This is a genomic window from Amycolatopsis oliviviridis, from assembly GCF_014654365.1.
Lineage (GTDB): Bacteria > Actinomycetota > Actinomycetes > Mycobacteriales > Pseudonocardiaceae > Amycolatopsis > Amycolatopsis oliviviridis.
Window position 1 is genome coordinate 108334 of the sequence record NZ_BNAY01000012.1, and the last position, 56692, is coordinate 165025.

At 69.1% G+C, this 56692-nt stretch carries 54 protein-coding genes and 2 tRNA genes (2 of these 56 running past the window's edge); 25 read left to right on the forward strand and 31 right to left on the reverse strand.

Going from position 1 to position 56692, the window contains the following annotated elements; translation table 11 throughout:
- Nucleotides 1–231, reverse strand: the start of a protein-coding gene (locus IE302_RS37995) for a 2-phosphosulfolactate phosphatase (protein ID WP_191259298.1). 513 nt of this gene lie to the left of the window's left edge; only the first 231 of its 744 coding nucleotides appear in the window; it begins with the start codon at nt 229–231; its stop codon lies off the left edge, out of view.
- Between the two features lie 45 nt (nt 232–276).
- On the opposite strand from IE302_RS37995, the gene IE302_RS38000 reads away from it, so the two are divergent.
- Together IE302_RS38000 and IE302_RS38005 are read left to right on the forward strand one after the other, a co-directional pair.
- The gene (locus tag IE302_RS38000) at nt 277–750 is read left to right on the forward strand and encodes a ribose-5-phosphate isomerase (RefSeq protein WP_039918231.1); all 474 of its coding nucleotides are present in this window, start codon (nt 277–279) and stop codon (nt 748–750) included.
- Between the two features lies 1 nt (nt 751).
- Nucleotides 752–1561, forward strand: a complete 810-nt coding sequence (locus tag IE302_RS38005) for an Fpg/Nei family DNA glycosylase (protein WP_191259299.1) — start codon at nt 752–754, stop codon at nt 1559–1561.
- Between the two features lie 90 nt (nt 1562–1651).
- Here IE302_RS38005 and IE302_RS38010 read toward each other — a convergent pair whose 3' ends face one another.
- Nucleotides 1652–2437, reverse strand: a complete 786-nt coding sequence (locus IE302_RS38010) for a hypothetical protein (RefSeq protein ID WP_191259300.1) — start codon at nt 2435–2437, stop codon at nt 1652–1654.
- A 127-nt stretch (nt 2438–2564) separates the two neighbouring features.
- Here IE302_RS38010 and IE302_RS38015 point away from each other — a divergent pair, with 127 nt between their 5' ends.
- Complete coding sequence (locus IE302_RS38015; protein ID WP_191259301.1) at nt 2565–3440, forward strand: TIGR03619 family F420-dependent LLM class oxidoreductase; 876 nt, start codon at nt 2565–2567, stop codon at nt 3438–3440.
- Between the two features lie 2 nt (nt 3441–3442).
- Nucleotides 3443–3889 carry a nuclear transport factor 2 family protein gene (locus IE302_RS38020; protein ID WP_191259302.1) on the forward strand — a complete coding sequence of 149 codons (447 nt, stop codon included), beginning with the start codon at nt 3443–3445 and terminating at the stop codon, nt 3887–3889.
- Here the strand turns inward: IE302_RS38020 and IE302_RS38025 are convergent.
- The 11 genes from IE302_RS38025 to IE302_RS38075 form a co-directional block, all read right to left on the reverse strand.
- Nucleotides 3886–5100: an RNA polymerase sigma factor gene (locus IE302_RS38025; RefSeq protein WP_191259303.1), complete on the reverse strand. Its 1215-nt coding sequence runs from the start codon at nt 5098–5100 to the stop codon at nt 3886–3888. The genes IE302_RS38020 and IE302_RS38025 overlap by 4 nt on opposite strands.
- Before the next feature lie 70 nt (nt 5101–5170).
- Nucleotides 5171–6073 carry a TauD/TfdA dioxygenase family protein gene (locus IE302_RS38030; protein WP_191259304.1) on the reverse strand — a complete coding sequence of 301 codons (903 nt, stop codon included), beginning with the start codon at nt 6071–6073 and terminating at the stop codon, nt 5171–5173.
- Nucleotides 6070–7401, reverse strand: coding sequence for an LLM class flavin-dependent oxidoreductase (locus tag IE302_RS38035; RefSeq protein ID WP_191259305.1), 1332 nt, complete (start codon nt 7399–7401; stop codon nt 6070–6072). Before IE302_RS38035 ends, IE302_RS38030 begins: the two co-directional genes overlap by 4 nt.
- On the reverse strand, nt 7398–8237 hold the full coding sequence (locus IE302_RS38040) for an ABC transporter permease (RefSeq protein WP_191259306.1): 840 nt from the start codon (nt 8235–8237) through the stop codon (nt 7398–7400). The genes IE302_RS38035 and IE302_RS38040 overlap by 4 nt, the downstream gene beginning before the upstream one ends.
- The gene (locus IE302_RS38045) at nt 8237–8998 is read right to left on the reverse strand and encodes an ABC transporter ATP-binding protein (protein WP_191259307.1); all 762 of its coding nucleotides are present in this window, start codon (nt 8996–8998) and stop codon (nt 8237–8239) included. The genes IE302_RS38040 and IE302_RS38045 overlap by 1 nt, the downstream gene beginning before the upstream one ends.
- Entirely contained in the window at nt 8995–10023 is a 1029-nt protein-coding gene (locus tag IE302_RS38050) for an ABC transporter substrate-binding protein (protein WP_191259308.1), read from the reverse strand. Before IE302_RS38050 ends, IE302_RS38045 begins: the two co-directional genes overlap by 4 nt.
- Nucleotides 10024–10119: 96 nt before the next feature.
- Complete coding sequence (locus tag IE302_RS38055; protein WP_191259309.1) at nt 10120–11286, reverse strand: ROK family transcriptional regulator; 1167 nt, start codon at nt 11284–11286, stop codon at nt 10120–10122.
- A 123-nt stretch (nt 11287–11409) separates the two neighbouring features.
- On the reverse strand, nt 11410–11916 hold the full coding sequence (locus IE302_RS38060) for a hypothetical protein (protein WP_191259310.1): 507 nt from the start codon (nt 11914–11916) through the stop codon (nt 11410–11412).
- A 124-nt stretch (nt 11917–12040) separates the two neighbouring features.
- A complete protein-coding gene (locus IE302_RS38065) occupies nt 12041–12481 on the reverse strand; it encodes a GNAT family N-acetyltransferase (protein WP_229908223.1) in 441 nt (146 codons plus the stop codon).
- A gap of 52 nt (nt 12482–12533) precedes the next feature.
- Nucleotides 12534–13181 carry a hypothetical protein gene (locus IE302_RS38070; protein ID WP_191259312.1) on the reverse strand — a complete coding sequence of 216 codons (648 nt, stop codon included), beginning with the start codon at nt 13179–13181 and terminating at the stop codon, nt 12534–12536.
- A 152-nt stretch (nt 13182–13333) separates the two neighbouring features.
- On the reverse strand, nt 13334–13795 hold the full coding sequence (locus tag IE302_RS38075; protein WP_191259313.1) for an ArsI/CadI family heavy metal resistance metalloenzyme: 462 nt from the start codon (nt 13793–13795) through the stop codon (nt 13334–13336).
- 84 nt (nt 13796–13879) lie between these two features.
- Here IE302_RS38075 and IE302_RS38080 point away from each other — a divergent pair, with 84 nt between their 5' ends.
- From IE302_RS38080 to IE302_RS38095, 4 genes are read left to right on the forward strand one after another with little or no spacing between them, the layout of a single operon-like run.
- Nucleotides 13880–14242: an ArsR/SmtB family transcription factor gene (locus tag IE302_RS38080; protein WP_191259314.1), complete on the forward strand. Its 363-nt coding sequence runs from the start codon at nt 13880–13882 to the stop codon at nt 14240–14242.
- Nucleotides 14239–15312, forward strand: coding sequence for an ACR3 family arsenite efflux transporter (gene arsB / locus IE302_RS38085; protein WP_191259315.1), 1074 nt, complete (start codon nt 14239–14241; stop codon nt 15310–15312). The genes IE302_RS38080 and arsB overlap by 4 nt, the downstream gene beginning before the upstream one ends.
- The gene (locus IE302_RS38090) at nt 15309–15710 is read left to right on the forward strand and encodes an arsenate reductase ArsC (RefSeq protein WP_191259316.1); all 402 of its coding nucleotides are present in this window, start codon (nt 15309–15311) and stop codon (nt 15708–15710) included. The genes arsB and IE302_RS38090 overlap by 4 nt, the downstream gene beginning before the upstream one ends.
- Before the next feature lie 32 nt (nt 15711–15742).
- Nucleotides 15743–16234 (forward strand): GNAT family N-acetyltransferase, encoded by a 492-nt coding sequence (locus tag IE302_RS38095; RefSeq protein WP_191259317.1) that lies wholly within the window; start codon nt 15743–15745, stop codon nt 16232–16234.
- Between the two features lie 71 nt (nt 16235–16305).
- Here the strand turns inward: IE302_RS38095 and IE302_RS38100 are convergent.
- A tRNA-Pro gene (locus IE302_RS38100) sits at nt 16306–16379 on the reverse strand.
- A gap of 84 nt (nt 16380–16463) precedes the next feature.
- Between IE302_RS38100 and IE302_RS38105 the strand changes: the two genes are divergently transcribed.
- A tRNA-Gly gene (locus IE302_RS38105) sits at nt 16464–16537 on the forward strand.
- 58 nt (nt 16538–16595) lie between these two features.
- Here the strand turns inward: IE302_RS38105 and IE302_RS38110 are convergent.
- Both IE302_RS38110 and IE302_RS38115 read right to left on the reverse strand, forming a co-directional pair.
- A complete protein-coding gene (locus tag IE302_RS38110) occupies nt 16596–17105 on the reverse strand; it encodes a hypothetical protein (protein ID WP_191259318.1) in 510 nt (169 codons plus the stop codon).
- Between the two features lie 626 nt (nt 17106–17731).
- Nucleotides 17732–22426 carry a HAMP domain-containing protein gene (locus tag IE302_RS38115; protein ID WP_373308074.1) on the reverse strand — a complete coding sequence of 1565 codons (4695 nt, stop codon included), beginning with the start codon at nt 22424–22426 and terminating at the stop codon, nt 17732–17734.
- A 130-nt stretch (nt 22427–22556) separates the two neighbouring features.
- Here IE302_RS38115 and IE302_RS38120 point away from each other — a divergent pair, with 130 nt between their 5' ends.
- A complete protein-coding gene (locus IE302_RS38120; protein ID WP_191259320.1) occupies nt 22557–24134 on the forward strand; it encodes a SpoIIE family protein phosphatase in 1578 nt (525 codons plus the stop codon).
- On the opposite strand, the gene IE302_RS38125 is transcribed toward IE302_RS38120, so the two are convergent.
- The gene (locus IE302_RS38125; protein ID WP_191259321.1) at nt 24117–25124 is read right to left on the reverse strand and encodes a DNA topoisomerase IB; all 1008 of its coding nucleotides are present in this window, start codon (nt 25122–25124) and stop codon (nt 24117–24119) included. The two genes, IE302_RS38120 and IE302_RS38125, sit on opposite strands and share 18 nt — an antisense overlap.
- 98 nt (nt 25125–25222) lie before the next feature.
- Between IE302_RS38125 and IE302_RS38130 the strand changes: the two genes are divergently transcribed.
- Entirely contained in the window at nt 25223–25765 is a 543-nt protein-coding gene (locus IE302_RS38130) for a type 1 glutamine amidotransferase domain-containing protein (RefSeq protein WP_191259322.1), read from the forward strand.
- 59 nt (nt 25766–25824) lie between these two features.
- Entirely contained in the window at nt 25825–26001 is a 177-nt protein-coding gene (locus IE302_RS38135) for a hypothetical protein (RefSeq protein WP_191259323.1), read from the forward strand.
- Here IE302_RS38135 and IE302_RS38140 read toward each other — a convergent pair.
- Both IE302_RS38140 and IE302_RS38145 read right to left on the reverse strand, forming a co-directional pair.
- The gene (locus tag IE302_RS38140; protein WP_191259324.1) at nt 25994–26380 is read right to left on the reverse strand and encodes a hypothetical protein; all 387 of its coding nucleotides are present in this window, start codon (nt 26378–26380) and stop codon (nt 25994–25996) included. The two genes, IE302_RS38135 and IE302_RS38140, sit on opposite strands and share 8 nt — an antisense overlap.
- A 49-nt stretch (nt 26381–26429) precedes the next feature.
- On the reverse strand, nt 26430–27743 hold the full coding sequence (locus IE302_RS38145) for a serine/threonine-protein kinase (RefSeq protein WP_191259325.1): 1314 nt from the start codon (nt 27741–27743) through the stop codon (nt 26430–26432).
- A gap of 144 nt (nt 27744–27887) precedes the next feature.
- Here IE302_RS38145 and IE302_RS38150 point away from each other — a divergent pair, with 144 nt between their 5' ends.
- Both IE302_RS38150 and IE302_RS38155 read left to right on the forward strand, forming a co-directional pair.
- The gene (locus IE302_RS38150; RefSeq protein WP_191259326.1) at nt 27888–28985 is read left to right on the forward strand and encodes a sialidase family protein; all 1098 of its coding nucleotides are present in this window, start codon (nt 27888–27890) and stop codon (nt 28983–28985) included.
- A gap of 141 nt (nt 28986–29126) precedes the next feature.
- Entirely contained in the window at nt 29127–29960 is an 834-nt protein-coding gene (locus IE302_RS38155) for an SAM-dependent methyltransferase (RefSeq protein ID WP_191259327.1), read from the forward strand.
- 61 nt (nt 29961–30021) lie between these two features.
- Here the strand turns inward: IE302_RS38155 and IE302_RS38160 are convergent, their stop codons facing one another.
- From IE302_RS38160 to IE302_RS38170, 3 genes are all read right to left on the reverse strand, one after another.
- A complete protein-coding gene (locus IE302_RS38160) occupies nt 30022–31863 on the reverse strand; it encodes a M48 family metallopeptidase (RefSeq protein WP_229908224.1) in 1842 nt (613 codons plus the stop codon).
- 237 nt (nt 31864–32100) lie between these two features.
- A complete protein-coding gene (locus IE302_RS38165) occupies nt 32101–32934 on the reverse strand; it encodes an aldo/keto reductase (protein ID WP_191259329.1) in 834 nt (277 codons plus the stop codon).
- Nucleotides 32935–32963: 29 nt separating this feature from the next.
- On the reverse strand, nt 32964–34145 hold the full coding sequence (locus tag IE302_RS38170) for an MFS transporter (protein WP_191259330.1): 1182 nt from the start codon (nt 34143–34145) through the stop codon (nt 32964–32966).
- A 143-nt stretch (nt 34146–34288) separates the two neighbouring features.
- Here IE302_RS38170 and IE302_RS38175 point away from each other — a divergent pair, with 143 nt between their 5' ends.
- From IE302_RS38175 to IE302_RS38190, 4 genes are all read left to right on the forward strand, one after another.
- A complete protein-coding gene (locus IE302_RS38175) occupies nt 34289–34741 on the forward strand; it encodes a MarR family winged helix-turn-helix transcriptional regulator (RefSeq protein WP_191259331.1) in 453 nt (150 codons plus the stop codon).
- A gap of 91 nt (nt 34742–34832) precedes the next feature.
- A complete protein-coding gene (locus IE302_RS38180; protein WP_191259332.1) occupies nt 34833–36290 on the forward strand; it encodes an amidohydrolase in 1458 nt (485 codons plus the stop codon).
- Between the two features lie 44 nt (nt 36291–36334).
- Nucleotides 36335–36739 carry a hypothetical protein gene (locus tag IE302_RS38185; protein WP_191259333.1) on the forward strand — a complete coding sequence of 135 codons (405 nt, stop codon included), beginning with the start codon at nt 36335–36337 and terminating at the stop codon, nt 36737–36739.
- A gap of 59 nt (nt 36740–36798) precedes the next feature.
- Nucleotides 36799–37263 (forward strand): DUF2127 domain-containing protein, encoded by a 465-nt coding sequence (locus IE302_RS38190; RefSeq protein ID WP_191259334.1) that lies wholly within the window; start codon nt 36799–36801, stop codon nt 37261–37263.
- 9 nt (nt 37264–37272) lie between these two features.
- On the opposite strand, the gene IE302_RS38195 is transcribed toward IE302_RS38190, so the two are convergent.
- From IE302_RS38195 to IE302_RS38220, 6 genes are all read right to left on the reverse strand, one after another.
- Complete coding sequence (locus IE302_RS38195) at nt 37273–37971, reverse strand: PP2C family protein-serine/threonine phosphatase (protein WP_191259335.1); 699 nt, start codon at nt 37969–37971, stop codon at nt 37273–37275.
- 222 nt (nt 37972–38193) lie between these two features.
- Nucleotides 38194–39015, reverse strand: a complete 822-nt coding sequence (locus IE302_RS38200; protein ID WP_229908225.1) for a hypothetical protein — start codon at nt 39013–39015, stop codon at nt 38194–38196.
- A 44-nt stretch (nt 39016–39059) separates the two neighbouring features.
- Complete coding sequence (locus tag IE302_RS38205; protein WP_191259337.1) at nt 39060–40916, reverse strand: glycosyltransferase family 39 protein; 1857 nt, start codon at nt 40914–40916, stop codon at nt 39060–39062.
- Between the two features lie 4 nt (nt 40917–40920).
- Nucleotides 40921–42174: a bifunctional glycosyltransferase family 2/GtrA family protein gene (locus IE302_RS38210; protein WP_191259338.1), complete on the reverse strand. Its 1254-nt coding sequence runs from the start codon at nt 42172–42174 to the stop codon at nt 40921–40923.
- Nucleotides 42175–42247: 73 nt separating this feature from the next.
- A complete protein-coding gene (locus tag IE302_RS38215) occupies nt 42248–44131 on the reverse strand; it encodes an ArnT family glycosyltransferase (RefSeq protein WP_191259339.1) in 1884 nt (627 codons plus the stop codon).
- Between the two features lie 4 nt (nt 44132–44135).
- On the reverse strand, nt 44136–45668 hold the full coding sequence (locus tag IE302_RS38220; protein WP_229908226.1) for a sensor histidine kinase: 1533 nt from the start codon (nt 45666–45668) through the stop codon (nt 44136–44138).
- Between the two features lie 168 nt (nt 45669–45836).
- On the opposite strand from IE302_RS38220, the gene IE302_RS38225 reads away from it, so the two are divergent.
- The gene (locus IE302_RS38225) at nt 45837–46391 is read left to right on the forward strand and encodes a hypothetical protein (protein WP_191259340.1); all 555 of its coding nucleotides are present in this window, start codon (nt 45837–45839) and stop codon (nt 46389–46391) included.
- Nucleotides 46392–46807: 416 nt separating this feature from the next.
- On the opposite strand, the gene IE302_RS38230 is transcribed toward IE302_RS38225, so the two are convergent.
- Nucleotides 46808–48820 carry a fatty acid desaturase gene (locus IE302_RS38230; RefSeq protein ID WP_191259432.1) on the reverse strand — a complete coding sequence of 671 codons (2013 nt, stop codon included), beginning with the start codon at nt 48818–48820 and terminating at the stop codon, nt 46808–46810.
- A 453-nt stretch (nt 48821–49273) separates the two neighbouring features.
- On the opposite strand from IE302_RS38230, the gene tig reads away from it, so the two are divergent.
- The 6 genes from tig (at nt 49274) to IE302_RS38260 (ending at nt 55140) form a co-directional block, all read left to right on the forward strand.
- Entirely contained in the window at nt 49274–50644 is a 1371-nt protein-coding gene (tig, locus tag IE302_RS38235; protein WP_191259341.1) for a trigger factor, read from the forward strand.
- A 185-nt stretch (nt 50645–50829) separates the two neighbouring features.
- On the forward strand, nt 50830–51432 hold the full coding sequence (locus IE302_RS38240; protein WP_007034748.1) for a ClpP family protease: 603 nt from the start codon (nt 50830–50832) through the stop codon (nt 51430–51432).
- A gap of 27 nt (nt 51433–51459) precedes the next feature.
- Nucleotides 51460–52131, forward strand: a complete 672-nt coding sequence (locus IE302_RS38245) for an ATP-dependent Clp protease proteolytic subunit (RefSeq protein WP_184901308.1) — start codon at nt 51460–51462, stop codon at nt 52129–52131.
- A 231-nt stretch (nt 52132–52362) separates the two neighbouring features.
- Complete coding sequence (gene clpX, locus IE302_RS38250) at nt 52363–53658, forward strand: ATP-dependent Clp protease ATP-binding subunit ClpX (protein ID WP_016332355.1); 1296 nt, start codon at nt 52363–52365, stop codon at nt 53656–53658.
- Nucleotides 53659–53758: 100 nt separating this feature from the next.
- Nucleotides 53759–54142 (forward strand): hypothetical protein, encoded by a 384-nt coding sequence (locus IE302_RS38255; protein WP_191259342.1) that lies wholly within the window; start codon nt 53759–53761, stop codon nt 54140–54142.
- Nucleotides 54143–54219: 77 nt separating this feature from the next.
- Nucleotides 54220–55140 (forward strand): anti-sigma factor RsbA family regulatory protein, encoded by a 921-nt coding sequence (locus IE302_RS38260; protein WP_268246797.1) that lies wholly within the window; start codon nt 54220–54222, stop codon nt 55138–55140.
- 6 nt (nt 55141–55146) lie between these two features.
- Here the strand turns inward: IE302_RS38260 and IE302_RS38265 are convergent, their stop codons facing one another.
- Both IE302_RS38265 and IE302_RS38270 read right to left on the reverse strand, forming a co-directional pair.
- Nucleotides 55147–56088, reverse strand: coding sequence for an alpha/beta hydrolase-fold protein (locus IE302_RS38265; protein WP_191259343.1), 942 nt, complete (start codon nt 56086–56088; stop codon nt 55147–55149).
- Between the two features lie 97 nt (nt 56089–56185).
- Nucleotides 56186–56692, reverse strand: the 3' portion of a protein-coding gene (locus IE302_RS38270) for a TetR/AcrR family transcriptional regulator (protein WP_191259344.1). It continues 192 nt past the right edge of the window; 507 of the gene's 699 nt are visible here — the last part of the coding sequence; the start codon falls outside the window, past its right edge — the gene reads right to left on this strand; it ends in the stop codon at nt 56186–56188.

The following is a 56692-nucleotide window of genomic DNA, read 5'->3' on the forward strand; positions in this document are numbered from 1 at the left end:
GCTTTCACCCGCCAGGATGGCGCCTCGCTCTTTCGCGGCCTCCTCGCCCCGCTGATCGCGCCAGCGCACCGGCAGTACCCGCCCGCCGTTGCCGAGGACGAGATCCGTTGTGGTGCAGAAGGAAAGTACGTCGACGATGACGAGGACCGCGCAACTCCCGCCCAAGGCGCCGACGCCTTCGGGTCCCCATTCGAGCCTGATGTCGGATTCGGTCTGGCCCCAGATGTCCACCCCCACAGCATGCTCGTCCCGGAACGTGATGGCAGACTCCGCGCTGTGCGTGTTTACCTTGGCTCCGACCATGCCGGTTTCGAACTGAAGAACCACCTCGTGGCCCACCTCAAGGAACAGGGCCACGACGTCGAGGACGTCGGTCCCTTCGTCTACGACGCGGCCGACGACTACCCCGCGTTCTGCATCGAGGCGGCCCGCCGCGTCGTCGCGGACGAGGGCAGCCTCGGCATCGTCGTCGGCGGCTCCGGCAACGGCGAGCAGATCGCGGCCAACAAGGTGAAGGGCGCCCGCGCCGGCCTCGCGTGGAGCGTCGAGACCGCGAAGCTCACCCGCGAGCACAACCACGCCCAGCTGATCGGCGTCGGCGCGCGGATGCACACCACCGAAGAGGCCACGGAGATCGTCGAGGCGTTCCTCGCGACCCCGCCGAGCCCGGACGAGCGCCACGGCCGTCGCGTCCAGCAGATCCTGGACTACGAGAACACCGGCTGGCCGCCGCCGCTGCCCGAGAACTGACATGCCCGAGGGGCACACGCTCCATCGCTTGGCACGTCTGCACAAACGCCGTTTCGCCGGTCACCCGGTCGAGGTGAGCAGTCCGCAGGGACGGTTCGCCGCCGAAGCGTCCCGTTTGGACGGCCGGGTGCTGGCGAAGGCCGAGGCGTACGGGAAGCACCTGTTCCACGACTACGGTCCACACGGGACGGTGCACGTCCACCTCGGCCTCTACGGCACGTTCTCCGACGAGCCGCTGCCGGTGGGTGAACCGGTCGGGCAGGTGCGGATGCGGCTGGTCGGCCCGACGCATTCCGCCGAGCTGCGCGGACCGAACCAATGCGAGCTGCTCGACGCGCCCCAGGTCGACGCGATCAAGGCCCGGCTGGGTCCGGACCCGCTGCGCCGGGACGCGAAACCGGACAAGGCGTGGGACCGGATCTCCCGGTCGAAGACGTCGATCGCGGCGCTGCTGATGGACCAGTCGGTGCTCGCGGGCGTCGGCAACGTGTATCGCGCCGAGGTGCTGTTCCGGCACGGCGTCGCCCCGCTCGTCCCCGGCCGCGCGCTCGATCGCACGCTGTGGGACGACATGTGGGCGGACCTCGTGACGCTCATGCGGCACGGTGTCCGGGTGGGACGGATCGACACGGTCGCGCCGGAACACCTGCCTGAGGCGACCGGCCGCGCGCCGCGGCAGGACCGGCACGGAGGCGAGGTCTACGTCTACCGCCGCGAGGGGATGCCCTGTCTCGTTTGCGGGACCGCGGTGCTGCGGAGTGATTTGGCGGCGCGGAACCTCTTCTGGTGCCCGACCTGCCAACCCGCCTGACGGTCTTCTCCGGATGCAATGAAGGGGCCTTTCATCGCAAAATTTGCGATGAAAGGCCCCTTCATTGCGCTTGAGGGGACGGGGTGCGGGCTAGAAGTCGAACCCGCCGCCGTCGAAACCACCGCCGTCGAAACCGCCACCATCGAAGCCGCCGCCGTCGAACCCACCGGCGTCCCCGCCCATGTCGCCCCCGGCGTCGCCGCCCATGTCCGCGGCCGCGTCCTCCTGGCCCGCGTCGTAGCCCGACTCCCAGGCCGACGCGCTCGCGATGCCCGCCATGCCGGAGAACATCGCGCTGAACAGCAGCATGGAACCGAGACCCCAGGCGCCGGCGACGAGCGCGGGCTTCCACCACGGCTCGCTGTACCAGCCCTGCGGCACCGGACGGCCGGCCACGCGACCGCCGGGGTAGTAGTGCGGCGTCCGCTGGCTCGGGTCCGGCGAAGCCTCGTAGTGCTCGCCCTCGACGTCGACCGAGCGGTTCTCGGTCACCTTGCCCGCCGTGTCGCGCTCTTCGCTGCCGGGCAGTTCCGGACCGGGGTCCATGCCCATCGCGAGCCGCGCGGCGCGGACGTAGTAGAGACCCTCGATGGCGGTCTCGCGCACGAGTCGCGCCTGCTCGACGGTCTGCGCCTGCTCCATCTGGGAGCCGGCCGCGGTGAAGCGCTCGGACGCGTCCGCGATCGCCTGCCGCGACGCGGTGTCCATGCCGGTGAGGTTCATGACCTGACCGCCGAGCCGCTCGACGAGGCGCCGTGCGTCGGCCTTCGCGTCGTCCAGCTGGCGCTTCTTGGCCGCCGCCTGGGATTTCGCGAAGTAGATGCCGCCGCCGACCACGACGACGAGGAGCACGATCAGGAAGATCGCGGTACCCATGGGTGCACTCCAGGAATCGTTCGGCCTTTGATCGGGACAACGCGGACGGTGCGCCGGGGGTTCCCGTAGTGCTCCCGGTCACCGCGCGGGCTGGCGAGGCAAACTAGAACACGTTATAGTTCGCGCCATGAAGTTCACCCTGTCGATCGCGATGAATCCGCTCGATCAGCTGGGCGAGCTCGCCCGGGCCGCCGAAGAGGCGGGTTTCTCCTCGATCGCGCTCCCGGATTCCCTGTTCTATTCCGAAACGGTCTCGGCCGACTACCCGTACACGCCCGACGGCAGCCGGTTCTGGACCGAGGAGACGCCTTGGGCCGATCCGCTGGTCGCGGCCGCCTCGATGGGCGCGGTCACCGAACGGCTCACCTTCTACACCTCCGTGCTCAAGCTGGGTTCCCGTAATCCGGTCCTGCTCGCCCGCCAGGTCAACTCGGTCGCGGCGCTGACCGGCGGCCGGTTCGGCCTCGGGCTCGGCGTCGGCTGGTCGCCGGAGGAGTTCCGCTGGTGCGGCGCGCCGTACGAGAAGCGCGGCAAGCGCGTGGACGAGGCCATCGAGGTGCTGCGGCTGATTCTCGACGGCGGGATGGTCGAGTTCCACGGGGAGTTCTTCGACTTCGACAAGCTCCGCATGAGCCCGACGCCGCCGTCGCGAGTGCCGTTCTACATCGGTGGCCACACCGACGTCGCGCTGCGCCGGGCCGCACGCGTCGCCGACGGCTGGTCCTCGGCGATGATGAAGTTCGACGACCTCCGCGACACGATCGTCAAGCTGCGCGGACTGCTGGCCGATCAGGGCCGCGCCGACGACCCGTTCGAGTATCAGGCCGTCTGCATCGACAAGTTCGGTCTCGACGGTTACCGCGAGCAGGGCGACATCGGCGTCACCGACATCATCACCATGCCGTGGGTGTTCGACGGCCTCGGTTTCGACGCCGAGGTCGGCCCGAAGCTGGATTCCATCAAGAAGTTCGGCGACGAGATCATCGCGAAGATCGGAGACTGACCATGGGTGTCGACGTCTGCTGGGATCCGGCCGCCGAGCAGCCGCCCGCGCGGCGGGCCGCGTTCCGCTCGATGACCGCCGTCACCGCGGGGGACAAGGCCGCCTGGCTCGCGCTCTTCGCCGGTGACGCCGTCGTCGAAGACCCCATCGGCCCGTCGATGTTCGACGAGGAGGGCAAGGGGCACCACGGCCAGGACGGGATCAGTGCCTTCTGGGACAAGACGATCGCGAACGTCGAACGCTTCCAGTTCACCATCCGCGATTCCCACGCGGCCGGGGACGAGGTCGCCAACGTCGGGACGATCACGACGTACCTGCCCGGCGGCTATCGCGTCGACACCGACGGCGTCTTCGTCTACAGGGTGCGCGAGGACGGGCTGATCGCCTCGATGCGGGCGTTCTGGGAAACCGAACGAGCGATGGCCACCGCCCGGAAAGCCGAGGACTAGAGCCGCTCCGCGCGCCGGGTCAGGTACTGCTTCTCGGGTTCGCTCGCGGTCTTTCTGGCCGCCCGTAGGTAGGCCTCGCGCGCGGCGACGGCGTCCCCGGCCAGCTCCAGCAGGTGCCCGCGCACGGAATCGAGCCGGTGGGTCTGGCTCATCCGGGTGTCCTCGTCGAGCGTGGCGAGCAGTTCGAGGCCCGCTTCGGGCCCGTTGACCTCGGCGACCGCGACGGCGCGGTTGAGCGTGACGACCGGGCCGGGCGAGACCTTCTCCAGGACGTCGTAGAGCGCGAGGATCTGGGACCAGTCGGTGTCGGCCGCGGTGGCCGCTTCGTCGTGGACGGCGGCGATCGCGGCCTGCACCTGGTACGGCCCGACCGGACCCGCCGCCAAGGCCTCGCTCACCAGCGAGACCCCTTCGGCGATCGTGTCCGCGTTCCAGAGCGAACGGTCCTGTTCGGCGAGGGGGACGAGTGAGCCGTCCTCGCCGGCGCGGGCGGCGCGGCGGGCGTCGGTCAGCAGCATGAGCGCGAGCAGGCCGCTGACCTCGTCTTCGGCGGGCATGAGCCGCCGGAGCAACCGGGTCAGCCGGATCGCCTCGGCGGTCAGATCGGCGCGGTGCAGATCGGGGCCGCCGCTGGTGGTGTAGCCCTCGTTGAAGATCAGGTACAGCACCTGGAGGACGACGCGGAGCCGTTCGGCGAGTTCCGTGGACGGCGGCAGGACGAACTCCGCGCCCGCCTTCTTGATGGTCTGTTTCGCCCGGCTGATCCGCTGGGCGAGCGTCGATTCCGGGACGAGGAACGCGTTCGCGATCTCGCCCGTGGTCAGGCCGCCGACCGCGCGCAGCGTGAGCGCGAGCTGCGACGGCGCGGACAGGGAAGGGTGGCAGCACAGGAAGAGCACGGTGAGCGTGTCGTCCGTATCGGACACAGTGGACGGTTCGGCTGGATCCATCAGCGCGTCGTTCTCTTCGCGCCGACGTCGCGCGCTTTCGCTGCGCCACTCGTCCACCAGCCGCCGGGACGCGACCGTCGCGAGCCAGGACTTCGGACTGTCCGGGATGCCCTGCTCCGGCCATTGCTGAGCGGCCGCGAGCAGGGCTTCCTGGACGGCGTCCTCGCAGGCGTCGAACTGCCCGTGCTTGCGCACCAGCAGCCCGATCACCTGCGGGGCCAGCTCCCTGAGGAGCGCTTCCACCTGACGATCGTCCTTCACGACGCCAGTCTTACCGCATTTCGTCCTCTGGATGCGGTGGGTACGCATCCAGAGGACGAAATGCGAGGCGTCAGGCGACGGGGGAGTAGTGCGAAGCGTCGCCTTCGAGGGAATCGCTGGGCACCCCGTCGATGCCGACCGGGACGTCGCCCGCCACGGTCACCCGGTTCAGGCGGCGGGGCAGGTCGTCGTAGTTGTCGACGGCGTAGTGCTGGGTGATGCGGTTGTCGAACAGCACCAGCTGGTTCGGCTCCCAGCTCACCCGGACGACGTTCTCCGGCCGCGTCACGTAGGACTGCAGCAGCCGCAGGATGTCCCGCGACTCGCCCTTGGACAGCCCGATGATCCGCTGCGCGAACCCGCCGATGTACAGCCCGCGTTCGCCGGTCACCGGATGCACCCGCACCACCGGGTGGACCGTGCGGAACTTCTGCGAGACGAACACTTTCCGGCGTTCCTGCTCTGCCTCATCGAGGGTCTCCGGCGCCTTCGCGTAGTCATAGTCGTTGGTGTGCTCGGCGCGCAGCGTGTCCGCGAACGCCCGGAGCGGCTCCGGCAGGTCACGGTAGGCGGCGGCCGAGTTGGCGATCAGCGTCTCGCCGCCGTACGGAGGGACAACCAGGCTGCGCAGCGTGCTGGCCTTCGGCGGGTTGTGCACGAAGGTGACGTCGGTGTGCCACTGGTTCGCGCGGCCCTGCTCGCTGTCGACCGGCAGGATGGCGGGTTCGCCGTCGACCGACGGGACGGTCGGGTGCGCCTTGGTCAGCTCGCCGAAGTGCTCGGCGAACCGCTGCTGGCCGGCGTCGTCAAGATCGACGTCGCGAAAGACGAGCGCTTTGTGTTCGTGCAGCGCGTCGGTCACGAACGCGACGGTCGCGGCGTCGAGTTCCTTGGCCGGGTCGACGCCGACGACCTGCGCGCCGATCCTGCCGGTGATCTTGCGGACTTCGACCTGCGTGTTGAGGGCGGTCATGCGGCGTGCTCCTTCACTGGGGTTTTGGCGACTGGACGGGCGAGGCCGTAGTGGCCGCGCAAGGTCGTGGCGGTGTACTCGGTGCGGAACAGACCGCGTCGTTGCAGCTCGGGGACCACGAGATCGACGAAGTCGTCGAGTCCGCCCGGCAGCGTGGGCGGCATGACGTTGAAGCCGTCCGCGGCGCCTTCGGTGAACCAGTGCTCCAGCTGGTCGGCCACTTGCGTGGCGGTTCCGGCGAAGACGCGGTGCCCACGGCCGCCCGCGAGCCGTTCGATGAGCTGGCGGATGGTCAGGTTCTCGCGCCTCGCCAGGCCGGTGACCAGCTCGAACCGGCTCTGCGCGCCTTCGGTGAACGTGCCGACGTCGGGCAGCGGACCGTCGAGCGGATACGGCGTCAGGTCGTGGTCGAGCATGTTCGACAGCTGCCGCACGCCGTACGCGGGCGTGATCAGGGCGTTGAGTTCGGCCTCGCGTTCCTTCGCCTCGGCCTCGGTACGGCCCAGGATCGGGCTGATCCCCGGCAGGATCTTGATCTCACCGGGCGAGCGGCCGTGTTTCGCGAGCCTTCCCTTGACGTCGTCGTAGAAAGCCTTGCCCTCGGCGAAAGTCTGCTGCGCGGTGAACACCGCCTCGGCGAACCGGGCCGCGTACTCCTTGCCCGTCTCCGACGAACCGGCCTGGACCAGCAAGGGATGCCCCTGCACCGGACGCGGGATGTTCAGCGGGCCGCGGACCTGGAAATGCGGGCCGTTGTGGTCGATCGGATGGATGCGGCCGGTGTCGGCGTAGACCCCGCTCGCCTTGTCGATGACGGCCGCGTCGTCGTCCCAGCTGTCCCAGAGTTTCCTTGCCACCTCGACGAATTCGGTGGCGCGCTCGTACCGCAGCGCGTGCGCGGGCCGGGCGTCGCGGTTGAAGTTGCGGGCCTCGTCCTCACCCGCCGACGTCACGATGTTCCAGCCCGCGCGGCCGCCGCTGAGATGGTCGAGCGACGCGAACTTCCGCGCCAGGTGGTACGGCTCGTTGTAGGTCGTCGACGCGGTGGCGATGAGGCCGATGCGCTCGGTGGCCCCGGCCAGCGCCGAAAGCAGCGTCAGCGGCTCGAACAGGGTGTGCGAGTTGTAGCGGACGTTGCCCCACAAGGCCACGCCGTCGGCGAGGAACAGCGAATCCAGCTTGCCGCGTTCCGCCGTGCGGGCGATGTCGACATAGTGCCGCAGGGTCGCGGCGCGGCGCGGATCCGTGCTCGGATGCCGCCAGGCGGCCTCGTGATGGCCGTTCGGCATCACGAACGCGTTGAGGTGCAGGTGCTTTTGCGAGGTCATGCCTTCTCCTTGACACGCCAGGTGGAGAACCGCCGCTCCAGTGCGACGAAGCCCGCGTTGATGGCCAGACCCAGCACCGACACCGTGATGATCGCGGCGTACATCTGCTGAATCTGGAAGTTGACCTGGGAGTTGTTGATCAGATAACCGAGTCCGGCCTTGGCACCGACCATTTCGGCGGCGATGAGGATGAGGATCGAGTACGCCGCCGCCATCCGGATGCCGGTGAAGATGGTCGGCACCGCCGACGGCAGGATCACCTTGCGGAACAGGCTCGGACTCGACAGCCCGAGCGAACGCGCGGCCTTGACCAGCAAGGGATCCACGGTGTTCACCCCGGCGATCGTGTTGAGCAGTACCGGCCAGACGCAGGCGTAGACGATCAGCGCGATCTTGGACACCTCGCCGATGCCGAGCAGGAGCGTGAACACCGGCAGCAATGCGAGCGCGGCGGTGTTGCGGGCCAGTTCCAGCAGCGGGTTCAGGAACTCCGCGAGCGGGCGGTACCAGGCGATCAGCAGGCCGAGCGGCACCGAGACACCCACCGCGATCACGAACCCGGCGGCGGACCGGCCGAGACTCGCCAGCAGGTGATCGGCCAGTTGGCCGTTGAGGATCAGCTCCCACAACGCGACGAGGTCTTCCGACAGCGGCGGAAGGAAGGTCCTCGTGCCTTCGTCGAGGACGAACTGGGGAGCGAGCTCCCAGACGGCGAGGAACAGCAGGATCGCCGCCGAGCCGCGGAACGCCTTGCTCAGCCGTTTCTTCTTCTCACGGGGTTTTTCGACGGCCTCGGGTCCAGTGTGGACTTTCGGGGCTTCGAGGGTGGCGGTCATCAGGCGGCCCTCCGGATCTCGTCGTGCAGGAGTTCCCACAGCCGATGGCGATGTGCCACGAACGCGGGCGCCGAGCGCAGGTCTTCGTTCGAGCGGTCGCCGAGGTCGATGTCGACGACGTCCTTGAGCCTGCCCGGCCGCGAGGTGAGCACCGCGACCTTCTGCCCCAGGTAGACGGCTTCTTCGATGCTGTGGGTGATGAAGACGATGGTCTTGCCGGTGCGTTTCCAGATCCGCCGCAGTTCCTCCTGGAGGAGTTCGCGGGTCTGGGAGTCCAGCGCGGCGTACGGCTCGTCCATCAGCAGTACGTCAGGGTCGTAGGCGAGGCTCCTCGCGATCGCGACGCGTTGCTTCATCCCACCGGAAAGCTCGTGGGGAAGGTGGTCCTCGAAGCCGGAAAGCCCCACCAGGTCAAGAAATTCCCGTGCTCGCTCGGCGCGCTGCCGTTTGTTCAGCGTGCCGCCTTCGAGCCCGAATTCGACGTTGGCGCGTGCGGTGCGCCAAGGGAACAGCGCGTACTGCTGGAACACCACCCCGCGGTCCAGACCCGGCCCGGTGACGGGTTTCCCGTCGATCAGGACCTCGCCGGACGTGGGTTTCGCGAGCCCTCCGAGCAGGTCGAGCAGCGTCGACTTGCCGGAACCGCTGGGCCCGACGAGGGAGAGGAACGTGCCGTCTTCGATGTCGAGGGAGACGTCGTCCAACGCGGTCAGGGCGCCGAAGGTCTTGGTGACCGAGCGGAGGCTGATCTTGGCGGTCACGCGGCACCGCCTTCACGGAACGGGTTGTACTCGTTGGTGTAGATCTTCTTCAGGTCGACCTGGTCGTTCTTGATGAATCCGGACTGCTTGAGCCAGTCCGTCCAGAGCGTGTAGTCGTTGTCGGAGATCAGCCCGCCCTTGGTGACGCCGGTGCTCTTCCAGTACTTGAGCGTTTCGGTGTTCTCGTTGCGGCCGCGGTTCTGGATGATCTTGGTGAACCGGGCGATGACCTCGTCGCGCGGCGTGGTGCGGGCCCATTCGATCGCCTTGGCCACCCCGGTGACGAAGGTTTTCGTGGTCTCCGGGTACTTCTTGATGAAGTCGGTCCGCAGCACGTACGGCCCGCCGTTGTAGGGGCCGAACGCCTCGACGTCCTTCACGATGGGCCGTACGCCGCCCACGGAGACCGCTCGGTCCTGCAGGACGCCGTTGAGCGCGGCGACGTCGATCTGGCCGTTGCGCAGGGCTTGTTCGGTGTTGATCGGCGGGAGGACGACCAGCTGCACCTGGTCGATCTCGGCGTCGGAGAGGCCGTTGCGCTTGAGCCAGGTGTCGAGAGCGGCCTCCAGGTTCGCGCCGACGGTGTTGACGCCGACCTTCTTGCCGATGAGGTCGCGGGGGTTGCGGATCGGGCTGTCTTCCTTGACGTAGAAGCCCAAGAAGGTCTTCTCGTCGGAGCCGTAGTAGTTGACGACGGCCTTGATCGGGGCGCCGGCGTCGACGAGTTTGGCGACCGCGCCGGTGAAGGCGCCGCCGAAATCGGTCTGATCGGTCGCGGCGGACTGGATGTCCTGCGGTCCGCTGATCGTGTTGCCGACCCATTTCAGCTTGACCGGGCCGAAGTAGCCGAGGTCCTCGGCGAGTTCGGGGAAGGTGACGTTGTTCGCCGAACCCTGGTAGCGGAGTTCGAGTTTCTCGGGCTGTCCGGCGACACCCGCCGAGCTCGCGGACGCGCCGCAGCCCGACAGCGCCACTCCGGCGAGGAGTACGGCGGCCGCGGCGAGCAAGGGCACTGGTTTCTTCACGGTGGGCTCTTTCGTTCGGGTTCGCGTCGTTGAAGGAGATTCTTCGCAGGCCCGGCGGAGAGCGTCAATTTTGCGATTTAATGAAGTAATCCCGGATCAGGAAGCGTTGGCGAGCCGCGTGAAAAGCGGATCTTCATAGAGGGCGTTCAGCATGACGGCGCCACCGGCCGTCGCCAGCTCGGTTCCTGGAAAGCTCGACGTCACAACACTTTTGACCGCGTCCTGGCAGATCCAAGAGCGCTGCGAGACCTCGTCCCGGATCGTGGAAAGGCAGCCTTCGACGTCGCGTACACTCTGGTCGAGCACGATGAGGATTTCCGGATTGAGGACGTCCAAGAGTAAAGCGGCGGCCTGTCCGATGATTCGTGCGCGTTCCTGAAAAAGGGCGACGGCGCCTTTGTTTCCCGATGCCGCCAAATGGAGCACGTCGGCGAAATCCGGTTCTTCGAGAAGTCGCGCTTCGACGGCTTTACGGGCGATCGTGCGTTCGGACACCGTGGCTTCGAGACAGCCGGAACGCCCGCAACGGCAAGGTTCTTCGCTGTCGTCGACTCGCAGATGCGCGACGGCGCCCGCGGCCGAACGAGGACCGTGATGGACGGTGTCGCCGGTCGCGAAGGCGGCGTCGACCACGTTGCCGGTGAACAACTGCACGACACTGTTGCGCGCTCTCGGTTGTCCCAGCAGGCGTTCGGCGTGGATCAGCGCCCGCGAATGCCCGTCGACCCGGACGTCGAGCCCGGTGACCTCGGTGAGCAGAGCGCGCAACGGGACCCCGTGCCAGCCGAGCAAGCCGTGCTCCACCACCGTCCCCGAGGCCTCGTCGACCCACCCGCCGGTCGCCACCCCCAGCCCGAGCGGCGTCCGCTCCGGCGCGTGTCCGATGAGGAGGTCGTCGAGCAGTTCCGCGATCTGCGCGACCTGGACGGCGGGCTCGGCGCCTTGATGCGGCGCCTCCAGCTGTGCCAGTACTTTCCCGCGCAGGTCCAGCAATCCGACGGTGAGATGGTCGACCGCGATATGCGCCCCGCACACCACGAACCGCACCGTGTCGAGGTCCACCGGCACATGCGGCCTGCCGACCGCGCCGGCGACCTCGGGCAGTTCGACGAGGAGGCCCCGGCGCATCAGCTCCGCCACATGTCCCGTCACCGCGGCGGCACTCAGCCCGGTGCGGCGCGCGATGGTGCTGCGCGCTATCGCCCCTTCGTCCAGCACCACGCGGAGCACCGCGCTGGCACTGGCGCTCCGCCTGCCGGTCACGGTGCCGATATTCGCAAGCGGGTGCCGGAGGGCCTAGGGCTCTCACCATCCGGGAGCTGCGCGCGAAGCCCTCCCAGGAATGAACTCGGTCCTGGGAGGGCTTCGATCAGTGCCGGTCCGGGATCAGGTGATGATGGTGCCGTTGGAGCCGAAGAACCCGCTGATCGGCGGGTAGCCGTCGTTCCAGGTGACCGTCGCGAATATCACGCTGTCGTACCGGCCCGAGGTGCCGTCGAAAGGCACGCGGTGAGTGCACGTCGTGGACGGGCTGGGAGCGGGCGGACAGGGCAGCACCGAGCCGATGACACGGTTGTTCTTGCGGATGGCGATCTGGATGTTGATGTCCCTGACCTCGGTCGACAGCTGGTTGTCGTCGGTCCACCGGCAGGCAATGGCCCACGTGACGCTCAGTGCGCCGCCGGACACCGTGACGTCGTTGCCGAAGCCGACATCGCACCGCACCGGTGCTCCCGGCGAGTTCACGACCATCTGTCCGGCCACGCGGAACGCGGCACGCGGAGCGCCGAGTTCCCCGGCGCTGGAGGCAGTGGCGAAGAGGGTGAAGCTCGCCATGAAGGCGGCGAGCACGACTACGAGCCGTTTCAATGCCGGCGAGTGGAAGAGTTTCATGCGGGGTCTCCTTCGTGAAGCGGAGACTCAATGGTGTTTCCGTGACGTGGCCTACGTCTTCGTGACTGAAGGTGAAACGGCGGCGGCGCCGGGGTGCCGGTTTGTGGTGATGTGACAAGAGGAGTCAGGCCGTCAGGGTGCGGTAGAACTTGGCACTGCGCTCACAGCGGTCCTCGTACCCTCGCGCCCGGTAGAAGGCGTGCGCGGCGGTCCGGCGACGGGAACTGCTGACCTCCATGGCGACACAACCCCACCGCAGCGCCTGCTCTTCGGCGGCGGTGACCAGTTCGCGCCCGACTCCGGTCCCGCGCTGGCTCTCGTCCACCACCAGGGCCACGATCCGTCCCACGGAGCCTTCCCGTTCGAGGAGCGGGATCGCGACCACCGCGATGACACCGACCACGCCGTCGCCCGACACGGCGACGAACGCGGCACCTTCGGGATGACGCTCCCAGCGTTCGAGCCGGCGGCGCACGTCGTCCACCGCGTTGTCCGGGTAGCCCAGCTGGGCGAGCAAGGGGGTCACGGCGGGGGCGTCGGTGGTGAGTGCCTGGCGGATCTCCATGAATCCCATACTGCCCGGGTGCGCGATGGCCGACGAGTATCGCGAGCAAGCTTCAGCGCAACGACTCGATGGGTGCCTTGAGGATGGCCTGAGCCAACGGGAACCGTGGCGCCTCCATGGCTTGCTTGAGCCGCCAGAACTCGGTTCGCATGAAACTGGGCGCGTCTTCAGGGTTCTGAAAATCGGACCAAGCGACCGTGAGGTCGGGGCGGCGATCGATGTGGATCTGGCTCGGACCTCGCCAGGTCCTCACCTCGATCGTCCAGATTTCGTTGCCGTCGAAGCGCTTCTCGAGCTTGGACAGCAGATCGCCACGTCCCGTCTTGTCCCAGGTCAGGTCGTAGAAATCGCGAAGCATCTGGCTGTACTCGCTCCAGTGCCGCGCGACGTCCGGGCTTCGGCGGAAGTAGATCTCCAACTGTGCCTGAAGCACTTGGGACGTGACAGTCCACTCGCCGTACCGCCAATCGAACCCGGCGCGATCGTCGACGTTGAGGTCCGGTTTCTGGCCCAGTTCTCGGAACCAGCAGAACGTGATGACGCGGGTGATGTGTTCGCTGAGTTGCCGCAGGAGCACCGCCTTGATGTCGAGTGCCTTCTGGTGGTCTTGCCATCGCCGGGTCACCGACGGGACCAAGAGTCCGGTGACGATCGCACTGATCAGGAGGATGACGAGCGGGTGCCTGATCACCGCATCCATTCCGGCCTCCTGGCTCGGTGCCGAGTGTGACCATCCGCTCGCACCAGCGTGGGGTGTGGTCGTCGCCACGCTGGTGCCGCAGGGCACCCGGGGATGTCGCTTCGCCGTGGCGAAGGGTTACGCGTTTCGACGGAAGTCGAGCCTTGACGGCGTCAGGACGCGTTCGGCTCGTTCGTGCAGGTGTCGGCGTCAGAGGCGCAGCAGGTGGCCGGCGTGGCGAGGGCGGCGCTGTCGGTGCCGAAGGTCTGCGAGTCGGCTTTGACGGTGTAGACCTCCCAGGGTTCCTGGCCGGGTCCGTGGACCCAGATCTTGTCCTGCACGGCGTAGCAGCAGGTGGTGTCGTCCTCGGTCAGGGTTTCCAGGCCTTCGCCGGTCAGGCGCTTGCCGGCTTCGCTGACCTGCTCGGTGGACTCGACCTCGACGCCGAGGTGATCCATGACCGTGGCCTGACCGGGCTCCCCTTCGAGGAGTACGAGCTTGAGCGCGGGCTCGGCGATGGCGAAGTTCGCGTACCCGGGGCGGAGTTTGGCCGGTTCGGTGCCGAAGAGCTTCGAGTAGAAGTCGATCGAGCCTTCGAGGTCCCCGACGCGCAGCGCGAGCTGTACCCGTGACATCCCATCCTCCTTGGATAGACATTCATCGAAACAGTGGATGTGGCTTAGATTGTCCTCTAATTAGAAATCTGTCAAGATAGATGCATGCCGAAACAGCTGCCGATCGCCGCGATGGACGCCTGTTGCTCGCCGCTGGCCCGCGAACCGCTGACCGAGGACCAGGCCGTCGAGCTGTCGAAGCTGTTCAAGGCGATGGCCGACCCGGTGCGGTTGCGGCTGCTGTCACTGATCGCCTCCCACGCGGGCGGCGAGGCGTGCGTATGCGACCTGACCGACGCGTTCGACCTGACCGGCCCGACCATCTCCCATCACCTCAAGGTCCTGCGGGAGTCCGGGCTGATCACCGGTCAGCGGCGCGGGACCTGGGTGTACTACCGCGTCCACCCCGAGGTGCTGGCCCGCCTGTCGGCCGTCCTGGTCCCTGGCGACACCCCGGTCCCGGCATGACCGGCCCGGACACGGGGGTGGTCGGCAAGCTGTCCACTCTGGACCGGTTCCTGCCCGTGTGGATCGCGGCCGCGATGGTCGCCGGGCTGCTCGCCGGACGCTGGATTCCCGGGCTGAACGGCGTGTTGTCCGCGGTACAGGTGGACGGGATCTCGCTGCCGATCGCGCTCGGGCTGCTGGTGATGATGTACCCGGTGCTGGCGAAGGTCCGCTACGACCGCCTCGGCACCGTCACCGGCGATCGGCGGCTGCTGTGGCCGTCGCTGGTGCTGAACTGGCTGATCGGCCCGGCGCTGATGTTCGGCCTGGCGTGGCTGCTGCTGCCCGACCTGCCGGAGTACCGGACCGGGCTGATCATCGTCGGCCTGGCGCGCTGCATCGCCATGGTCATCATCTGGAACGACCTCGCCTGCGGCGATCGCGAGGCCGCCGCCGTGCTGGTCGCGCTGAACTCGGTGTTCCAGGTGATCGCGTTCGGGTTCCTCGGCTGGTTCTACCTCGCGGTCCTGCCCGGCTGGCTCGGCCTCCCACAAGCCGACCTGGCGGTGTCCGGCTGGCAGATCGCGAAAAGCGTGCTGATCTTCCTCGGCATCCCGCTCCTGGCGGGCTACCTGACCCGTCGTCTCGGCGAACGGGCCAAGGGTCGCGCCTGGTACGAGACCCGGTTCCTGCCGATGATCGGACCGGCCGCGCTCTACGGGCTGCTGTTCACGATCGTGATTCTCTTCGCCCTGCAAGGAGAACAGATCAGCGCGCGGCCGCTGGACGTCGTCCGGATCGCGGTGCCGCTGCTGGTCTACTTCGGACTGATGTGGGCCGGGTCCTACGCTTTCGGCCGCGCGGCCGGCTTGTCCTACGAGCGCACCACGACGCTGGCGTTCACCGCCGCGGGCAACAACTTCGAGCTCGCCATCGCCGTGGCCATCGCGACCTTCGGCGCGACCAGCGGCCAAGCGCTCGCCGGGGTCGTCGGTCCGCTGATCGAAGTCCCCGTCCTTGTCGCGCTCGTCTACGTGTCCCTTGCACTGCGCCGCCGCTTCACCCCAGCCCGCGTGGAGGTCACCCCGTGAACACCCCCGAAGTCCTGTTCGTCTGCGTGCACAACGCCGGGCGCTCCCAAATGGCCGCCGCGCTGCTGCACCACCACGCCGCTGGACGCGTCGCCGTCTCCTCCGCCGGATCCGCCCCCGCCGGCGAGATCAACCCCGCCGTGGTCGCGGTCATGGCCGAACTCGGCATCGACGTCTCCCGCGAATTCCCCAAGCGGCTGACCACCGACGCGGTCGAAGCCGCCGACGTCGTCATCACCATGGGCTGCGGCGACGCCTGCCCGGTCTTCCCCGGCAAGCGCTACCTCGACTGGCAGCTCGACGACCCCGCCGGCCGAGCCGTCGACCAGATCCGCCCGATCCGCGACGAGATCGACCGCCGGGTCCGCGAACTGCTCACCGAACTGGTCGCCCGATGAACCCAGCCCCGGCCCCGGTGCGGATTGCGCCTATGGAGGCAGGTCACGCCGAACAGGTGCTGGCGATCTACCAAGCCGGACTCGACAGCGGCGACGCTGCCTTCGAGACCACCGCACCCGACTGGACGACCTGGGACGCCACTCACCTCCAGGCGCACCGCCTGGTAGCGCTCGACGCGGCCGGGGACGTACTCGGCTGGGTCGGCGTCAGTGCCGTATCCGACCGGTGCGTCGACGCTGGAGTGGTCGAGCACGGCGTCTACGTCCACCCCGACGCCCAAGGCCGAGGTGTCGGCCGGGCCTTGCTGACCGCGCTCATCACCTCGACGGAGAACGCCGGGATCTGGACCCTCCAAAGCGGGCTCTTCCCTGAGAACACCGCGAGCCGGGCACTGCACCGCACCGCCGGCTTCCGGGAGATCGGAATCCGCGAACGCGTCGGCCGACACCACGACCGCTGGCGTGACGTCGTAATGATCGAACGCCGCAGCACGATCGCCGGCACCGACAAGACGACCACCTAGCCCGGACCCCAGCGGTCCTGGCTCATTCGAGCTGGTCCCGCCGTTGTCGCCGGTGCGTGTGCCGACCGAAGTCGGGATGACAGGATTTGAACCTGCGACCCTCCGCTCCCAAAGCGGATGCGCTACCAAGCTGCGCCACATCCCGTGACTCCCCGATCTTGCCGGGGGGTGTGCGCACAGCCTAGCGGGTCACGCTAAGCTGTTTTCGCACCCGGTACTTCGGGGGCACGCGGGTGTAGCTCAATGGTAGAGCCCTAGTCTTCCAAACTAGCTACGCGGGTTCGATTCCCGTCACCCGCTCCACTGTTTCGAATGAGACCCGCAGGCCTTCTGGCCTGCGGGTTCTTTCGTTTCGGCCCGATCAGGCGGCGGCCGGGGACTTGTTCTGCAGGCGGGTCCAGAGGTCGTTGATCGGCTTGGTCCCGGCGCCCACGACCAGTCCGGTCACCAAGAGATCGAGCCAGAACGCGATCTGTGGTCCTTGGCGGTCGGTGATGGCCTGTAGCAGGGTGATGTTCGTGCCGGCGGCCAGCAGGCAGGCGAGACCGGTCGCGAGGCCCCAGGTCACGATGGCGGTCCTGTTCCGCGCATCGTTCAGTGTGACCAGCGCGGTGCGCACCCCTTCCCGACCCTGTGCCGTCTGGAGATCGGCCGCTGGGCCGGCGGAGTCCGGTCCGAGGCGAGGGGCGAAGGGCTGGACGAGCCGCTCGATGGCGAGCGCCATGACGAAGAGCAAGGCGAAAGCGTTGAAGCTGGTCGTGATCTGCGGCTGGGTGGCGTCACCCCAGGCCTCATGGACCACGAGTAGGGCGAGCAGATAGCCACCGAGCAGCAAAGCGAACCCGGTGGCGATGGTCGAGAAGTCCGGCATGGCGACTCCTTTCACGCAGGTGAAAAGGAGTCGCGACAAAAAGCCGGATGTTACGGAGCGTGTAACGGATAGGGATGGTTCGTTACTCGGCGTCGGCCTCGTGAGTGGTTAGGACGGTTATTGAGGGGTAAGGCAAACGTGTCGTGCTGGTCGGGGTGGACGGCATTCCCGGCGTCGGGTCGGTGTGCGTGTCCCGAGCGCCACGCTGGGGACACGCACCGTCTCGAGCGTGGCGCTCGGGACGTCCTGCCCTGATGTTCGGTACGGCACGTCCAGGCATGCGTCGCCGGAGCGCACTGGGGCGGGGTGGTCGTGAGTGGTTAGGACGGTTATTGAGGGGTAAGGCGGAGGTGGCGTGTTCGTGGGCGGGTCAGTGGCGCTGCGCGATGCCGGACCTGGGGCACCCACTGTGTGGATTTTGGTGCGTTGGATGCACCAAAATCCACACAGTCCCGCGTGACCGGACCAGTCGCGAAGGGATGTGTGGAAATAGGGACGTTCAACGTCCCCATTTCCACACACCCCTCACCCTGAGCAACACTCCGCGCCCTCATCGGCCACGTCGACCGGACACCTTTGCCTTACCCCTCAAATCGAACCGTCCTAACCACTCACGAACCCCACGCTCAGTCGGCGCCTACTTCGGACTCGTCGGCGACGGGCGCCACGGCCTGCGAGAGGCCGCTGGAGGCGGCATCGGCCTCCAGGTGCACGGCGATCAGGTCCAGCAGCTTGTCCGTGTCCACCGGCTTCGTCACGTAGTCGTCCGCACCCGAAGCCAGCGTTCGCGCCTTGTCCTCCGCGGTCGCCTTCGCGGTGACGGCGATGACGGGCAGGTCTTCGTGCGCGGCTTCGGCGCGGATCGCGGTGATCGTGGCGTTGCCGTCCAGTTCGGGCATCATCACGTCCATCAGGACGAGCGCGGTGTCCTCGTGCCGTTCCAGCGCCCGGATGCCCGCGACGCCGGTCTCGGCGTAGATGACCTCCAGCCCGTTGCGTTCCAGCACGGCGGCCAGCGCGAAGACGTTGCGCAGGTCGTCGTCGACGATCAGGATCTTCTCGCCGTGGAACCGCAGCGACGGCGACACCGGGATCACCTGCGGGACGGCCATGATCAGCGGGACACCGCTCGCCTTCGTGGCCGGGACGACCAGGTTCGCCGCGCTCACCGGCAGGTACAGGGTGAACGTGCTGCCCTTGCCGGGTTCGCTGCGGACCCGCAGCTCGCCGCCGAGCAGTTCCGTCAGCTGCTGGCTGATCGACAGGCCCAGGCCGGTGCCGCCGTACTTGCGGCTGGTGGTGCCGTCGGCCTGGCGGAACGCGTCGAAGATGATCGCGAGTTTGTCCGGTGCGATACCGATTCCGGTGTCCTCGACGGCGAAAGCGAGGACACCGGGGGCCTGGCGGAGCGAGTCGGCTTCGACCTCGCCCTGGTCGGCCATCCGGATGTGCAGGCGCACGCCGCCCTCGTCGGTGAACTTCGCCGCGTTGGACAACAGGTTCCGCAGCACCTGCTGCACGCGGTGTTCGTCGGTGTGGATCGACGACGGCACCGGCGGGTCGATCAGGACGGCGAACTCCAGGCCCTTGTCCGACGTGAGCGGACGGCAGATCGATTCGACGTACTCGACCAGTTCGGGCAGCGTGACATCGGACATCTGCAGGTCCAGATGGCCCGCCTCGACCTTGGCCATGTCGAGGATGTCGTTGATCAGCTGCTGCAGGTCGCTGCCCGCGGAGTAGATCGTCCGCGCGAACTGGATCTGCTTCTCCGACAGGTTCCCGTCCGGGTTCTCCGACAGCAGTTTCGCGAGGATCAGCGCGCTGTTGAGCGGGGTCCGCAGCTCGTGCGACATGTTCGCCATGAACTCGGACTTGTACTGCGACGCCATGGTCAGCTGCCCGGCGCGCTCTTCGAGTTCCTGCCGCGCCTGCTCGATCTCGCTGTTCTTGACCTCGATGTCGCGGTTCTGCTGTGCCAGCAGTGCCGCCTTCTCCGCCAGATCCGTGTTGGACCGGCGCAGTTCCCGTTGCTGCGCCTGCAATTGCTCGGACCGCGCGCGCAATTCCTGTGCCAGGCGCTGGGATTCGGTCAGCAGCGCCTCGGTGCGCGAGTTCGACTGGATGGTGCTGACGTTGACCGCGATGGTCTCCTTCAGCTGCTCCAGCAGGTCGATGTGGACGGTGCTGAACGCGTTGATCGTCGCCAGCTCCAGCACCCCGAGCACCTCGCCCTGGAACAGCACCGGCAGCACGATCACGTTCACCGGGGCGGCCGAACCCAGCCCCGACGAGATGAGCGCGTACTCCGGCGGGGCCTCGTGGACCAGTATCGTGCGCCGGTCGACCGCGGCCTGCCCGATGAGCGACTCGCCGGGGGAGAACCGAAGGCCCGCTTGGGATTTCGCCAGCCCGTAGGTGGCGATGCTCTCGAGCACGACCTCTTCCTGCTCGTCTTCGCGGGCGAGGAAGAACGCGCCCTGCTGCGCGGACACCAGCGGGGTCAGCTCGGACAGGATCAGCGACGCCACCGACGCGAGATCGCGGTGCCCCTGCATGAGCGCGGACAGCCGGGCGAGGTTGGTCTTGAGCCAGTCCTGCTCGCGGTTCGCGCGGGTGGTCTCCTTCAGGTTCGCGATCATCTGGTTGATGTTGTCCTTGAGCTCGGCCACCTCCCCGGACGCGTCGACGGTGATGTGCCGCGTCAGATCGCCCGCGGTCACCGCGGTGGCCACCTGCGCGATCGCCCGCACCTGCGTGGTCAGGTTCCCGGCCAGCTGGTTCACGCTCTCGGTCAGCCGCGACCACGTGCCGGCGACGCCGGGCACCTCCGCCTGGCCGCCGAGCGTGCCGTCCGTACCCACTTCGCGCGCGACACGGGTGACTTCGGAAGCGAAGGACGACAGCTGGTCGACCATCGTGTTGATGGTCGTCTTGAGTTCGAGGATCTCGCCGCGCGCGTCGATGTCGATCTTCTTCGACAGGTCGCCCTGCGCCACCGCGGTGGTCACCGTCGCGATGCTGCGGACCTGGCCGGTCAGGTTGTCGGCCATGACGTTCACGTTGTCCGTCAACGCTTTCCACGTGCCCGCCACGTTCGGCACCCGGGCCTGGCCGCCGAGGATGCCCTCGGTACCGACCTCGCGGGCGACGCGGGTGACCTCGTCGGCGAACGCGCGCAGCGTCTCGACCATGCTGTTGATCGTCTCGGCGAGGATGGCGACCTCACCCTGGGCGTCGATCGAGATCTTCTTCGACAGGTCGCCGTTCGCCACCGCCGTCGTCACCGTGGCGATGCTCCGCACCTGGTCGGTGAGGTTAGTGGCCATGACGTTGACGTTGTCGGTGAGGTCCTTCCAGGTTCCGGCGACGCCGCGCACCTGCGCCTGGCCGCCGAGTTTCCCTTCGGTCCCGACCTCGCGGGACACCCGGGTGACTTCGTCGGCGAACGCCGACAGCTGGTCGACCATGATGTTGACGGTGTTCTTGAGTTCGAGGATCTCGCCGCGCGCGTCGACGATGATCTTCTGGGTCAGGTCGCCCTTCGCGACGGCGGTGGTGACCTGGGCGATGTTGCGAACCTGGTCGGTCAGGTTGTTCGCCATGAAGTTGACGTTGTCGGTGAGGTCCTTCCACGTCCCGGCCACACCGGGCACGGCGGCCTGACCGCCCAGACGTCCGTCGCTGCCGACCTCGCGGGCGACGCGGGTGACCTCGTCCGCGAACGCCGACAGCTGATCCACCATGGTGTTCAGCGTGTTCTTCAGTTCGAGGATCTCGCCCTTGGCGTCGACGGCGATCTTCTGCGACAGGTCGCCCTTCGCCACCGCCGTCGCCACCTGGGCGATGTTCCGGACCTGCGCGGTGAGGTTGTTCGCCATGAAGTTGACCGAACCGGTCAGGTCGCGCCAGGTCCCGGCGACGCCCGGCACCTGCGCCTGCCCGCCGAGCTGACCTTCCGTGCCGACCTCGCGCGCGACCCGGGTGACCTCGTCGGCGAACGAGGACAGCTGGTCGACCATCGTGTTGACGGTCGTCTTCAGTTCGAGGATCTCGCCGCGCGCGTCGACCGTGATCTTCTGGGTCAGGTCGCCCTTCGCGACGGCGGTGGTGACCTGGGCGATGTTGCGGACCTGGTCGGTCAGGTTGTCCGCCATCTGGTTCACCGAGTCGGTGAGCCCGCGCCAGGTGCCCGCCACGCCCGGCACGGTGGCCTGGCCGCCGAGACGGCCTTCGCTGCCGACCTCGCGCGCCACCCGCGTGACTTCATCCGCGAAGGACGAGAGCTGATCGACCATCGTGTTCAGGGTGTTCTTGAGTTCGAGGATCTCGCCCTTGGCGTCGACGTTGATCTTCTGCGAGAGATCGCCCTGCGCCACCGCGGTGGCCACCTGGGCGATGTTGCGGACCTGGTCGGTCAGGTTGTCCGCCATCAGGTTCACCGAGTCGGTGAGGTCACGCCACGTGCCCGCCGCGCCGGGGACCTGCGCCTGCCCGCCGAGACGGCCTTCGCTGCCGACCTCCCGCGAGACCCGGGTGACTTCGTCGGCGAACGACGAGAGCTGGTCGACCATGATGTTGACGGTGTTCTTGAGCTCCAGGATCTCGCCGCGCGCGTCGACGTTGATCTTCTGGGTCAGATCGCCTCGCGCCACGGCGGTGGTGACCTGGGCGATGTTGCGGACCTGGTCGGTCAGGTTGCTGGCCATCACGTTGACGTTGTCGGTGAGGTCACGCCAGGTGCCCGCGACACCCGGGACCTCGGCCTGTCCGCCGAGCCGTCCTTCGGTCGCGATCTCGCGGGCCACTCTGGTGACCTCGGTCGCGAACCGTGAGAGCTGCTTGATCAGGCCGTTGACGGTCTTCGCGACCTCGGCGAACTGGCCCTGCAACGGCCGCCCGCCGACCTCCAGGGGCATCGGCTCGGACAGGTCACCCTCGGCGACCGCCCCGAGGACGCGGTTGAGCTCGGCCGTGGGCCTGCTCACATCCTCGATCAGCCCGTTGACGACGTCGACCGCGGTGGCCCAGCCGCCGGGGCCGATCTCGGCCGCGACGCGCTCGGTCAGCCTGCCTTCCTTGCCGACCGCCTCGCGGACGCGCAGGAGTTCGGTCACCAGCCGCTGGTTGCGTTCGGCGATGTCGTTGAAGGCGCCCGCGAGCTGGGCCGCGAGCCCGTCGCCGTGCGCCACGAACCGGCGCCGGAAGTTGCCGTCCCCGAGGTCACGAGCCGCCGCGAGCAGGCGTTCCAGGGTCGCTTCGTCCACCTGGCCGCCACCACCTTCCACGGGGGTCCGATGCCTTTGGGAGTGCTGTGTCATCTGTGTCGACCCTCTCCACCACGCATGCCGAGCCATGGTCGTCGCATCAGCGTGCCATGATTCGACCTACACTTCGAGCCAGTCCGCCCGCTCACGCTGCGCTACCCGCCAGGCAGGAGGAGGTCCGGGAATGGTGTCACGGCCGGCCCCGGCCTCGACGTCGCTCCCCTCGGAGCCGTCGCCCACGACGAGTGAGAGCGCGCTGCCCGAATCCGGGAGGTTCTGGCGCGAACTGCTCGAAGACGTCCGCGACGCCGTGCTCGTCCAGGACGTCGGCGGCGCGTTGCGCTGGTCGAATCCCGCCGCCCGCGAGCTGTTCGGCGGCGGCCGCCCGGTCCTGACCGCCGAAGGTCCCGACGTCGGCTACGTCGAGCACACCGGCCGCCGGTTCCCCGCGCGGATCCGGACGCTGCCCGGCGGCTGGCACGCGTGGACGGTGACCTCCGCGGTCGCGGCCGACGGCCCGCGCGTGGACGGCTTCCTCGCCGCCGCGGGGCCCCGGCTGGCCGCCGCGCGGGGACGGCACGGGACGGCGAAGCTGATCGCCGAGCTCGCCGCCGCCGAACTCGCCGACTGCGTCTTCGTCCTCCTGCCGACCACCCGCGGCCGGTGGGAGTGGTGGAGCTGCGACCACCGCACCCAGCACGGGCACGGCCGGATCCGCCGCGTCCCGGCGCAGCTGGCGCCGGTGCTCGCCGGCACCTTCGCCTCCGCCGAGGAACCCGAGGCCAAGGCGGTGCCCGAGGAAGAGGTCGCGACGCTGCCCGCCGTCGTCGCGGAACGGCTCGCCGTCCATGCGTCGGTCACCGTGGTCTCGCTGGGCGCCGACGGCGGTACCGGCGTCACCGGCGCGGTCGTGCTCGGCAGACGCGGCGCGCCCGCGTTCGGCGAAGACCACCCGCGCGCGGTGACCGAGTTCGCCCGCGCGGCGGGCACGGCTTTGGCGAACGCGCACCGGTACGCCCGCCAGGAGGAGGCCACGCGCGGTCTGGAGACCACGCTGCGCCCGACGCCGCCGCCGGAGGTCCCCGGCGTCAAATTCGACGTCTGGTACGAGCCGTCGAGCGGGCTGCTCGACGTCGGCGGCGACTTCTACGACGTCCTGCCGCGGGACGAGGGCGGCGCGATGTTCGTCCTCGGCGACGTCTGCGGGAAGGGCGCCGAGGCGGCCGCGCTCACCGGCCGGGTCCGGCAGACCCTCGCCGCGCTCGATCTCGTCGAGCACGACAACACGACCTTGCTGAGCCTGCTCAACTCCCTGCTGATCACCGGCGGCAGCGGCCGGTTCGCCACGCTGGTGCTCGGTTCGGTGCTGGCGGGCGAAGACGGCCTCGGCGTCACCTTGGCCTCCGGCGGGCATCCCGCGCCGCTGGTGGTGCGCCGCCGCGGCGGGGTCGACGAGATCACGCTGCCCGGCACCCTGGTCGGGATCTCGCCGCAGGCCCGGTTCGCCGAGACCACCGTCCGGCTGGCCGAGGGCGACGTCTGCCTGCTCTACACCGACGGGATCACCGAAGCGCGCCACCACGAGCGCTCGTCGGACTTGTTCGGCGACGAGCGGCTGCGCGAACTGCTGGCCGGCTGCCGAGGGCTGTCCGGCCGCGACGTGGTCGCCCGGGTCCGCTCCGCGGTGCGGGAGTGGCTCGGCAGCGGGACGCACGACGACATCGCCGTCCTCGCCATCGAGGCCTCACGACCCGCCCAGTAGCCGCACCACGGCCCGTTCCACGATATCGCGGGCCTCGTTCGGATCTGCCGCCTTCCCAGCTCTCCTCGTCGCCCGGGCGATGGTCCGGTCTTCGTGGTACGCCGTGATCACGCGAGGGTCCACATAGGACCGGCGAGCGACGGCGGGAGTGTTGCCCAGGCCTTCGGCGACCTCTGTCATCACGGCCTTCTCGGTCCGTTTCATGCCTCGTTCGCTGGACGGTTTCTCCAGCCCCGCGAACGCGGAAGCGGCGAGCACCGTGGCGTTCCAGGTGCGGAGATCCTTCGCGGTGAAGCCCTCGCCCACGAGTTCCCGGAGCCGTTCGTTGATGTCGTCGGCCTTGACCTCGCGCCAGCCGTCACCGTCGCGGTACGCGAGCAGGCGGGCGCTGCCGCCACGCGCCCGACGCAGGGACCGGACCAGCCGCACCAGTGCCTCGTCCGGCAGCCGGACCTTGCGCTGGATCCCGTGTTTCGCGGGGTAGTCGCACACCAGGCATTCGTCACGGAGCTCGACGTGCTCGCACAGCAAAGTCGCGACGCCGTGGGTCCCGTGCTCGTCGGCGTAACTCTCTCCGCCGGTGCGAAAGACACCCAGGTCGATCATGCGCAAAGCGCCGGCGAGTACCCGCTCCCGCTTCAGGCCGCGCGCGGAGAGATCCTCCTGGACCGCTTCGCGCAGTTTAGGCAGCTTCCGCGCGAGCGCGAGGACGCGTTCGTGTTTCTCCTCGTCGCGGGCCCGCCGCCATTCCCCGTGGTAGAGGTACTGTTTCCGCCCGGCGTCGTCCACGCCGACGGCCAGGATGTGGGCGTTCTCGTGCGGGGAGATCCACACGCGCCGCCAGGCGGGCGGGATCGCCAGCGCGTTGATTCGCTCGATCGTCTCCCGGTCCTTCAGCGGCTCGCCGTCCGGGGTCAGATAGCCGAAGCCACGACCTCTGCGCCGCCTCCGGATGCCGGGGGACCCGAGGTCCGCTCGCCGAAGTCGCATGGCCGCGAATACCCCGGGTGATCGCGCTTCATGCCCATGGTTCGGCGGAGCCGGGGCGGGGTAGTCCGGGAACGAGGAAGACTCCAGGAAGGAACCCCATGACGACATCGCTGAACGGACGCCGCGTGGCCATCCTCGCCGCGGACGGCGTGGAGCAGGTCGAGCTGGTCGAACCGCGCAAGGCGGTCACCGACGCCGGGGCGACGGCCGAGGTCGTCTCGCTGGAACCCGGCGAGATCCAGGCCATGAACGGCGACATCGACAAGGCGGACAAGTTCACCGTGGACCGCGTCGTCAAGGATGTCACGCCCGACGACTTCGACGCGCTCGTGCTCCCCGGCGGGACGATGAATCCGGACAATCTGCGCGCGGACGGGAACGCGGTCCGCTTCGTCCGGGATTTCGTGAACAGCGGCAAACCGGTCGGGGTCATCTGTCACGGGCCGTGGACGCTGGTCGAGGCCGACGTCGTCCGCGGCCGCACGCTCACGTCGTATCCCAGTGTGCGCACCGACATCCGCAACGCCGGAGGCACCGTCGTCGACCAGGAGGTCGTCAACGACAACGGGCTGATCTCCAGCCGGAATCCCGATGACCTGCCCGCGTTTTGCGCCGCGATCGTGGCCGCGTTCGCCGGATAAACGAGTGGCGCGCGTCACAGTGATGGGGGATCGTGGGTGGTGGAGAAGGAGGTACCGCGATGACCGTGCATGCCAGACGCTACGGCCGGTGGTGCCGTGAGCATTTCGAGACCGAGCAGGAGCCGGACCGGAAACAGCCCGCGGAGGCCACCGACGCTCAGGACGTCACCGACGCCAGGGCCGAACAGGCCCAGGCCGGTGACGTCCCGGAGGGGAAACCGGGTTCGCTCAGCTGATCGTGCGCCGGTACCAGACCCGTTTCGGGCCGGGCAGGCCGATCCGCGAGACCAGATCGGTGACCACGCCGCCGATGATCAGCCACAGCAGGGCGGCCAGGCCGTCGTTGAACAGGGTGCGCAGTTTCGGGCCGTCCGGGGTGAACAGATTGCGCAGCCCGAGGGAGACCCCGCGCGACCACTGGTCGATCAGCTGCGCGAATCCGTTGGCGGGATTGGCTTCGCCGAACACGAGCAGGATGTGCGTGATCAGCACCAGCGCGAAGATCCAGCAGACCGCGTGGACGAGGGCGTTGACGACGCGCACGACGCGGATCCTGGCGGGCGTTCGCTCGACGATCTCTTCCTGCGGTTCACGCGGGTCGTTGAGATAGGTCATCGCGGTCTCCCATCATCGTCCACAGTGGACAGCCTGGCGGGGCGGATGCTCAGCCAGGGGGCGGGGTCCTGGTCTTAGTCTTGGTCCTGGTCTTCGTCTTGCTCGGCTGGGACGAGGTGCTCGGGTCGCCGCTGGACGCGGTCGTCTCGCTCGGTGCCGAGGTGACGCCGGCCTTTTCGGTGGTGTCGGGTGGATTCGCGGATACCGGGACGGCTTCGGTCACGACGACGGTGCCGTGGGGCGCCGTCGCGCCCTGGCCGGGCACTTCGACGGCCACCGAGGACGGCGATCCCTGGCCCGCCACCGGGCCGGAGGTTCCCGTCGCCGCAGGGGGAAGGACCCCGGCCGGCTGGACCGGCGGGTTCTCCGCGGTCTGGTTGACCGCCAGCAGGACGGCGACGGTGATCGCGGCGGCGGGCGCGCTGATGGCGGCGACGACGGCCGCCCGCTTGCGTCCGCCCGGGCCGAGATGCACGACCTTCGTCCCGGTGGAGTCCTCCAGCAGGATCCGGGAGATCGCGGCCGCGGTCGGCCGCTGGGCCGGTTTCTGCGCGGTCATCCCGCGCAACAGCGTCGTCATGGTCGCCGACAGTCCGGATGGGATCCGGGGCGGCCGGTGCAGCCGCCCGACCGCGGCCTCGACCGGTGTCCCGGTGTACTCCCGTTCCCCGGAAAGGCATTCGAGCAGCACCAGGCCGAGCGAGTAGATGTCGGCGGGCGGGCCGACGTTCTCGCCGCGGACCTGTTCGGGCGCCATGTACGCCGCCGTGCCGACGACGCCGCCGGTCTCGGTCACCCTGGTCGCGTCGAAAGCGTGCGCCACCCCGAAATCGCCGATCAGCGGGCCGTCGTCGGCGATCAGGATGTTCGCCGGTTTCAGGTCGCGGTGGGTGATGCCGTGCGCGTGGACGTGCGCGAGCGCGTCGGTCAGCCGGGTGGCCAGCTCGACGACGGCGTCCTGGGGGAGCGGGCCGGACCGCAGTCGCTGGGCCAGGTTCGGGCCCTCGACCAGGCGCATCGTGAGGTAGGTGTAGCCGTCGTCGGAGCCCGCGTCGTACAGCGGGACGAGGCCGGGATGGCGGACCGCGCTCAGGGTCTCGATCTCCTGTTCCCGGCGGCGCTGGTCGCGGGTCATCGTGTCGGCGTGGAACAGCTTCAGTGCGACCTCGCGTCGTTCGCGCAGGTCACGGGCGCGGAAGACCCTCGCTGTCGCGCCGCGGCCGAGCAGGTCCCCGACCTCGTACCGGCCGGCGAGCCTGCGGGGCAGATGGTCCGGATCGTGGACGTTCAGGCTGAAGCGGCGCTGCGTGGTCCCGGCATCGGACTCCTCGTCGTCGTCGCCCAGCGAACCCGCGTCGTCCATCGGTGCTACCTCCGTCTCACCGGCCGAACGCCGAATACCCGGTCCGGCCGCGGGCGAAACAAGGTTTGAGAGCGTACCGGAGATGATCTGGGGGTTCACCCCGAACGGCGGACAACCCTCGTGAGGGCCGCGCGTCCCGATGTCATGAAGCCGAACCGGTGGGCCGCGCTCGCCGCCGCCGCACTGACCGCCCTCGCCGTCCACACTCCGCCGGCCGCCGCCGATTCGCTGGTACCCAAGGGTTTCGCTCCCGCGTCGACGAGCTGGACCGGACCGTCGCGCGGGTTCGTCCTCGGGTTCTCGCCGTGCGGGAAACCGGGATGGTGCGCGTCCCTGCTGTCGACGACCGACGGCGGGAAGCGGTGGCTGCGCGTCGGTGCCCCGCCGATCTCCTTGCCGGACAACCACAATCAGGTCAAGCTCGTCGTGATCGACGAACACGACGTCTTCCTTTCCGACGGCACCCGGCTGCTCGCCAGCCGCGACGGGGGCGGCACGTGGTCCGGCGTGCGGCTCGCCGGGGTCCGGGAACCTTTCTATATTTCGAAAATCACCGAATCAGGGTCGCGGGTGTTCGCCATGGTCACCGGTTTCGGCAGCCCGTCGACGACGACGCTGTACGCCGGGCTCTCCGGTACGCGGGTCCTCCTGCCGGTTCCGGGGTTCACCGTGACCGGCTCCGCGACCTACGGCGACGTCGCCACCAGCGGCGGGGTGCAAGTCTCGATGGGGTCGGACTACCGCGTCCAGAAGTACTGGACCTCGTCCGACGGCCTGACCTTCGCCGCCGCGCCGCCGCCCTGCCCGGCGGACAGTTCGGCTCTGCTGAGCGGAATCCGGCGGGGGCGCGTGCTGGCGCTGTGCAGCGGGGGACCGGGGACCCCGCAGCCGGGGGCGACCGTCCGCCGGTTGTGGCGGGCGCCGAAACTCGGTGGGCGGTTCACCGGAACGGAGCAAGCGCCCATCCTCGGGATCAACCAGAGCTTCAGCGCCGCTTCGCCCACAACGGCGACCGTCGCGGCGGAAGGCGGCGGTACCGGATTCCTGCACAGCACCTTCGACGGCGGCACCACCTGGACGACGACGGTGCTCAGCGGCCGCGGGGTCTGCCTCAACGATCTGGACTTCCCGGACGAACGGATCGGGGTGGTGGTCGACGGGCTGCCCGACGCCGAAGGCGGATCGGCCGTCTACCGGACCGTCGACGGTGGGATCACCTGGCGTGAGCTGGTCTTCGGATGATCATCGCAGGTAGGCAAGGCCCTTGGGGAGGTTCACTTACCCATACGCCATGTCGTAACCTGTGCACTGTCCGTCGATGTCGAGGGAGCCGTGGACCGTGTTCGCCGCGATCCGCACGCGGCTGAAGGGTGGAACGTGTCCATGACTTCGGACGAGGTCCGGTCTGTGCCGAGGCGCCCGCTACCACCCCTCGACTACAGCAAGCCCAATCTCGCCCGGATGAAGGACGCCCTCCTCGGGGGACACGATCATTACGAGATCGACAGGCAAGCCGTCGACGCCTTCCTCACGGTGGCCCCCGACGGCGCCGCGGTGGCCAAGGAGTTCCGGTCCTGGGCGAGCCGGGTGGTCCGGTTCCTCGCCGGCACCCGTGAGGTGGGCCAGTTCCTCGATCTCGGCTCCGGCATGCCCTACGTCGAGAACACACACCAGACGGCGCAGCGGTACAACCCCGACGCGCTGGTCATCTACGTCGACGACGACCCGGTCGTCCAAGCACACGGATTGGCGTTGCTGGAAGACCACCTCGTGCACGTCAGCGGCGCGGATCTGCGCGATCCCGAGCAGACGCTGAGCGATCCGGTGATCGCCGAGCATCTCGAACTCGATCGCCCGGTCGCGGTGCTCTTCAACGCGGTGCTGCACCACATCGAAGACCTCGACAAAGCGCGGGCCATCGTCCGCGGCTATGTCGACGCGCTCGCACCCGGGTCTTATCTGCTGCTCACGCACTACTACACCGACGGCGAAGGTCCGCGCGGCGCGTTCGCGCGGAAGCTCGACGGCCTGATGGCCGGCATCGGCTACCCCACGGTGCACCGCAGCCGCGAGGAGATCGAGTCGCTGTTCGACGGGCTGGAGATGCTCGAACCCGGCCTCGTCCACCTGCACGAATGGTGGCCGGAAGGCCCGCGCCTCGCTCCGTTGACCCAGCTGAACCACCTGAGCCTCGGCGGCGTGGGGATCAAGCCTTAGCTGCGGCCTTCCGTAAGTCCGTGAAGGACTCCTTGAGGGACCCAGAGTCCCTCAAGGAGTCTTAGGCCTTCAGGGACTTGAAGAACGTCGTCAGTTCGTCGTGGGCGGTCCCGAAGTCCTCGGTGTTGCCGGTCATCGCGAGCTCCAGCGTCTCTCCGTCGGAGAGTTCCAGCATCAGGTATTCGGTGAGCTTCCGGCGCGGGAAACCACCGGCGACGATGTCCGTGAACGGGATCCGCCGCGCGCCCGGTTCGGCGCGCAGATCGTCGAGGCCGCGTTCCCGCAATTTCCGGATCCGCTTGCGGTCCGAAACCCCGCGCGCCCCGATCAGACCGGCGAGGCCGCGCCGGACCAGCACCGAGCGCGCCATGGGCAGGAGCACCAGTTCGCTGTCGCAGACGATCAGGTCGTAGAGACTCCGCTTCGCCTTCAACGCGGTGAACATGCCGAGCATCCGGGCCCCGGCCGGATCCGGCTCCCGCTCGGGCTCCTGCTTGCAGAAATACCCGGCGGGGACGTTCAGCAGTTGCAGGTTGTGGACCAGTTCGTCGACCGCGCGAGGGCTCCGCACCGCCGGGGCGACCAGTTCGACGACGTCGAACGGCTCGCCGTCGCCCAGGCACAGTTCCCAGCCGCCGCCCCAGTTCAGGCGGTGCGCGGCGACGCCGTTGTCGATCATCGCGGCGGTGACGGTGTCGGCGAACAGTTCGGCCAGCAGCTCGCGGCCTTCTTCGCGGGACGGGGCCCGCAGGGGTTTGGCGAGCGCGTCGGCGTCGCCGTCCCGCAGGACCCGGACGACCTCGCCGATCGTGCCGCGCGGCGCCAGCCTGCTTTCGAGCCCGGCGGAGGTCAGCAGCCTCGCGCCCTCCGCGACCGAGGCGCGGCCCGCGCGTTTGATGACCTCGTCCCAGTCCGCCCGCGGCCCGACGTCGCGGATCAGCACGTCCAGTTCCGCCTCGGGGACGTCGACCTTCGGTGCGCCCAGCAGCGCCCAGCCCGGCCGGGCGTCCGGCTTCACCGGGTTGTCCGGCACGCCGGCCAGCGCGGCGATCCGGCGCTTCGTGGGCGGATGGCTGTCGTACTTCGACAGCTCTTCGCCGTCGAGGATGTCTTCGGCGTACTCGGCCACCCAGTCCCGCTGGACCGGGTGGTTGAGGTACGAACGGAAGCCCAGCAGCACCGCGGGCGTGCGCCGCGCCGACGCGCCGAGCGAGAGATACCGCTCGGCGTAGTCCTTCCAGAGCGGGCTCAGCGTCGCGGCCTTCCGCAGCGCCGCGGCCGCGGTCCGGCTTCCCGCCGCGAGGACGGACGCCTCGTCGGCCTGGAGCTCCTGCCGCCGGTTCGCCGACCGCGCGACCAGCAGGTACAGCTTCGAGTAGGCGGAGAGCAGGGCCCGGGCGGGGCCGCCGTCCAGCCTGTCGACGGTGAACGCGAGCGTCTGGGTGCCGCGGTAGGTCAACGCGAGCAGCCGGGTATGGCCGCCGCTGTAGTGCCCGAGTTCGTGCGCGAGCACCGAGCGCAGTTCGCTCACGCTCATCGCGGCCAGCAGCGGCAGCCCGATCAGCATCGTGCGGCGGCCCGGCCGCAGGCCGAGGAACCGGGCGTCCTCACTGACCGCGGCGTTGATCTCGCCGATCAGCACGATCTCGTCCGGTGGCCGCGTCTTCACCTGGGCGGCGAGGTCGTCGATCATCTCCCACAGCGCGGGATGGGCTTCGCGGTCCAGCCGCGGCCCTTCGATCGGGGGACGCCGCGCCCGCAACGCGCTCACCAGCCCGAAACCGAGCGCGATCATGATCGCGAACCCGCCGAGCATGACATAGATGCCCGTTTTGCCCGGTATCCGCAGGCCGGCCAGAACACTGGCGACACCCACCGCGACGACCATCACTGGGAACGCCACGAGCAGAAGTGTCGCGAGGACGGCGCGTCCTCGGGCCTGCATCGTCCGGTTACCTCTTTTCGCACAAGTGCCGTCTGTGCAGCCGAATAGTAACCGGCTACGCAGCGGCCCCGGGCGAGAACGAAGAGCTACACCCACCACCTGGGAACACGCGATCAGTCACCTGCTTGCGGTCACCGGGAGCGCGATACGCGCGCCCGACGGCGCAAGTAGGCGACTGATCGCGGGGGAGAGGACTTATGCGACGTTGAAGGTGTCCGGATCCGGCCCGGTCCGCTCGCCCCGGTCCAGCACGGACAGCGAAGCGACGTCCTCGTCCGACAGCGTGAACCCGAAGACGTCGAGATTCTCCTTGATCCGCGACGGCGTCACGGACTTCGGGATCACGATGTTGCCCAGCTGCAGATGCCACCGCAGGACGATCTGCGCCGGGGTCCGGCCGTGCTTCGAAGCCAGCGCGGTCACGGCGGCTTCACCGAGCAGATCGCCGCCCTTGGCCAGCGGGCTCCACGCTTCGGTCGCGATGCCGTGCTTCGCGTCGAACTCGCGTACCTCGGCCTGCTGCAGGTACGGGTGCACCTCGACCTGGTTGACCGCCGGGGTCACCGAACCGGCGTCGAGCAGCCGTTCGAGGTGGGCGGGCTGGAAGTTCGAGACGCCGATCGCGCGGACCCGGCCGTCGGCGTAGAGCTTCTCGAAGGCCTTCCACGTGTCGCGGTAGAGGTCGCGCTCCGGGGTGGGCCAGTGGATCAGGTAGAGGTCCAGCCGCTCCAGGCCCAGCTTCGCCAGGCTGGCGTCGAACGCCTTCAGTGTGGCGTCGTAGCCTTGCTCGCTGTTCCACAGCTTGGTGGTGATGAACAGCTCGTCGCGGGCGATCCCGGACTCGGCGAGGGCCCGGCCGACGCCCGCTTCGTTGCCGTAGACGGCGGCGGTGTCGATGCTGCGGTAGCCCGCGTCCAGCGCGGCCTTGACCGCGGCGGTGGTCTCCTCGTCCGGTACCTGGAAGACGCCGAACCCGAGCTGCGGCATCTCCACCCCGTTGTCGAGCTTGACGGTGGGAATGTCGGTCACTTGCTTGTCCTTTCGTGGGGTCGTAAGGGTCAGGCGGCGGGGGCCAGTTCGGCGCGACGAGCCTTTCGCCGCCCGCGGTCGAGCATGCCTGAGATGACCGCGACCAGCAGCCCGGCGAGCGCGAGCGCGGCGCCGATCCAGTTGGACGCGGTGTAGCCGAGACCCGCGCCGATGGCCTGGCCGCCGAGCCACGCGCCCCCGGCGTTGCCGAGGTTGAACGCGGCGATGTTGGCGGCCGAAGCCAGTGCGGGCGCGCCTTCGGCCTTGTTCATGACGCGGGCCTGCAACGGCGCGACGGTCGCGAAACCGGCGGCGCCGAAGACGGCGATGGTGATCGCGGCGGGGATCTGGGCGTGCGCGGTGAAGACGAACACGACCAGCACGGCCGCGAGGGCGGCGAGGATGACGTACAGGCTGGGCATCAGCGACCGGTCGGCCGCCTTGCCGCCGATCAGGTTGCCGGCGAACAGGCCGGCGCCGAACAGCACCAGCAGCCAGGTCACCGCGCCGGGGGAGAAGCCCGCGACCTCGGTCATCATCGGGGCGATGTAGGTGAAGGACGCGAACACCCCGGCGAACCCGAGCGTGGTCATCGCCAGCGCGAGCCACACCTGCGGACGCCGGAACACGGCCAGTTCGCTGCGCAGTCCCGCGCCCGGCGTCGTCGCCTGGGCGGGGACCAGCGCGAGGATCCCGATCAGGCCGACCACTCCGAGGGCGCTGACCGCCCAGAACGTCGAACGCCAGCCGAGTGCCTGGCCGAGCGCGGTCCCGGCGGGGACGCCGAGGACGTTGGCGACGGTCAGCCCGGTGAACATCATCGCGATCGCGCTGGCCTGTTTGGCCGGTGCGACCAGCGAGGCGGCGACGACCGCGCCGACGCCGAAGAACGCGCCGTGCGAGAGCGCGGCGACCACGCGGCCGGTCATCAGCAGGCCGTAGGTGCCGGCCAGCGCGGAAACGACGTTGCCGGCGATGAACAGGACCATCAGGCCGACCAGGACCGTCTTGCGCGGCACCCGCGACGCGAGCGCGGTCAGCAGCGGGGCGCCGACCACGACGCCGAGCGCGTATCCGGAGATCAGCAGCCCGGCGGAGGGGATCGAGACGCCGAAGTCGCCCGCGACCTCGGGCAACAGGCCCATGATCACGAACTCGGTGGTGCCGATACCGAAGGCGCTGATCGCCAATGCGAGCAGAGCGGCAGGCATGGAGGCCTCACTTCTTCCCGTAGAGTGGTGTTGGCTGGCGTGGGCAACTACGAGCGTCCGAAATAGTTGCACGCGCCGTATATTGCACACGCTTGATGATGCACGACGCAACAAAGCTCGGGCAACCGGGGAAGAGGTGAACCGTGTCACTGGCCGACGACGCCGTGGAAGCACGCGCGCAGGGCTGGCGGACCCTCGCCGCACTGCACGCGCGGATCGAGGACGCGCTGGAACGCGCGCTGGCGCAGAAGCACGAACTGTCCGTCACCGAGTACACCGTGCTGGACGTGCTCGCCCGCCAGGACGGCTTCCACCTGCGGATGAACCAGCTGTCGAACGCCGTCGTGCTCAGCCAGTCGGCGACGACGCGGCTGGTGACGCGGCTGGAAGGCCGGGGACTGCTGCAGCGGTACCTGTGCCCGGACGACCGGCGCGGCATCTACACGGAGGTCACGCCGTCGGGACAGGAACTGCTCGCGGCCGCGCGGCCGACGCACGACGCCGTCCTCACCGAGGCGCTGGCCACCGCCGAGGAACTCCCCGAACTCGCGCCCCTGGTCGCCGCTCTCGGAAAGCTCACCTTCGCCCGATCCTGACCCCTCGCGTTTCGTCCTCTGAATGCGGTCCTTGCGCGCGCAAGGACCGCATTCAGAGGACGAAACGCAGACCGGCTGGCAAGGTGAAGGCGTGGACGATCTCTTGGTGCGCCGGGTCCGGGTCGGCTTGGCGGGTTCCCTGTCGGACGTACTGATCAGAGAAGGCCGGATCGCGGCCATCGCGGGGCCCGGGCAAGCGGGTGAGGCGTCGGAAAGCCTGGACGGGCACGGCGGGACGCTGCTGCCCGGCCTCGTCGACGCGCATGTGCACACCGCGCAGTGGTCCGCCGCGCGCCGCCGGATCCCGCTGGGGGAGGCGACCTCCGCCGCGCACACGGTCGAGCTCGTGCTCGCCCACCTCCTCGCGCATCCCGTGCCGCCCGGCGATCTCGTGCTCGGCGCCGGGTTCCGTGACGGCCTCTGGCCCGACGTCCCGCACAAGGACCTGCTGCAGAAGGCGCTGCCCGGCCATCCTGTCGCCCTGTTCAGCGCCGACCTCCACACGCTGTGGCTCAGCCCTGCCGCGCTCAAGCTCATCGGCCGCGAGCATCCGACCGGCGTGCTGCTGGAGAACGACTGCATGAGCGCGACGGCCGAACTCCCCGTCGCGCCCGACGACGTCATCGACGGCTGGGTCGCCGACGCGCTCGCCGCGGCGGCCGCCCGCGGCGTCACCAGGATCGTCGACTACGAGTACACCGACACCGTCACCGACTGGCGGCGACGGCTGGCCCGGAAACCCTTGCCGGTCCGGGTTTCCTGCGTGATCGCGAAGTACCTGCTCGACACCGCCGTCGAACGCGGACATCGCACCGGCGACGTCCTCGAAGACACCGGCGGGCTGCTCACGGTCGGCCCGTTCAAGCTGTTCGTCGACGGTTCGCTCAACACCCGCACCGCGTACTGCGTGGGGCATTACGCCGGAACCGACTCCCACGGACTGCTCGAACTCCCGCCCGAGGAGCTGGAACCGTTGATGCGCAAGGCTTCCGAGAACGGGCTCTCGCCCGCGGTGCACGCGATCGGCGACCACGCCAACAAGATCGCGCTCGACGCCTTCGGAGGCGTCGGCTGCGCGGGCCGCATCGAGCACGCGCAGCTGCTGCGCGCCGAGGACGTCGCGCGGTTCGCCGAACTGGGGGTCGTGGCGAGTGTGCAGCCCGCCCACCAGCCGGACGACCGCGACGTCGCCGACCGGCATTGGCACGGCTGGACAAACCGGGCTTTCCCTTACGGCGCCTTGCATCGCGCCGGGGTGACCCTGGAGTTCGGTTCGGACGCGCCGGTCGCGCCGCTGGACCCGTGGGACGCGATCGCGTCGGCGATCAGCCGCACCGACGACCACCGTCCGCCGTGGCATCCCGAGCAGGCCATGCCGCTGGAGGCCGCGCTCTCCGCGTCGTCCGGCGGCCGCACCGGGGTGGCCGTCGGGGACGTCGCGGATCTGGTCGTCACCGCGGTGGATCCGTCGCGGCTGTCCCCCGGAGAACTGCGCGACATCCCCGTCACCGCCACCGTGATGAACGGCCGGGTCACCTACACGGCGTAAGACGCGGCTTCCCTTCCGGGGCGGCAACGCCTTAATGGGAAGGCATGGATCACCGCCTGCTCGACCGGCTCAGGGATCTCCACGGATCCCTGAGCACCGACATCACGTTCGTCACCCGGATGGTCGAGGACGACGTGCCGCGCGCCGATGTCCTCCGTGATCTCGGGGAACGGCTCACCGATCTGGGCGCGGCCCTGCTCCGCCGCTCGGAAGACGTCGACGCCGCAGTGCTCGCGAAGCTGCCCGCCGACGGCTGGCTGCCCGAAGCGGGCGAGCACCATCAGGCACTGGTCGTGGCGCACAACGTCGGCGCGCGGCCGTTGCGGTGCGGGCGCGTCTACCTCGCCGTCTGCGGCGCGCCCTGCTTTCCCTTCTACGGCAGGGACCCGTCCGGCCGGACCGCGCGGCACGAGCGGTGCCGGACCTGCGGGGACCGCCTGTTCCGGTGACGGCGGCTGCGGGCGGTGGCCCGGTGCGGCAGGGTGAGGTGATCGCGGAGGGAGCGCCCATGAACACCGAGAAGCTGTTCCGGATCGCCATCACCCTGAAGGGACTCGATGGCGCGTTGCAGCTGGTGGGCGGGCTCGTCCTGATGATCGTGCCGGCGTCGGCCGTCACCGGGTTCGCGCACGCCGTGGTCACTCGCGACCTGCTCGGCGACCCGGAGGGGACGCTGGCCCGGCACCTCGAACTCGCCGCCGGTCACTTCGTCGAGGGCCGGACGTTCGCCGTCGTCTACCTCGTCGCGCACGGGCTCATCAAGCTCGGCCTGGTCTGGGCGCTGGCGCGGAAGGTGATGCGCGCCTACCCCGTGGCCGCCGTGGTGCTCTCGGCGTTCGTGGTCTACGAGATCTTCCGCGCGATCCACACGCACTCGCTCGCGCTGCCGTTCTTCGCCGCCCTCGACGTCGTGATCGTCGTGCTGGTGCTGCGCGAGTACCGGCAGCTGAAACGGGATCGCGTCGCGGCCTGACCGCCCGGTTCAGGCCGCGACGCGAAACTTTTCCGTGATGAGATCCGCACTGGGCGGATCCACCACGATCGCGGTGGCGTTGTCGGAGCCACCGAGCGAGATCGCCGTCCGTACCAGCTCGGAGGCCGCCCTGTCCGGTATCCCGAGGATGCCGAGCATGGCGGGCCCGCTGAGCGTCTTGTGCACGCCGTCACTGGTGAGCAGGAGCCCTCCGGTCGTGACGGTCGCCGTACCGATCTCGTGAGCACCGGCCGTGCGGACGCTGGTGGTGACGACGTGTTCCATCCGCGGTGTCACGGGTTGGTCGTGGTCGCGGAAGTACTGCGCGAGCGTATGGTCCTTCGTCACCTGCCGCACGGTGTAACCGTCCCAAGCGTACGCCCGGGCGTCCCCGACCCACGCGATGCCATACCCCTCGTCGGTCTGGACCGCCACGACGAGGACGCAGTCACCGGTCCCGCCGGAGGCGAGCACGGCGCGCTGAGCAGCCAAAACGGCCGCGACAGCGCCTTGCCCGACCGGGTTCCGGGCCGCCGCCGAAGCCGCCGTCCGCGCCGCGTGTGCCGCGTTCGGGTGATCTCCGACTCCATCGGCCAGCGCGAACACGATTCCCGCCCCGCCCGCGGCCGCGTACGCCCCGACGGCGTCCGCGTTGTGCTCGCGCGGCCCCCGCGCGCTCGCCGTGTGCCAGTGTGGAAGTTCCCTCATGGTCTTCTCCTCACCCCTGGGTGATGCCCTGCTTCCAGAGTGCGCCCGTTTCCTGTGCTGGGGCTGAGGGCGAGGTGAAAGACTGCTGTCGGTCAGGGGGCACTCAGCCGTGCTTGAAGACGTGACTCGCGTGCTTGAAGGCGGAACTCGGTGTGCGGCCTCTGATCACGCGAGTTCCGCCTTCAAGCACGCGAGATCCGGGTCTGATCACGCGAGTTCCGGCTACCGCAGGCGCGTGATCAGCGTCCGCAGCCAGCTCTCCGCCATCGCGGGTTCGTTCCGCAGATGCCGCACCAGCAGATCCCGCGCCGCCCTCGAACGCCCGGCCTCGACGATCGCGACCGCCTCGGCCAAACCGCGCAGCCGCTTCTCCGAATGTTCCGGCGCCCGGCCGTTCTCGTCCGACCAGCGCGGCCGCGGGAAGGAGGCGGTGAGCTTCGCCTGCACGTCACCGAAGTAATGCCAGACCGGCCATTCGAGCGAGATGTTCCGGACGCCGTTCGCGGGCAGCTCGGCGGGCCAGTCGAAGTGCTGCTGCCAGCGGAACGCCGACGGGCTCGTGTCCTCGCGGATGGTGATCCCCAGGAACCGGAGCCTGCCGCGGATGATGCTCCAGGCCTCGCGTTCGTCGTCGATCCAGTCACGCAGCAGCCGGTACAGCTCCGTGAACGTCCGTCCTGTGTAGACGAGGTCGACGAAGACCTTCGGCCGCCCGCGCGCCAGGTCGTGCGGGCTCAGCCCCGCGGCGGTGAGATTGGCGCGCAGCCGGGCGACGTCGGCGGCCGTCAGGCCCTCGCGGATTCCCGCGAACGACAGCGGCAGCTGGTGGATCCGGTCCCGCCACGGCGTTCCGCTCAGCAGATCGTGCACGCTGTCCGCCGAGCGCCCGACGAAGTACAGATCCGCGTCACCGGCGCGGGCGATCACCTTCGCGGCGCATTCGATCAGCTCGTCCAGGAACCACAGCGACGGTTTTCCGGCGCGCTCGACCAGCGTCCCGAGCTGGTCGGGGCGCACGAGGTCCCAGCGGTACGGCCGATTCACGCCGTCCAGGATTCCCGTGCGCCCCAACACTTGTCGAAGCATTTTCAGGAGAGCAGGCGGTACACCGTCTGGTCGCCGACGGTGGTGGCGGTGAAGTTCGCCGCGACCCATTCGGAGATCTCGTTCGAGCCGCGGCCGGGGCCACCGCCCCGGCCGCCTTCGACGTAGTACGTGATCTCGCCGTTCGCCACGTACTGCTGGAACTCCGCCAGCGTCGGCGCCGGATCCGAACCGCTCCAGCCGCCGATGCCGATCACCGACTTCCCGCTCGCGAGTTCCAGGCTCGCCGCCGACTGCGAACTCGACGTCGCCGCCGCCCACTTCGTCGTGGTCGCGGCGAGCGCGGCCCCGATTTCCGTCGACGCGCCCTCTTCCATCCCCGGACCGCCCATGCCACCCATGCCCCGTTCGCCGCCGGTGACCGGACCGGAGATCGGGATCGAGCCGGAATGCGCCTGCGAAGCGGTCTCGACGGCGTACGCGGCGGTGCCGAGGCCGACGGTCAGCACGGCGACCGTCGCGACGACGGCGACCAGTTTGCGCATCGGCGGGACACCCACCAGCACGACGGTCGCGATCACCAGCCCGAGCCCGGCGACGATCCAGCGCAGCGCGGGCAGCCAGTCGGCGTTCCGGTCGAGCAGGATGTACGCCCAGACCGCGCTGGCCGCGATCATCAGCGACAGGAACACCCGCGGCGCGAGATGCGCCCGCCCGCGCCACAGCGAGGTTCCGGAGATCGCCACCACGGCGGCGATCGACGGCGCCAGCGCGACGGCGTAGTACGGGTGCACGATGCCGCTCATGTAGCTGAACACCAGCGCGGTGACGAGCATCCAGCCGCCCCAGACGATCAGCGCGGCCCTGGTCCGGTCGGTCCCGGCGGCCCGCCTGGTGAACCACAGCCCCGCGACCAGCCCGATCAGCGCGGCGGGCAGCAGCCACGACACCTCGCCGCCGAAGCTGGCGCCGAACATCCGGGTCAGGCCGCTCTCGCCGCCGAAGCCGACGTTCGCGCCACCCATGCCCCCGCCCGAACCGCCGGCCATCACGCCGCGGCCCATGCCGAAGATCCGGCCGAGACCGTTGTAGCCCAGCGCCAGTTCGAGCAGGCTGTCGTCGGTCGAACCGCCGATGTACGGACGCGAGGCCGTCGGCCACAGATCGACCAGCGCGATGAACCACCCGGCCGAAACGACCACCGACACCACGGCCCCGGCCAGGTGCAGCAAGCGTTTGCCCAGTGAGGCCGGCGCGGCGATCAGGTACGCGAGCCCGACCGCGGGCAGCACCAGGAACGCCTGCATCATCTTGGTCAGGAAGCCGAAGCCGATGGCGGCACCGGCGAACGCCAGCCAGCGCGGGCTCGCCTTCTCGATCGCGCGGATCGTGCAGTACGCGCCCGCGATCAGCAGCAGCGTCAGCAGCGCGTCGGGGTTGTTGAACTTGAACATCAGCGCGGCGACCGGGGTGAGGGCGAGCGCCGCCCCGGCGAACAGACCGGCGACCGGCCCGGAGGTCCGCTTCACCGTCAGGTACAGCAGACCGACCGAAGCGACCCCCATCAAGGCCTGCGGGGCAAGGACCGTGAAGCTGGAGAACCCGAAGAGCCGGGCGAACGCCGTCGTGACCCAGAGCGCGGCCGGGGGCTTGTCGACGGTCAGTACGTTTCCTGCGTCGAGTGAGCCGAACAGCCACGCCTTCCAGTCCTGCGTGCCGGACTGCACCGCCGCCGCGTAGAACGAGTTGCCGTAGCCGGAGGCGGTCAAGTTCCAGAAGTACAGCAGCGCGGTGGCGGCGAGCAGGCCGAAGACCGCGGGACGGACCCAACGGTCCGGCGGCTTCGCGACATCTTCCTCGACGGGGCCGGATTCCACCCGGGAAGCGAGTGCGGTGGTCATGAGGTCAGCTCTCCATCTCGGTGGCGGGCCGGCGGCGGAAGACCCAGCCGCGCAGCAACAGGAAGCGCAGGACGGTGGCCGCGAGGTTCGCGAGCACGAGCGCGGTGATCTCGAGTGGCAGTCCCGGCGCGGTCATCGTGTGCAGCAGCGCCAGGGCGCCGCTGGTGAGCGCGAGCCCGAGGCCGAACACGATGAGTCCTTGGAACTGGTGCAGCCCGGCGCCCTCCCGGCCGCGGATGCCGAAGGTCAGGCGCCGGTTGAGCGCGGTGTTGCCGATGGCGGTCACCAGCAGCGCGACCAGGTTCGCCACCTGGGCGCCGGTGAACGTCCGCAGCAGCAGGAACAGCACGAGATAGGCGATGGTGCTGGCGACGCCGACGGCGGCGAACCGCACGAGCTGCCGCACCAGGCTCGGCGCCACTCCCGGTGCCTGGACCTGGATCGGCGCGCGGCCGAGCTGCTCGCGCAGGCCGCTGATCGGGATCCGGCCGGTCAGCGTCGCCTTGGTCAGCCGCGCGATGCCTCTGAGGTCGGCGGTCGCGGTGGCGACGAGGTTGACCGACGAGTCCGGGTCGTCGATCCAGTCCACCGGGACCTCGTGGATCCGCAGCCCGGCTTTCTGTGCCAGCACCAGCAATTCGGTGTCGAAGAACCAGCCGGTGTCGTGGATGTGGGGGAGCAGCCGCTCGGCGACGTCGGCGCGGATCGCCTTGAACCCGCACTGCGCGTCGGTGAACCTCGCCGCCAGCGTGCCGCGCAGGATCAGGTTGTAGCACCGGGAAATGAACTCCCGCTTCGGTCCGCGCACCACCCGCGCGCCGCGGGCGAGCCTGCTGCCGATGGCGAGGTCGGAGTGCCCGGACAGCAGTGGCGCGACGAGCGGCCCGAGCGCGGCCAGATCGGTCGAGAGGTCGACGTCCATGTACGCCAGCACCGGAGCGTCCGAAGTGGACCAGACGGCGCGCAGCGCGCGGCCGCGGCCTTTCTCGTCGAGGTGGTGGACTTCGACGTCGTCGAACTCGCGGCTCAACCGTTCCGCGACGCACAGCGTCCCGTCGGTGCTGGCGTTGTCCGCGACGGTGATCCGGAACGGGTACGGGAACTGCTCCACGAGGTGCGCGTGCAGCCGTCGGATGCACGGTTCGAGGTCGGTTTCCTCGTTGTAGACCGGGATGACGACGTCGAGGACGGGGGAGCCGGTCGGGGCGATGGCGGGGCGGCGGCCGGTTTCGGCGCCGGAGAGGATCGCGGCTGTCATGTCCTCAATTTCGGCCACCGCGCTGAGGTCGGCTTGTGTCCGAGCTGTGCTGTCGCTGTGTCCTGTCACGGGTTCACCGGCTCAGGTCGAAGACGGTGACACCGTCCACAGTGGTCGGTGTGTAGGTCTGGCCGACCCAGTCGGCGATCCGCTCGGCGGCGTCGCTGCCGGTCTCCCCGCGCATCATCATGCCTTCGCCGAGGAAGTAGTGGATCTGTCCATTTCGGACGTATTCCTGGAACTGTTCCAGGGTGGGAGCGGGATCTGTTCCGTTGAAACCGCCGACGGCCATCACCGGGTTCCCGCTGCCGAGCTGGTAGCCCGCCGCGTTGTTGGAGCCGACGGTCGCCGCCGCCCAGGTGTACTTCTCGCTGTCCTTCTGAAGCAATGCGACCAGGTCTTCGCCGGGCAGGCTCGTCCCGAGCAGGCCTCCGCCGCGACCGCCTTGTCCGCCGAGCACGATCCCGCCACCACCGGGACCCATACCGCGTCCGGTGTCCGGGCCCGCCGAGGGCAAAGCACCTGAGTGCGGGGTGGCCGCGGTCGCGACCGTGTACGCGCTGGTGCCCGCGAGCACGGTCACCAGGGCGCCGACAGCGACCAGACGCCTTGCCGCGTCAGGTAATCGCGAGGCGAAGAAGACCAGGGAAGCGCACAGCAGTCCGGCGACGAGGATCGCGATCGCGAGTCCGGGAAGCCAGTCGGATTGCCGCGACAGCAAGAGATACGCCGTCAGCGCGGTCAACGCGATCCCGGTGCTCAACGTGCCCGCGGCGGCCGGATTCCCCCGGGCGCGCCACAACTGCGGGCCCGCGATGCCGACGAGCCCGGCGATCGCGGGACCGAGCGCGATCATGTAGTAGGCGTGGATGATGCCGCCCATGTAGCTGAACACCACGGCGGTCACCAGGAACCAGCCGCCCCACACGATCAAGGCCGCGCGGCCGCGGTCGGTGCGCGGGGCGCGGCGGGTGAACCACAGCCCGGCGCCGAGCGCGATCACGGCGGCGGGGAGCAGCCAGGCGATCCCGCCCGCCATCTCGCTGCCGAACAACCGGTCCCAGCCGGTGCCGCCCCAGCCGCCGTTCCCGCCCCCGCCGACACTGCCGACCTCGTTGCCGGTGATGCGGCCGAAACCGTTGTAGCCGAAGACGAGTTCCCACAGGCTGTTCTCCTGCGAACCGCCGATGTACGGCCGGTCGGCGGCGGGCCACAACGCGACCACGGCGAGATACCAGCCGGCGGAGACGAGGGTCGCGCCCAAAGCCGCGGACAGATGCAGCAGACGTTTGCCCAGCGAGGCCGGTGCGGCGATCAGGTAGGCGAGCGCGAACGCGGGCAGCACCAGGAACGCCTGCAGCATCTTGGCGAGGAACCCGAATCCGACGGCGACCCCGGCCAGCGCCAGCCAGCGCGGACTCGCGTTCTCCAGCGCGCGGACGACGCAGTAGGCGCCCGCGACCAGGAGCAGGACGAGCAGCGCGTCGGGATTGTTGAACCGGAACATCAGCGCGGCGGCCGGGGTGAGCGCGAGGACGGCGCCCGCCAGCAGACCCGCGGCCGGGCCGGAAGTGCGGCGCACCGCCGCGTACAGCAGCGCCACCGAGCCGACGCCCATCAGCGCCTGCGGGACCAGGACGCTCCAGGCGTTGACGCCGAACAGGCGCGCGGAAAGGCTCATCACCCACAGCGCCGCCGGTGTCTTGTCGACCGTGATCGCGTTCGCGGCGTCGCTGGAGCCGAAGAACAACGCCTTCCAGCTCAGCGATCCGGCTTGCGCGGCCGCCGAGTAGAAGGCGTTGGCCCAGCCGGATTCCCCGAGGTTCCACAGATAGAGGACGGCGGTCGCGACCAGGAGCGCGGCCAGGGAAGGCCGGGCCCAGCGCGGGCCGGCGGGCCTGCCTCGGGCGGGGGGAGCGGCTTGATCGGCTTCGTCGCGGGAGGCGAGGAGGGTCATGGCCTCAGGGTCGGATGCCGACCTGGGGTGGGGTTGTGCCGAACCTGTGCACCCGCTGTGAGGATCCGATCACCGGCAGCTGGACGGCGAACTCGGTGTGCCCGGGACGGCTGTGCACCTCGATCGAGCCGTGATGGGCCACGACGATGGCCGACGTGATGGCCATCCCGAGCCCGGTGCTGCCCGCCGCCCGTGAGCGGGAGGAGTCGCCACGGGCGAAGCGTTCGAACACGTTCGGCAGGAGTTCGGGCGCGATCCCGGGTCCGTCGTCGGTGACGGTCAGCACCGCCGCCCCGGTGTGGGAACGGCTCAGCGCGGTGACGACCGTGGTGCCCGGCGGGGTGTGCGTCCGCGCGTTGGACAGCAGGTTCGCCAGCGCCTGGTGCAGACGCTGGACGTCGCCGCTGACGAGGACGGGTTCGTTGGGGAGACGGAGTTCCCAGTGGTGGTCCGGACCGGCGACGTGCGCGTCGCCGACGGCGTCCGCGGCCAGCCGGGCGAGATCGACCTGGCCCGCTTCGAGCGGCCGTCCGGCGTCGAGCCTCGCCAGCAGGAGGAGGTCCTCCACCAGCGTGGTCATCCGGGCCGCCTCGGACTGGATCCGCGACATCGAATGCGCGACCTCGGGCGGGACCAGCGCGCTGCCGCGGCCGGCGAGTTCGGCGTACCCGCGGATCGCCGCGAGCGGGGTGCGGAGTTCGTGGCTCGCGTCCGCGACGAACCGGCGGACGCGGGTCTCACTGGCGTGCCGGGCTTCCAGCGCCTGCGCGATATGCCCGAGCATGAGGTTCAGCGCCGAACCGACCTGGCCGACCTCGGTGCGCGGATCGGTGTCGATCTCGGGCACCCGCACGGAAAGCGCGACCTGGCCGCGGTCGAGCCGCATCGCCGACACCCGGCCCGCCGTCGCCGCGACCCGGTCGAGCGGCCGCAGCGTGCGCCGGACCGCGAACGCGCCGAGGAACCCGGCGCCGGTGACGCCCGCCGCCGCGACCCCGAACAGGATCCACCCGACCGTGGCCAGGGTGTCCTGCATCGCGCCGAGCGGGAGGCCGGTGACGACCACGCCGCCGGGGATCGAGACGGCCTGAACGCGGTAGTCGCCGAGACCGCCGAGCGTCATCGTCATCGGCGGCCGGTCCGCCGGGATCGAGAACAGCCCGGCCTCCTGCTCGGCCGACAGGCCTTGGGGAAGTCCTTGCACGGTAAGGACTCCCGCGTAGAGCACCCGGTCGCCGGAGTAGCGCACGCTGAGCGTCCCGGAGGCCTGCCCCGGCGCGTTGAGCGGATTGGGCCCGCGACCGTCCTCCGGCGGCCGGTTCGCGAAGTCGTTGGCGCGGGCCGACGCGGCCGAGAGCTGGTCGTCGATCTGGCCGGTGAGGAACGACCGCAGCGCGATCTCGCTGGCGACACCGATCACCAGGCAGACGAAGGTGAGCAACAGCACCATCGAACCGGTCAGTTTGGCGCGCAGGGAAAGCCGCCCGGGCCGGGACCACCGGCGCGGGCCGGTGGTCGGGACCGAACCGGTTGCCATGGACACGAGCGTGCGCCGAGGTCGTATGTACGCGTTGTGTCCCGCCTGTGAGCCCGCTGTGCGCGTGGGTTCGCGCGTGTCACAGAAAGGTCTGACGGCGGGCACAGGCCGGGCACAGCCGCGATGCGGACGGTGGAGTCAACGACGAGACCACAGGAGTCGAAGACCATGAACGAAACCACTCCGTCCACTCCCGCCCCTTCGTCCACTTCGGACTGGGGTGCGCCCGCTCCCTCGCCTTCGCCGTCTACGCGCGGTGGCAAGCGCAAGGCCGTCGTCGCGGGCGCGGCCGCCGCGGTCCTCGCCGTTGGCGGTGGCGCCGCGATCTGGGCCGCCGGCTCGTCGGCCGATACCGCGTCCGCTGCTCCTGGCGGCGCGCCGGGTGGCGGAGCGGGCATGGGCGGCCCCGGCGGTTCCCGTGCCCTGCACGGCGAGTACGTCGTCTCGGACGGCAACGGCGGCTACACCACGCAGCTCACGCAGACCGGGAAGGTGACCGAACTGAGCGCGACGTCGCTGACCGCGGTGAGCGACGACGGCTACAGCAAGGTCTACACGATCGACTCGTCGGTGGTGAACGGCGTCGCGACCGGGGACACGGTCACCGTCGTCGCCACGACATCCGGCACGACCGCGACCGCGCAGTCGGTGCGGGAGTCGACGGGGGAGGACCAGGGGCCGCCGCAGGACGGTGGTTCCGGAGGGACGCCGCCGGGCCAGTGACCGGTGCGCCGCGCGCTATGAACGGTCCTTTCCTTGCAAAATTTGCAAGGAAAGGACCGTTCATAGCGTTCTCTTGACCCACGCGGCCTCGTGAGTGGCGATTCGGGCTAGAGCCAAGTGTGTCTCAGGTACCCGCTGGGTCTGGCCTTGGTCGGGTCGGCAGGTCCGGTCCGTGAAGGCCTCCTTGAGGGACCCAGGGTCCCTCAAGGAGGCCTTCACGGAATCGCGACCGCCGCCTTCGCCCCGCGTGCACCAGCGGTCACAGGAGGCGCGCGTGAAGGACCCCTTCCCTCGGCTCAGCCGAGGAAACTCGACCTTCACACCTTCCCAAGTACATGAAGGCCCCCTTCCTTGCGCCAGGCGCAAGGAAGGGGGCCTTCATGTACAGCACAGGTGACCAAACGCGAAGAGCGACTTCAGCGGTCGTAGTCCACTGTCAGCTCGGCCGAAGCGGCCACCGCCCGGCAGGTCAGGATCCGCCCCGCCGCGACCTCCTCGTCCCCGAGCGCGTAGTGCACGTCCATCAGCGCGCTGCCCCGCACCACGGTCGCCCGGCACGTCCCGCAAGCCCCGCCGACACACGCGTACGGCGCGTCGACGCCGTGCCGCAGCGCGGCGCTGAGGACGGTTTCGCCTTCCGTCGCGGGGATCTCGGCGGTCTTCCCGCCCGCGGTCACGGTCAGCGCCGGGCCCGGTCGCCGCGAGGGCCGGACGGGCAGCGCGCCCTGGAACAGTTCGAAGTGGACGTTCTCCTCGGGGACGTCCCGGTCCGCCAAGGTCCGGCGCGCCATGTCGACGAGGTCGCGCGGGCCGCACAGGAACCAGTCGTCCACCTTCGCCGGGTGCAGCCGCGCCTGCAGCAGCGCCCGGAGCCTGGTGCTGTCGAGACGGCCGCGCTGGTAGCGCTCGTGCGAGATGGCCAGCGCCTCGCCGACGATGTCGAACGGCTTCTCCAGCCGCTGCGTGCGCAGGTCCGGGTCGCGTTCGTCGGTGCGGTAGTGCACGACGTGCAGCCGTCCGCCCAGCTGTGTGGCGAGCATGCTGAGTTCGGCGGCGAACATCGTGCTGGCGCCGGAGGTGTTGATGTACAGCAAGGTCGCCTTGCTGGTGGGCTCGTTCCGCAACGTCGAGGTCAGGATCGACAGGATCGGCGTGATCCCACTCCCGGCGGCGAGCGCCACATAACGCCCGGAGCGGCCCTGCGCCGGGGTCAGCGTGAACACTCCGTCAGGGGGCAGCACTTCCAGTATGTCGCCCGCCTCGAGCTCCCGGGTGGCGAACGTCGAGAACACGCCGCCGAGCTGGTGCTTGATCGCGATCCGCAGCTCTCCGGATTCCGGTGTGGAGCAGATCGAGTAGGCGCGCCGCACCTCTTCACCGTCCACCTCGGCGCGGATGACGAGATGCTGGCCGGGCGTGAACCGAAAGGTCTCCCGCAGCCGTTCCGGCACGTCGAACTTCACCGTGACGGCGCCTTCGCACAGCGGCCGGATTTCGGAGACCCGCAGCGAGTGGAACCGGCCCGGCGGCCGGGGCTGCGGAGCGGGCGGCTCTTCGTCGAACGACCCGGTGAGCTGACGCCATTCGCGGTACTCCGACGACGTCAGTTCGCGGCCCCACGCGGTCGCGATCGGGACGTCCCTGGCGAGGTAGGCGTCGCGGTTGTCCCGCCACGCGCGCAGGTACCGGTAGAACGGGATCGCCGGGTGGAGATGGTGCACCAGGTGGTAGTTCTGGCACAGCATGATCGGTGTCATCAGCCATTCGAGCCCGACGCGGACCCGGGTGGCGCCGAACCGGTTCTGCCGCTGCTCGCCGAGGTCGTGATGCGGGAGCCAGTCGAACCACCAGGCCAGCACGGCCAGCCCGACGCGCTGCGGGATCAGGTACGCCACCAGCAGTTCCCAGCCGTGGCCGGACACGGCCAGCCAGGCGAACGCGGCGAAGCTCAGCGCGACGACCGCCGCGGTCTCGATCCGCTCCGCACGCGGACGCGTGCGCTGCCGTGCCACGTAGAAGCGGGCGTACCAGAAGTCGATGGTCAGCCAGCGCAGCGGCAACTGCCACCAGGGACCGTGCGCGGTCCACGCGTCGGGATCGGTGTGGGCGTCCTCGTTGGTGTTGCGGTGGTGCTCCAGATGGATGTAGCGCACCAGGGGAAAGGAGCCGTAGCCTGCCACGAACGGCATCGCCAGCCTGCCGAGCAGTTCGTTGACCCAGGTGAGCTGCCCGGCCGCGTGATGCGTCGACTCGTGCAGCACGGTGAACATCGTGAAGGTGACGAGCGCGTGCAGGGGAATGGTCACCCAGAGCGGCGCGGCGTCGTTGACCACCAGCCAGGTGGCGCCGGTCCAGACCATGAGGCCGCCGGTGAACAGCAACACCGTCGGCACCGAGACCACCGGCAGCGGGATCCGCGGGTTGGGCACTCCGCGTCTCAGTCTTCTCTCGGGTGTCTCCCCCGTGCCCTCGGACCGGGTTACGGCGACGGTCATCGATCGTTCCCCTCGGTCGATGCATACCGGGACAAGCTGTCACACCGTAGACAACTAGTACTGGTTTGTAAACTTCATCTGGCTGCTGAAACGCCTCGTCACGGCGCCCGATGGTGCGGTGCGGCGCGCATCCGTGTCCAGGAAAGGGCCGCTTCGTAACAGAGAAGAACCGAAAACTGGTCCGATCGGGTGGTCCGGGTCCGGTTACTCGGACAGCTCTCGAAAGCTGTGATGGGCCGGGGCGGGCGACCTGATGGCCCCGGGCCCGGACCCACGAGGCGCACGGCCTAGACTCGGACGGCCCGGTCTGCAGGCTGGCCAGGGCGCATCCGCTGCCGACCGCACGCGGATGCTCAATCACATCGTTTACCGCTCGAGGAGAATACGTTGAAGAGCACCGTCGAGCAGCTCAGCCCGACGCGAGTCAAGATCAATGTCGAGGTGCCGTTCGACGAGCTCAAGCCGAACTTCGACCGCGCCTACCGCAAGATCGCCCAGCAGGTGCGCATCCCCGGCTTCCGTCCGGGCAAGGCGCCGGCTCGCGTGCTGGAAAGCCGGATCGGGCGAGCCCCGGTGCTCGACGAGGTCGTCAACGAGGTCATTCCGGCCAAGTACATGGAAGCCGTGCGCGCGGGCGAGGTCCGCACGCTGGGCCAGCCCGAGTTCGAGGTGACCAAGCTGGAGGACCGTGAGGTCCTCGAGTTCACCGCCGAAGTCGACATCCGCCCGGAGATCTCGCTGCCCGACCTCGAAGGCTTCGCGGTCAGCGTCGACGACGTCGAACTGACCGACGCCGAGGTCGACGAGCAGCTCGACGAGCTGCGCGCCCGCTTCGGCACCCTGACCGGTGTCGAGCGCGCCGCCGAGAACGGCGACTTCGTCTCGATCGACCTCGCGGCCACCGTCGACGGCCAGGAGGTCGAGGAGGCCTCGACCACCGGCCTGTCCTACGAGATCGGCTCCGGCCAGCTCGTCGACGGTATCGACGAGGCGATCATCGGCGCGAACGCGGGCGAGACCAAGACCTTCACCACGAAGCTGGTCGCCGGCGAGCACACCGGCAAGGACGCCGACGTCACCGTCACCGTGCAGACCATCAAGCAGCGCGAGCTGCCCGAGGCGGACGACGAGTTCGCCCAGATGGCGAGCGAGTTCGACACGATCGACGAGCTGAAGGGCGACCTTCGCGAGCGCCTCGGCCGCGTCAAGAAGATGCAGCAGGGCGTCCAGGCCCGCGACAAGGTCCTCGAGGAGCTCCTCGAGCGCACCGAGGTCGCGATCCCGGAGAAGGTCCTCGAAGCCGAGATCGAGAACCGCAAGCACGACGCGATCCACCCGTTCGACCACGACGAGGCGCAGTTCGCCAAGGCGCTCGAAGCCGAAGGCCGCACCCTCGAAGAGTTCGACACCGAGGTGCGCGAGGAGTCGGAGAAGGCGGTCCGCACGCAGCTGCTGCTGGACAGCATCGCCGACGCCGAGCAGACCTCGGTCAACGACGGCGAGCTCACCGAGCGGATCATCTACCAGGCGCAGCGCTTCGGCGTCAGCCCGGACGAGTACGTCCAGCGGGCGCAGCAGTCCGGTCAGCTGACCGCGATCTACGCCGACGTCCGTCGTGGCAAGGCCCTGGCCTCGGTGGTCCGCAAGACCACCGTGACCGACGCCTCCGGCACCGCGGTCGACCTCGAAGAGCTCTTCGGCCCCGCAGCCGAGGAGACGCAGGTCACCGAGGAGACCGCGAAGACTGCGGCCGAGTAGGGAATACGCGGTCCTTCTCGAAACGGACCGTAAAGCTGTAAGCGAACTTGGGCGGTGTCAGGCATTCTGCACCGCCCAAGTTCGTTAGGGTCGGTTGCAAGATCCTCAGCACCTGGACACAGCATCTGGACATACAGCGGCGGCCGAGGCACGGCTGGCCGCCGTCGGCGAAAAGGCAGGCAGACGTGACGCAGCACATGCCCGAGGCGCGGACCGGAACCGCGGGGCTCAACCTCACCGACTCGGTCTTCGAGCGGTTGCTCCAGGAGCGCATCGTCGTCCTCGGCTCCGAGGTCAACGACGAGGTCGCGAACCGGATCACCGCCCAGTTGTTGCTGCTCGACGCAGACGACTCCGAGTCGGACATCCGCTTCTACATCAACTCGCCCGGTGGTTCGGTCACCGCGGGTTTCGCGATCTACGACACCATGCAGCTGATCCGCCCGGACGTCGCGACCTACGCGATGGGCCTGGCCGCGTCGATGGGGCAGTTCCTGCTCTCGTCCGGCACGCCCGGCAAGCGGTACGCGCTGCAGCACGCGCGCATCCTCATGCACCAGCCCTCGGCGGGCGTCGGCGGCACGGCCTCCGACATCGCCATCCAGGCCGAGGTGTTCGGCAAGTGGAAGCAGGAACTGGCCCGGATCACCGCCGAGCAGACCGGTCAGACGGTCGAGCAGATCGTCAAGGACGGTGACCGCGACCGCTGGTTCACCGCGCAGGAGGCGAAGGACTACGGCTTCGTGGACCAGGTCCTCACGCGCGAGAACCCGCTTCCCAACAGCTGATCCGCGCCAGCACACAGGAGAATTTCAATGAACGACTTCCAGCTTCCGATCGGGTCGCAGGCGCCGGGGATGCAGTCGCGGCTCCAGCTGCCGCAGTCGCGGTACGTCCTGCCCTCGTACGTCGAGCGCACGAGCTACGGCATCAAGGAATCGAACCCGTACAACAAGCTGTACGAAGAGCGTCAGATCATGCTCGGCGTGCAGATCGACGACGCGTCGGCCAACGACGTGATGGTCCAGCTGCTGCACCTCGAGCACGAGGACCCGGACCGCGACATCATGATCCTGATCAACTCGCCCGGTGGCTCGTTCACCGCGCTGATGGCGATCTACGACACGATGCAGTACGTCCGCCCCGACATCGTCACCATGTGCATCGGCCAGGCCGCCTCGGCCGCCGCGGTGCTCCTGGCGGCCGGTACCCCCGGCAAGCGGTTCACGCTGCCGAACTCGCGCGTGCTGATCCACCAGCCCGCCACCGAGGGCACCTACGGCCAGGTGTCGGACCTGGAGATCCAGGCCAACGAGATCCAGCGGGTGCGGCGCCAGATGGAGGTCATCCTGGCGAAGCACACGAACAAGGACGCCGACGAGGTCAAGAAGGACATCGAGCGCGACAAGATCCTGACGGCCGACGAGGCCAAGGCGTACGGGATCGTCGACGAGGTCCTCGAGTACCGCAAGGCTTCGAGCAGCTGATCGCGGGAGGGGACCGGTGCGTGTCGGGAGACGACACGCACCGGATCCCTGGTCTAAGGTCAGCTTCTGGCGTGCTCAGATGTGACGTTGGTTCTCCCGCCGACGGCATCGGACGGGTACCGTCAGTGGCAGTGTGTGAGGCTCCGAGAGGTCATCCGTGACCGGGGTACGACAGTCAGCACGACAGTGCAGGCGCGAAGGAAAGCGCCGGAGGGGACGAGGTCAACGGCCATGGCACGGATCGGTGACGGCGGCGACCTGCTGAAATGTTCTTTCTGCGGCAAGAGCCAGAAGCAGGTGAAGAAGCTCATTGCCGGCCCCGGGGTCTACATCTGCGATGAGTGCATCGATCTCTGCAACGAGATCATCGAAGAGGAACTGGCCGAGGCCGGTGAGGTCAAGCTCGACGAGCTGCCCAAACCCGCCGAGATCCACGAGTTCCTCGAGCAGTACATCATCGGCCAGGACGACGCGAAGCGTTCGCTGGCCGTGGCGGTGTACAACCACTACAAGCGTGTGCAGTCCGACGACAAGGCCGGGCCGAAGGATTCCAAGGACGAGACCGTCGAACTGGCGAAGTCCAACATCCTGATGCTCGGGCCGACGGGCTGCGGCAAGACCTACCTGGCCCAGACGCTGGCGAAGATGCTGAACGTCCCGTTCGCGATCGCGGACGCGACGGCGCTCACCGAAGCCGGATATGTCGGCGAGGACGTCGAGAACATCCTGCTCAAGCTGATCCAGGCGGCGGATTACGACGTCAAGCGGGCCGAGACGGGCATCATCTACATCGACGAGGTCGACAAGATCGCCCGGAAGTCGGAGAACCCGTCGATCACCCGCGACGTGTCCGGCGAGGGCGTGCAGCAGGCGCTGCTGAAGATCCTCGAAGGCACCACCGCTTCGGTGCCGCCGCAGGGCGGCCGCAAGCACCCGCACCAGGAGTTCATCCAGATCGACACGACGAACGTGCTGTTCATCGTGGCCGGCGCGTTCGCCGGACTGGAGAAGATCATCAACGAGCGGGTCGGCAAGCGCGGCCTCGGTTTCGGCGCGGAGATCCGCACGAAGGCCGAGATCGACGAGAGCGACATCTTCTCCGACACCATGCCGGAGGACCTGATCAAGTTCGGGCTCATCCCGGAGTTCATCGGCCGCCTCCCGGTCGTGGCGACGGTGACCCACCTGGACAAGGACTCGCTGGTCAGCATCCTGACCACGCCGCGCAACGCGCTGGTGAAGCAGTACAAGAAGCTCTTCGAGATGGACAACGTCGAGCTGGAGTTCACCAAGACCGCGCTCGAGGCCATCGCCGACCAGGCCGTGCTCCGCGGCACCGGCGCCCGGGGCCTGCGCGCGATCATGGAAGAGGTCCTGCAGCCGGTCATGTACGACATCCCCAGCCGCGACGACGTCGCGAAGGTCGTCATCACCGAGCAGACGGTCCGCGAGAACGTGAACCCGACGATCGTGGCGCGTCAGCCGTCACGCCGTCGCAGCAGCGAGCGCGGCGAGAAGTCCGCCTGAGCGGCGATCTTCGTCACCGATGCCCCGGCCGGATCCTTCCGGCCGGGGCATCGGTTTCTCCGGCCCGGTCCGGCCGGTCACCGGACCGAGATAGGATGCGATGGTGCCGCTGACTCCCACGAAGGACGAGAACGAGGCTTCCGAGCTGGCAGCCGCGAGTCCACGCGAGGTCAGGGGACTCGTCGAACTCACCGAACGCATCGTCGTCGGGGCCTATCGCGGGCACCCGTGGATCCCGCGCGCGCTGACGATCGCGCTGGGCGTCCTGGTGGCGACCTGCCTGATCGCCGGCGTCGTCCGGTTGTCGCCGCTGCCGCTGATCCCGCTGCCGTTGTTCGCCGGCTCGGCGTACGCGCTCGTCCGGATCAAGGCGGCGCGCGACGCGGAGGCGAACCACGCGCTCGTCGTCTGGACCGGGCTGTTCACCGGTGCGACGCTCGCCGGATTCTGGCTGATCTCGATGGCGGGACGCTGGCTCGGCTGAACAGCCTTACCCCAGGTTTTCGGGTTTCCCGCCGTTAGTGGGGTTTCAGGATCGCCTCAACGGGGTAAGACGAGTCCGTGACGGTCACCACGGGCCCTTTCTCCCATGTGGGACTGCTCTACTCCGGTGACGCCGAGTATCTGAGCGGTACTGTTCCGTACATTCTCGAAGGGTTGAAGCTCGACGAACCCGTCGCGGTGGCCGTCCCCGGCCGGAATCTGACGCTGATCGAGGCGGCTTTGGGCGATTCCGCGGCCGACGTCGAACTCATCGACATGACCGAAGCCGGCCGCAATCCGGGCCGCATCCTCCCCGGCGTGCTCCTCGCGTTCGCGGACAACCGGCCGGGTCCGGTCCGGATCGTCGGCGAACCGATCTGGGCGGGACGTTCGGCCCTGGAGTACCCGGCGTGCGCGCAGCACGAGGCGCTGATCAATTTCGCGTTCGGCGACCGCGACCTCAGCATGCTGTGCCCGTACGACCGGACCCGGCTCGAAGACGACGTCCTCGCCGACGTCGAACGGACCCATCCGACCCTCTCCGGCGCGGACGGAGATCGGCCGAGCGAGGGCTACGCCCCCGACACGATCGTCGAGAAGTACAACCTGCCGCTGCCTGAACCGCGGGAGGCCGAGACGTTCCGGTTCGACATCGCCAGGCTGTCCGCAGTGCGCCACTTCGCGCAGGAGAGAGCCGAGGAGTGCGGGCTCGCCGCGGACCGGGTGGAGGACCTCGTCCTGGCGGTGGCGGAACTGTCCGCCAACAGCGTGCTGCACGGTTCGGGACACGGGATCGTCCGCGTCTGGCGCGACGAGGAGCACGTGCTCTGCGAGGTCGTCGACGAAGGCACGCTGAGCGATCCGCTGGCGGGCCGCAGACCCGCTTCGCCGGGGCAGATCGGCGGACGTGGGCTGGTGCTGGTGAACCAGGTCGCCGATCTCGTCCGGCAGTACCTCAGACCGGGATCGACCGTGACGAGGATCTACTTCCGCGTCTGACCCGGCCTAGGCGTTCTTCGGCACGTGCTTGCCGAGGAACGCGACCAGGCTCGGGACGACGGTGCGGTTGAAGGCGTCGCCGTGCTTGCCACGCGCGGTGTGCGCGACCGTCGGCCGTGCTTCGGAGATGAACTTCCGCACCCCGCCGATGAAGGGATCCTCGGTGCCGCACCAGATCCCGGTCGGCACGCTCTTGGTGACGTCGATGTGGCGCAACGGGTCCAGCGAACCCCAGTCGGCGGCGTCGCGGAACGCGCGCCGCTTGCTCATCTCGGTCCACGATGTGATCAGGGCCGGCGCGAGCGCCGCGACCGCGGCGGGCGGACGTCGGCGTTCCAGACGGCGCCGGGTGTAGAGCAGCGCGCCGAAGCCGCCCATCGAAAGCCCGGTGGCGGCGAACGGCAGACCGTCCCGGCCGCCGAGGCCGCGGGCGGCGAGCCAGCGGGGGACCTCTTCCAGCAGCATCGCCATCGGGTTGTCGCCGGGCTGGTTCTCGTGCCAGTAGTGGTCGCCGCCGTCGACCGCGACGAACCCGAACGGGGGGACCGCCTTGCGGGCGACGTCGCTGCCGAGTTGCTTGAGCAGCCCCGTCGGGGCGGCGTGCCGCGCGGTGCCGTGGAGGCCGTGCAGCATCAGCGACATCGGCAGGCCCTTGGGCGGTGCCTTGGTCGGCAGCATGAGCACGAGGTCGACCTCGCGGCCGCGGGCTTCGGAGTACACGCGTTCGACGCGGGGGCTGCCGAGCTGGGTGGCGGGGGTCGGCGACGCGACGCCGAGTGCCCGCTGAAGCGCTTCACTGAACGGCAGGGCCCCGGTGGCCGTTCCGGCGGCGAGCCCCGCGACACCGAGACCCGACGCCCCGGCGATCAGCACGGAACGACGGCTCAGCCAGCGGCGGGCGCCATGCACCCCCGGCAGCGTCGCGTGCCCCTGGTCGTCCTCGTTCACCCGTCCCCGTTCCCCCGTTGATCTTCTACCAGGTCAGACGTGCGTTCTCGCGGGAAGGTTGCACGGTTCACCGACCTGTGACCGGGGTATCGCCGGATCAGGTGCCGATGTTTCCCTCTTTCGCGCGCCAGGCTTCGATCGAGACCTGCGCGGACCGCGTCGCGGCCTCGAAAGTGTCTCCGAGACCCACTCCGAGCGCGGTGGCCAGGGGAATCAGGATGTGGTCCACGCCATTCCGGCCGTCGCCGAAGTGGCCGGCGACCTCCAGCGTGATGTAGCCGTGCACGGCGCTCCAGAGCTGGGCGGCGACGGCGAACTCCGAGGCGGGACGGAACCGGCCCGCCTCGATCACCCGCTTCGCGCCGCGGACGAGATAGCCGAACGCTTCGAGGCCTTCCGCGCTCGCGTTCTGGCGGGTCTCCTCGTTGGTCATGTCGCCCAGTGCCGCCTTCTGCCCGCTGGGCTGGCTCTGGCCGAAGGTGACCGCGTAGAGCTGCGGGTTGTCCACCACGGTCCGCCGGTACGCCAGCGCCAGGGTGAGGATGTCGGCCGCCGGGTCCTCGGTCTCCTCGACCTCGCCGAGATTCGCCGACAGCCGCCGGAA

Bases quoted from the DNA above. Each gene is read 5' to 3' on its own strand.
- IE302_RS38225 (WP_191259340.1), top strand. From the start codon at position 45,837: ATGAACGAAACCACTCCGTCCACTCCCGCCCCTTCGTCCACTTCGGAC.
- IE302_RS38215 (WP_191259339.1), bottom strand. From the start codon at position 44,131: ATGACCCTCCTCGCCTCCCGCGACGAAGCCGATCAAGCCGCTCCCCCC.
- IE302_RS38080 (WP_191259314.1), top strand. From the start codon at position 13,880: ATGCCGAAACAGCTGCCGATCGCCGCGATGGACGCCTGTTGCTCGCCG.
- IE302_RS38030 (WP_191259304.1), bottom strand. From the start codon at position 6,073: ATGACCGCCCTCAACACGCAGGTCGAAGTCCGCAAGATCACCGGCAGG.
- IE302_RS38170 (WP_191259330.1), bottom strand. From the start codon at position 34,145: ATGCCTGCCGCTCTGCTCGCATTGGCGATCAGCGCCTTCGGTATCGGC.
- IE302_RS38010 (WP_191259300.1), bottom strand. From the start codon at position 2,437: ATGGGTACCGCGATCTTCCTGATCGTGCTCCTCGTCGTCGTGGTCGGC.
- IE302_RS38140 (WP_191259324.1), bottom strand. From the start codon at position 26,380: ATGACCTATCTCAACGACCCGCGTGAACCGCAGGAAGAGATCGTCGAG.
- IE302_RS38005 (WP_191259299.1), top strand. From the start codon at position 752: ATGCCCGAGGGGCACACGCTCCATCGCTTGGCACGTCTGCACAAACGC.
- IE302_RS38220 (WP_229908226.1), bottom strand. From the start codon at position 45,668: ATGGCAACCGGTTCGGTCCCGACCACCGGCCCGCGCCGGTGGTCCCGG.
- IE302_RS38040 (WP_191259306.1), bottom strand. From the start codon at position 8,237: ATGACCGCCACCCTCGAAGCCCCGAAAGTCCACACTGGACCCGAGGCC.
- IE302_RS38070 (WP_191259312.1), bottom strand. From the start codon at position 13,181: ATGGATGCGGTGATCAGGCACCCGCTCGTCATCCTCCTGATCAGTGCG.
- IE302_RS38020 (WP_191259302.1), top strand. From the start codon at position 3,443: ATGGGTGTCGACGTCTGCTGGGATCCGGCCGCCGAGCAGCCGCCCGCG.
- IE302_RS38145 (WP_191259325.1), bottom strand. From the start codon at position 27,743: ATGGACGACGCGGGTTCGCTGGGCGACGACGACGAGGAGTCCGATGCC.
- IE302_RS38065 (WP_229908223.1), bottom strand. From the start codon at position 12,481: ATGGAGATCCGCCAGGCACTCACCACCGACGCCCCCGCCGTGACCCCC.
- IE302_RS38255 (WP_191259342.1), top strand. From the start codon at position 53,759: ATGGTGCCGCTGACTCCCACGAAGGACGAGAACGAGGCTTCCGAGCTG.
- IE302_RS38135 (WP_191259323.1), top strand. From the start codon at position 25,825: ATGACCGTGCATGCCAGACGCTACGGCCGGTGGTGCCGTGAGCATTTC.
- IE302_RS38060 (WP_191259310.1), bottom strand. From the start codon at position 11,916: ATGAAACTCTTCCACTCGCCGGCATTGAAACGGCTCGTAGTCGTGCTC.
- IE302_RS38185 (WP_191259333.1), top strand. From the start codon at position 36,335: ATGGATCACCGCCTGCTCGACCGGCTCAGGGATCTCCACGGATCCCTG.
- IE302_RS38125 (WP_191259321.1), bottom strand. From the start codon at position 25,124: ATGCGACTTCGGCGAGCGGACCTCGGGTCCCCCGGCATCCGGAGGCGG.
- IE302_RS38245 (WP_184901308.1), top strand. From the start codon at position 51,460: ATGAACGACTTCCAGCTTCCGATCGGGTCGCAGGCGCCGGGGATGCAG.
- IE302_RS38205 (WP_191259337.1), bottom strand. From the start codon at position 40,916: ATGACCACCGCACTCGCTTCCCGGGTGGAATCCGGCCCCGTCGAGGAA.
- IE302_RS38095 (WP_191259317.1), top strand. From the start codon at position 15,743: ATGGAGGCAGGTCACGCCGAACAGGTGCTGGCGATCTACCAAGCCGGA.
- IE302_RS38210 (WP_191259338.1), bottom strand. From the start codon at position 42,174: ATGACAGCCGCGATCCTCTCCGGCGCCGAAACCGGCCGCCGCCCCGCC.
- IE302_RS38130 (WP_191259322.1), top strand. From the start codon at position 25,223: ATGACGACATCGCTGAACGGACGCCGCGTGGCCATCCTCGCCGCGGAC.
- arsB (WP_191259315.1), top strand. From the start codon at position 14,239: ATGACCGGCCCGGACACGGGGGTGGTCGGCAAGCTGTCCACTCTGGAC.
- clpX (WP_016332355.1), top strand. From the start codon at position 52,363: ATGGCACGGATCGGTGACGGCGGCGACCTGCTGAAATGTTCTTTCTGC.
- IE302_RS38120 (WP_191259320.1), top strand. From the start codon at position 22,557: ATGGTGTCACGGCCGGCCCCGGCCTCGACGTCGCTCCCCTCGGAGCCG.
- IE302_RS38115 (WP_373308074.1), bottom strand. From the start codon at position 22,426: ATGACACAGCACTCCCAAAGGCATCGGACCCCCGTGGAAGGTGGTGGC.
- IE302_RS38075 (WP_191259313.1), bottom strand. From the start codon at position 13,795: ATGTCACGGGTACAGCTCGCGCTGCGCGTCGGGGACCTCGAAGGCTCG.
- IE302_RS38015 (WP_191259301.1), top strand. From the start codon at position 2,565: ATGAAGTTCACCCTGTCGATCGCGATGAATCCGCTCGATCAGCTGGGC.
- IE302_RS38155 (WP_191259327.1), top strand. From the start codon at position 29,127: ATGACTTCGGACGAGGTCCGGTCTGTGCCGAGGCGCCCGCTACCACCC.
- IE302_RS38195 (WP_191259335.1), bottom strand. From the start codon at position 37,971: ATGAGGGAACTTCCACACTGGCACACGGCGAGCGCGCGGGGGCCGCGC.
- IE302_RS38190 (WP_191259334.1), top strand. From the start codon at position 36,799: ATGAACACCGAGAAGCTGTTCCGGATCGCCATCACCCTGAAGGGACTC.
- IE302_RS38035 (WP_191259305.1), bottom strand. From the start codon at position 7,401: ATGACCTCGCAAAAGCACCTGCACCTCAACGCGTTCGTGATGCCGAAC.
- IE302_RS38110 (WP_191259318.1), bottom strand. From the start codon at position 17,105: ATGCCGGACTTCTCGACCATCGCCACCGGGTTCGCTTTGCTGCTCGGT.
- IE302_RS38150 (WP_191259326.1), top strand. From the start codon at position 27,888: ATGAAGCCGAACCGGTGGGCCGCGCTCGCCGCCGCCGCACTGACCGCC.